The 56,463-nt window shown below is 69.3% G+C and carries 48 protein-coding genes and 2 pseudogenes (1 of these 50 only partly in view); 29 read left to right on the top strand and 21 right to left on the bottom strand.

The features are described from left to right. From BLT03_RS14615 to BLT03_RS14590, 6 genes and pseudogenes are all read left to right on the top strand, one after another. A pseudogene (locus tag BLT03_RS14615) lies at nucleotides 1-178 on the top strand (FecR family protein) (its annotated part extends 707 nt beyond the left edge of the window); the annotation flags it as partial. An 85-nt stretch (nucleotides 179-263) separates the two neighbouring features. After that, on the top strand, nucleotides 264-2,798 hold the full coding sequence (locus BLT03_RS14610) for a TonB-dependent siderophore receptor (RefSeq protein WP_092744605.1): 2,535 nt from the start codon (nucleotides 264-266) through the stop codon (nucleotides 2,796-2,798). A gap of 309 nt (nucleotides 2,799-3,107) precedes the next feature. Next, nucleotides 3,108-4,970 (top strand): phosphoenolpyruvate carboxykinase (GTP), encoded by a 1,863-nt coding sequence (locus tag BLT03_RS14605; protein WP_092744498.1) that lies wholly within the window; start codon nucleotides 3,108-3,110, stop codon nucleotides 4,968-4,970. 312 nt (nucleotides 4,971-5,282) lie between these two features. After that, the gene (locus BLT03_RS14600) at nucleotides 5,283-6,563 is read left to right on the top strand and encodes an efflux RND transporter periplasmic adaptor subunit (RefSeq protein WP_245711402.1); all 1,281 of its coding nucleotides are present in this window, start codon (nucleotides 5,283-5,285) and stop codon (nucleotides 6,561-6,563) included. A 30-nt stretch (nucleotides 6,564-6,593) separates the two neighbouring features. Next, nucleotides 6,594-9,767, top strand: coding sequence for an efflux RND transporter permease subunit (locus BLT03_RS14595; protein ID WP_092744496.1), 3,174 nt, complete (start codon nucleotides 6,594-6,596; stop codon nucleotides 9,765-9,767). Further along, entirely contained in the window at nucleotides 9,764-12,883 is a 3,120-nt protein-coding gene (locus BLT03_RS14590) for an efflux RND transporter permease subunit (protein ID WP_139160400.1), read from the top strand. Before BLT03_RS14595 ends, BLT03_RS14590 begins: the two co-directional genes overlap by 4 nt. A gap of 64 nt (nucleotides 12,884-12,947) precedes the next feature. On the opposite strand, the gene BLT03_RS14585 is transcribed toward BLT03_RS14590, so the two are convergent. After that, nucleotides 12,948-13,388 (bottom strand): hypothetical protein, encoded by a 441-nt coding sequence (locus tag BLT03_RS14585; protein WP_092744495.1) that lies wholly within the window; start codon nucleotides 13,386-13,388, stop codon nucleotides 12,948-12,950. A 127-nt stretch (nucleotides 13,389-13,515) separates the two neighbouring features. Between BLT03_RS14585 and BLT03_RS14580 the strand changes: the two genes are divergently transcribed. From BLT03_RS14580 to BLT03_RS14570, 3 genes are all read left to right on the top strand, one after another. Next, the gene (locus BLT03_RS14580; protein ID WP_092744494.1) at nucleotides 13,516-14,484 is read left to right on the top strand and encodes a LysR family transcriptional regulator; all 969 of its coding nucleotides are present in this window, start codon (nucleotides 13,516-13,518) and stop codon (nucleotides 14,482-14,484) included. 31 nt (nucleotides 14,485-14,515) lie between these two features. Next, nucleotides 14,516-15,361, top strand: coding sequence for a metallophosphoesterase (locus tag BLT03_RS14575; RefSeq protein ID WP_092744493.1), 846 nt, complete (start codon nucleotides 14,516-14,518; stop codon nucleotides 15,359-15,361). A gap of 123 nt (nucleotides 15,362-15,484) precedes the next feature. Further along, nucleotides 15,485-15,907, top strand: a complete 423-nt coding sequence (locus BLT03_RS14570; protein WP_092744492.1) for a universal stress protein — start codon at nucleotides 15,485-15,487, stop codon at nucleotides 15,905-15,907. A 29-nt stretch (nucleotides 15,908-15,936) separates the two neighbouring features. On the opposite strand, the gene BLT03_RS14565 is transcribed toward BLT03_RS14570, so the two are convergent. Further along, a complete protein-coding gene (locus BLT03_RS14565; protein ID WP_175537764.1) occupies nucleotides 15,937-16,557 on the bottom strand; it encodes a TetR/AcrR family transcriptional regulator in 621 nt (206 codons plus the stop codon). A gap of 53 nt (nucleotides 16,558-16,610) precedes the next feature. Next, nucleotides 16,611-17,522 (bottom strand): LysR family transcriptional regulator ArgP, encoded by a 912-nt coding sequence (locus BLT03_RS14560; protein ID WP_092744491.1) that lies wholly within the window; start codon nucleotides 17,520-17,522, stop codon nucleotides 16,611-16,613. Between the two features lie 88 nt (nucleotides 17,523-17,610). On the opposite strand from BLT03_RS14560, the pseudogene BLT03_RS14555 reads away from it, so the two are divergent. Together BLT03_RS14555 and BLT03_RS14550 are read left to right on the top strand one after the other, a co-directional pair. Continuing rightward, nucleotides 17,611-18,953: pseudogene (locus tag BLT03_RS14555) on the top strand (D-amino acid dehydrogenase). Between the two features lie 34 nt (nucleotides 18,954-18,987). Further along, entirely contained in the window at nucleotides 18,988-19,560 is a 573-nt protein-coding gene (locus tag BLT03_RS14550; RefSeq protein WP_092744490.1) for a flavodoxin family protein, read from the top strand. 14 nt (nucleotides 19,561-19,574) lie between these two features. Here BLT03_RS14550 and BLT03_RS14545 read toward each other — a convergent pair whose 3' ends face one another. Both BLT03_RS14545 and BLT03_RS14540 read right to left on the bottom strand, forming a co-directional pair. Continuing rightward, entirely contained in the window at nucleotides 19,575-20,807 is a 1,233-nt protein-coding gene (locus BLT03_RS14545) for a M14 family zinc carboxypeptidase (protein WP_245711401.1), read from the bottom strand. Then, nucleotides 20,804-21,586, bottom strand: a complete 783-nt coding sequence (locus BLT03_RS14540; protein WP_092744602.1) for an alpha/beta fold hydrolase — start codon at nucleotides 21,584-21,586, stop codon at nucleotides 20,804-20,806. The genes BLT03_RS14545 and BLT03_RS14540 overlap by 4 nt, the downstream gene beginning before the upstream one ends. 99 nt (nucleotides 21,587-21,685) lie before the next feature. Between BLT03_RS14540 and BLT03_RS14535 the strand changes: the two genes are divergently transcribed. Continuing rightward, nucleotides 21,686-22,243: a flavin reductase family protein gene (locus tag BLT03_RS14535; protein ID WP_092744489.1), complete on the top strand. Its 558-nt coding sequence runs from the start codon at nucleotides 21,686-21,688 to the stop codon at nucleotides 22,241-22,243. Nucleotides 22,244-22,319: 76 nt separating this feature from the next. On the opposite strand, the gene minE is transcribed toward BLT03_RS14535, so the two are convergent. The 5 genes from minE to BLT03_RS14510 form a co-directional block, all read right to left on the bottom strand. Next, nucleotides 22,320-22,583: a cell division topological specificity factor MinE gene (minE, locus tag BLT03_RS14530; protein WP_092744488.1), complete on the bottom strand. Its 264-nt coding sequence runs from the start codon at nucleotides 22,581-22,583 to the stop codon at nucleotides 22,320-22,322. Nucleotides 22,584-22,586: 3 nt separating this feature from the next. Further along, on the bottom strand, nucleotides 22,587-23,402 hold the full coding sequence (gene minD, locus BLT03_RS14525; protein ID WP_092744487.1) for a septum site-determining protein MinD: 816 nt from the start codon (nucleotides 23,400-23,402) through the stop codon (nucleotides 22,587-22,589). 55 nt (nucleotides 23,403-23,457) lie between these two features. Then, on the bottom strand, nucleotides 23,458-24,249 hold the full coding sequence (gene minC / locus BLT03_RS14520; protein WP_092744486.1) for a septum site-determining protein MinC: 792 nt from the start codon (nucleotides 24,247-24,249) through the stop codon (nucleotides 23,458-23,460). 325 nt (nucleotides 24,250-24,574) lie between these two features. Then, on the bottom strand, nucleotides 24,575-25,198 hold the full coding sequence (pssA, locus tag BLT03_RS14515; protein WP_092744485.1) for a CDP-diacylglycerol--serine O-phosphatidyltransferase: 624 nt from the start codon (nucleotides 25,196-25,198) through the stop codon (nucleotides 24,575-24,577). Nucleotides 25,199-25,330: 132 nt separating this feature from the next. Next, the gene (locus tag BLT03_RS14510) at nucleotides 25,331-25,795 is read right to left on the bottom strand and encodes an Lrp/AsnC family transcriptional regulator (RefSeq protein WP_092744484.1); all 465 of its coding nucleotides are present in this window, start codon (nucleotides 25,793-25,795) and stop codon (nucleotides 25,331-25,333) included. A gap of 151 nt (nucleotides 25,796-25,946) precedes the next feature. On the opposite strand from BLT03_RS14510, the gene ocd reads away from it, so the two are divergent. Further along, nucleotides 25,947-27,113 (top strand): ornithine cyclodeaminase, encoded by a 1,167-nt coding sequence (ocd, locus tag BLT03_RS14505; RefSeq protein ID WP_092744483.1) that lies wholly within the window; start codon nucleotides 25,947-25,949, stop codon nucleotides 27,111-27,113. Between the two features lie 157 nt (nucleotides 27,114-27,270). Beyond that, nucleotides 27,271-28,236: an arginase gene (gene rocF / locus BLT03_RS14500; protein WP_092744482.1), complete on the top strand. Its 966-nt coding sequence runs from the start codon at nucleotides 27,271-27,273 to the stop codon at nucleotides 28,234-28,236. Between the two features lie 33 nt (nucleotides 28,237-28,269). Here the strand turns inward: rocF and BLT03_RS14495 are convergent, their stop codons facing one another. The 4 genes from BLT03_RS14495 to BLT03_RS14480 form a co-directional block, all read right to left on the bottom strand. Then, nucleotides 28,270-30,453, bottom strand: a complete 2,184-nt coding sequence (locus BLT03_RS14495; protein ID WP_092744481.1) for an acetoacetate--CoA ligase — start codon at nucleotides 30,451-30,453, stop codon at nucleotides 28,270-28,272. 112 nt (nucleotides 30,454-30,565) lie between these two features. After that, on the bottom strand, nucleotides 30,566-30,802 hold the full coding sequence (locus BLT03_RS14490; RefSeq protein ID WP_092744480.1) for a DUF6139 family protein: 237 nt from the start codon (nucleotides 30,800-30,802) through the stop codon (nucleotides 30,566-30,568). A gap of 191 nt (nucleotides 30,803-30,993) precedes the next feature. Next, nucleotides 30,994-31,824: a M48 family metallopeptidase gene (locus BLT03_RS14485; RefSeq protein WP_092744479.1), complete on the bottom strand. Its 831-nt coding sequence runs from the start codon at nucleotides 31,822-31,824 to the stop codon at nucleotides 30,994-30,996. Between the two features lie 306 nt (nucleotides 31,825-32,130). Beyond that, entirely contained in the window at nucleotides 32,131-33,735 is a 1,605-nt protein-coding gene (locus BLT03_RS14480; protein ID WP_092744478.1) for an IclR family transcriptional regulator domain-containing protein, read from the bottom strand. 185 nt (nucleotides 33,736-33,920) lie between these two features. Here BLT03_RS14480 and BLT03_RS14475 point away from each other — a divergent pair, with 185 nt between their 5' ends. Next, entirely contained in the window at nucleotides 33,921-35,405 is a 1,485-nt protein-coding gene (locus tag BLT03_RS14475) for an aldehyde dehydrogenase (NADP(+)) (protein WP_092744477.1), read from the top strand. A 160-nt stretch (nucleotides 35,406-35,565) separates the two neighbouring features. Here BLT03_RS14475 and BLT03_RS14470 read toward each other — a convergent pair whose 3' ends face one another. Then, nucleotides 35,566-36,021, bottom strand: a complete 456-nt coding sequence (locus BLT03_RS14470; protein ID WP_092744601.1) for a winged helix-turn-helix transcriptional regulator — start codon at nucleotides 36,019-36,021, stop codon at nucleotides 35,566-35,568. 116 nt (nucleotides 36,022-36,137) lie between these two features. Here BLT03_RS14470 and BLT03_RS14465 point away from each other — a divergent pair, with 116 nt between their 5' ends. The 5 genes from BLT03_RS14465 (at nucleotide 36,138) to BLT03_RS14445 (ending at nucleotide 40,731) form a co-directional block, all read left to right on the top strand. Continuing rightward, nucleotides 36,138-37,355 carry an MFS transporter gene (locus tag BLT03_RS14465; protein ID WP_092744476.1) on the top strand — a complete coding sequence of 406 codons (1,218 nt, stop codon included), beginning with the start codon at nucleotides 36,138-36,140 and terminating at the stop codon, nucleotides 37,353-37,355. A 60-nt stretch (nucleotides 37,356-37,415) separates the two neighbouring features. After that, nucleotides 37,416-38,042, top strand: coding sequence for a helix-turn-helix domain-containing protein (locus tag BLT03_RS14460; RefSeq protein ID WP_092744475.1), 627 nt, complete (start codon nucleotides 37,416-37,418; stop codon nucleotides 38,040-38,042). Further along, nucleotides 38,039-38,581: a GNAT family N-acetyltransferase gene (locus BLT03_RS14455; protein WP_092744474.1), complete on the top strand. Its 543-nt coding sequence runs from the start codon at nucleotides 38,039-38,041 to the stop codon at nucleotides 38,579-38,581. Before BLT03_RS14460 ends, BLT03_RS14455 begins: the two co-directional genes overlap by 4 nt. 201 nt (nucleotides 38,582-38,782) lie before the next feature. Beyond that, complete coding sequence (gene ubiM / locus BLT03_RS14450) at nucleotides 38,783-40,084, top strand: 5-demethoxyubiquinol-8 5-hydroxylase UbiM (protein WP_092744473.1); 1,302 nt, start codon at nucleotides 38,783-38,785, stop codon at nucleotides 40,082-40,084. Nucleotides 40,085-40,179: 95 nt separating this feature from the next. Continuing rightward, complete coding sequence (locus BLT03_RS14445; RefSeq protein WP_092744472.1) at nucleotides 40,180-40,731, top strand: gamma carbonic anhydrase family protein; 552 nt, start codon at nucleotides 40,180-40,182, stop codon at nucleotides 40,729-40,731. A gap of 37 nt (nucleotides 40,732-40,768) precedes the next feature. Here BLT03_RS14445 and BLT03_RS14440 read toward each other — a convergent pair whose 3' ends face one another. Beyond that, nucleotides 40,769-41,818: an MBL fold metallo-hydrolase gene (locus tag BLT03_RS14440; RefSeq protein ID WP_092744471.1), complete on the bottom strand. Its 1,050-nt coding sequence runs from the start codon at nucleotides 41,816-41,818 to the stop codon at nucleotides 40,769-40,771. Nucleotides 41,819-41,976: 158 nt separating this feature from the next. On the opposite strand from BLT03_RS14440, the gene BLT03_RS14435 reads away from it, so the two are divergent. Beyond that, the gene (locus tag BLT03_RS14435; protein ID WP_092744470.1) at nucleotides 41,977-42,708 is read left to right on the top strand and encodes a TetR/AcrR family transcriptional regulator; all 732 of its coding nucleotides are present in this window, start codon (nucleotides 41,977-41,979) and stop codon (nucleotides 42,706-42,708) included. Nucleotides 42,709-42,718: 10 nt separating this feature from the next. Here the strand turns inward: BLT03_RS14435 and BLT03_RS14430 are convergent, their stop codons facing one another. Continuing rightward, nucleotides 42,719-43,612 (bottom strand): LysR family transcriptional regulator ArgP, encoded by an 894-nt coding sequence (locus tag BLT03_RS14430; RefSeq protein WP_092744469.1) that lies wholly within the window; start codon nucleotides 43,610-43,612, stop codon nucleotides 42,719-42,721. A 95-nt stretch (nucleotides 43,613-43,707) separates the two neighbouring features. Here BLT03_RS14430 and BLT03_RS14425 point away from each other — a divergent pair, with 95 nt between their 5' ends. The 7 genes from BLT03_RS14425 to BLT03_RS14395 all read left to right on the top strand — a co-directional run bounded on the left by BLT03_RS14425 (nucleotide 43,708) and on the right by BLT03_RS14395 (nucleotide 49,413). After that, nucleotides 43,708-44,346 carry a LysE/ArgO family amino acid transporter gene (locus BLT03_RS14425; RefSeq protein WP_092744468.1) on the top strand — a complete coding sequence of 213 codons (639 nt, stop codon included), beginning with the start codon at nucleotides 43,708-43,710 and terminating at the stop codon, nucleotides 44,344-44,346. Further along, a complete protein-coding gene (locus BLT03_RS14420; protein WP_245711400.1) occupies nucleotides 44,343-44,792 on the top strand; it encodes an ACT domain-containing protein in 450 nt (149 codons plus the stop codon). The genes BLT03_RS14425 and BLT03_RS14420 overlap by 4 nt, the downstream gene beginning before the upstream one ends. Before the next feature lie 101 nt (nucleotides 44,793-44,893). Beyond that, on the top strand, nucleotides 44,894-45,172 hold the full coding sequence (locus BLT03_RS14415) for a DUF2164 domain-containing protein (protein ID WP_092744467.1): 279 nt from the start codon (nucleotides 44,894-44,896) through the stop codon (nucleotides 45,170-45,172). Then, the gene (locus BLT03_RS14410; protein ID WP_092744466.1) at nucleotides 45,169-45,735 is read left to right on the top strand and encodes a GNAT family N-acetyltransferase; all 567 of its coding nucleotides are present in this window, start codon (nucleotides 45,169-45,171) and stop codon (nucleotides 45,733-45,735) included. Before BLT03_RS14415 ends, BLT03_RS14410 begins: the two co-directional genes overlap by 4 nt. Before the next feature lie 88 nt (nucleotides 45,736-45,823). Continuing rightward, nucleotides 45,824-47,734 (top strand): B12-binding domain-containing radical SAM protein, encoded by a 1,911-nt coding sequence (locus tag BLT03_RS14405; RefSeq protein ID WP_175537763.1) that lies wholly within the window; start codon nucleotides 45,824-45,826, stop codon nucleotides 47,732-47,734. Nucleotides 47,735-47,830: 96 nt separating this feature from the next. After that, nucleotides 47,831-48,439, top strand: coding sequence for a hypothetical protein (locus tag BLT03_RS14400; RefSeq protein ID WP_092744465.1), 609 nt, complete (start codon nucleotides 47,831-47,833; stop codon nucleotides 48,437-48,439). A 128-nt stretch (nucleotides 48,440-48,567) separates the two neighbouring features. Continuing rightward, nucleotides 48,568-49,413 carry a hypothetical protein gene (locus BLT03_RS14395; RefSeq protein WP_092744464.1) on the top strand — a complete coding sequence of 282 codons (846 nt, stop codon included), beginning with the start codon at nucleotides 48,568-48,570 and terminating at the stop codon, nucleotides 49,411-49,413. Nucleotides 49,414-49,492: 79 nt separating this feature from the next. Here the strand turns inward: BLT03_RS14395 and BLT03_RS14390 are convergent, their stop codons facing one another. Further along, nucleotides 49,493-52,093 (bottom strand): ATP-binding protein, encoded by a 2,601-nt coding sequence (locus BLT03_RS14390; protein WP_092744463.1) that lies wholly within the window; start codon nucleotides 52,091-52,093, stop codon nucleotides 49,493-49,495. Nucleotides 52,094-52,276: 183 nt separating this feature from the next. Next, nucleotides 52,277-53,596 carry an AsmA family protein gene (locus BLT03_RS14385; protein ID WP_092744462.1) on the bottom strand — a complete coding sequence of 440 codons (1,320 nt, stop codon included), beginning with the start codon at nucleotides 53,594-53,596 and terminating at the stop codon, nucleotides 52,277-52,279. Between the two features lie 268 nt (nucleotides 53,597-53,864). Here BLT03_RS14385 and BLT03_RS14380 point away from each other — a divergent pair, with 268 nt between their 5' ends. Continuing rightward, the gene (locus BLT03_RS14380; protein ID WP_092744461.1) at nucleotides 53,865-55,154 is read left to right on the top strand and encodes a solute carrier family 23 protein; all 1,290 of its coding nucleotides are present in this window, start codon (nucleotides 53,865-53,867) and stop codon (nucleotides 55,152-55,154) included. A gap of 32 nt (nucleotides 55,155-55,186) precedes the next feature. On the opposite strand, the gene BLT03_RS14375 is transcribed toward BLT03_RS14380, so the two are convergent. Both BLT03_RS14375 and BLT03_RS14370 read right to left on the bottom strand, forming a co-directional pair. After that, a complete protein-coding gene (locus tag BLT03_RS14375) occupies nucleotides 55,187-55,909 on the bottom strand; it encodes a TFIIB-type zinc ribbon-containing protein (protein ID WP_092744598.1) in 723 nt (240 codons plus the stop codon). Nucleotides 55,910-56,032: 123 nt separating this feature from the next. Continuing rightward, a partial coding sequence (locus tag BLT03_RS14370; RefSeq protein ID WP_139160399.1) for an RHS domain-containing protein occupies nucleotides 56,033-56,463 on the bottom strand: 431 nt, incomplete at its 5' end.

Raw genomic sequence — 56,463 nt, 5'->3', positions numbered from 1 at the left:
CTACCGGCGCGGGCACCTCGCCTGCGCGCCCGAGGTGGCAGACCTTCGGATCGTCGGTGCCTACCCGTTGGCAGACACCAGCCGCGTCTTGGCGGCCTTGCAGGCGACCTTGCCGGTTCAGGTTCGCCAACCTTTGCCTTGGTGGACCGTGGTGGAGGCGCGCCCCGCCCTTCGCTGAAAATTTTTAGCGCGGGGGGTTCCCTTTTTGGGGGAGCGGATTGGCATACGGGATGCCGACCACTTCACCGAACCCGATCGCCACCATGCCTGCGCACCTTTTTTCGTCCACCCGCTCGCCGCTCCTGCCCTTTCGCCGCACGGCGTCTTCGACCGCGCTGCGCGCCGCCCTCATGGCACTGCCGGCTGCGGTGGCAGCCGCAGCAGCCCTGCCCGTGCAAGCCCAGAGCACGGTTCCGGCCACGCGGGAATACGCGATTGCCGCCGGGCCTTTGGGCACTGTGCTGAGCCAGTTCGCGGGCCAGGCCGGCATTCTTCTGTCGACCAATGCGGCCGTGACCTCCGGTGTCGCCAGCCCTGGCGTGCGCGGTCGCTGGAGCGTGGGCGACGGGTTGGCTGCTGTCCTGGCCGGCACCGGCCTGCAGGCCGTGCGCGGCCCGGATGGAATCTATACCTTGCAGCCAGCCGCTACGGCCCAACCGATGTCGGAGGTGCGCGTGACCGGCCAGCGCACAGCCATGCTCGCTCCGGTCACCGTCACGGCCAGTGCGGCCGAAGAATCCAGCAAGGGACCTGGGACGGGCTTCGTGGCCCAGAGCGCCACCGGGGGGACCAAGACGGGTACCTCGCTGCTGGAAACGCCGCAGTCCGTCTCGGTCGTCACGCGCGGCCAGATGGAGGCCCAGGGCGCCACCACCCTGGTGGAAGGCCTGCGCTATACGCCGGGCATCGTGGCCCAGTACGGCAACACCGACCTGCGCTACGACTGGTTCACCCTGCGCGGCTTCACGCCTCCTGCGCGCTATCTGGACAACCTGCGCCTGCCGTTCGGCGCGCGAGGCTATTCGCAGCCCCGCATCGAGCCCTGGGGCCTGGAGCGGACCGAAGTGGTGAAGGGCCCGTCGTCGGTGCTCTATGGACAGGCCGGGCCAGGCGGACTGATCAACATGGTCAGCAAGCGCCCAACCGGAGAACCAGTGCGTGAGATCGAGTTGCAGGCCGGCAGCCATAACCGCAAGCAGGCGGCAATCGACATCGGCGGGGCATTGGACCAGGAGGGCGTCTGGAGCTACCGCCTGGTCGGGCTGCGCCGCGAGGCCGACACCTCGTTCGACTATGTGTCCGAGAAAAAGACTTACCTGGCGCCATCGCTGTCATTCCGCCCCAGCGAAGCCACGCAGGTCATGCTGCTGGGCCAATGGCAGTCGCTCGATTCGCCCGGCGGTGGCGGTGCGCCCGCCCTGCCGGCAGCCGGCACGCTGGACACCAGCCGCTATGCCGCGTTGCCGACCCGTGCCTTCGTCGGAGAGCCCGGCTTCGACCGCTACCAGAACCGCCAGCGCTTCATCGGCTACGAGGCGGAGCACCGGCTGAACGACCAAACGACGCTGCGGCAAAACCTGCGCTACGGCAAAGTCACGGCCGAAACACGCCGCATCCAGGCGTTCTGCCAGGCGGCCTGCAATCCGGCGGCGCTGGGACGCTACGCGTGGGCATTCCCTGAACAGGCCGATCTGCTGACCGTCGACACGCAGGCGCAGTTCGATTTCCGCAGCGGCTCCGTGGCCCACACCGTGTTGGCGGGAATGGATTTCTCCGACGAAAAGGCCACTTACGACGAAAGCAACCTGCGCGTGCTTTCCACGCCTTTCAATGCCTACCAGCCGGTCTACGGCCGCGACAGCGGCGTGATCCCTTCGGTCGCCACCCACATAGCGCAAAAGCGCAGGCAGCTGGGCGCCTACGTACAAGACCAAATGCAATGGGGCCGCTGGATCGGTGTATTCGCCGGCCGCTATGACCGCGCCGACACGGCCACCCGGACGCTCACCACCGCCACGGGCCGTACCGTGGCCACCGACCAGGACGACGGCAAGTTCACAGGGCGCGCTGCGCTCATGTACACGCTGGATGGCGGCGTGGTTCCCTATTTGAGCTATTCCACGTCGTTCCAGCCCGCCGCCGGCACCGACCGGCTCGGCGCGGTGTTCGACCCCACCACCGGCAAGCAGATCGAGGCCGGCGTGAAGTACCAGCCAGCCGGATCGAAGGCCTTGTTCACCGCGGCCGTCTACCAGCTCACGCAGCAGAACGTGCTCACGCCCGATCCGCTGAGCCGTTCGTTCAACGAGCAGACCGGCGAGGTGCGCGTGCGCGGCCTGGAGCTGGAAGCCCGCGGCCCGGTGGCCCGTGGGTTGGAAGCCGTGGCGTCGTATGCCTACACCGACAGCCGTGTCACCCGAGCCAATCCGAACGCCGCGGGTGCGAGCATCCAGGGCAACCGTTTTGCCTTCGTGCCCAAGCAGCAGGCCGCGCTGTGGCTCGACTACGCGCTGCAAGGCGATGATTTCGCCGGCCTTTCGCTCGGCGCTGGCGTGCGCCACACGGGCGCCACTTTCGGCGATGCGGCCAATGTCTACCGAGTGCCCGGCGTGACGCTGATCGACGCAGCCGTGCGCTGGGATCTGGGCCGCCTGCAACCTGCGCTGAAGGGTGTGCGGCTGGCGCTGAACGTGGCCAACCTGGGGGACAAGCAATACGTGGCGTCATGCCTGGCCTCCGCCGGCTGCTATTACGGCGAGCGCCGCACCGTCTACCTGACCGCACGCTACAGCTGGTAGAGCGGAAGGAAGCGAGGCGTCAGCTCTTGCATCGTTGGCGCCACCGCGCCAACGACATAACCCCATGTTTTTTTTGCATGGATTTACCCGTTGTCTGACAGACACGGGCGGGCGGGATTCATAAAATCGTCATCCCAGCCGACCCGCGGACCCTGCGGTCTTCACGCCCCGCAATCCCGCCCGCCGACTGAGCATCAAGCCGTTTTTTCAAAGGCAGCGCTCAGAAGACCCATGCGCAGGCCCAGACGTCGTGCCGCTCGCCGGCCGCTTCCTTTGAAAAAACCGTTTTTCAACTTCAGGAAGCTCCCGATGAACGCACCCACCATGCAAGGCCTGGATCTCCAGGCTCCCGCATACGTCAAAAACGCCCGCCTGTTGGCTTGGGTCGCCGACATGGCGGTTCTCTGCAAGCCTGACGCCATCTACTGGTGCGATGGCTCTAAGGAAGAATACGACCGCCTCTGCCAGCAACTGGTCGATGCCGGCACCTTCCAGAAACTCAACCCTGCCAAACGCCCCGGCAGCTACCTGGCATGGTCCGACCCCACCGACGTGGCCCGCGTGGAAGACCGCACCTACATCTGCTCTGCCAAGAAGGAAGATGCGGGCCCGACCAACAACTGGATGGCCCCCGCTGAAATGCGCGCCACGCTGCAACCGCTGTTCGACGGCTGCATGAAGGGCCGCACCATGTACGTGGTGCCCTTCAGCATGGGCCCGCTGGGCTCGCCCATCGCCCACGTGGGCATCGAGCTGTCCGACAGCCCCTACGTGGCCGTCAACATGAAGATCATGACGCGCATGGGCCGTGCGGTGTACGACGTGCTGGGCGTGGAAGGCGACTTCGTGCCTTGCGTGCACACGGTGGGCGCACCGCTGCAGGCCGGCGAGAAGGACGTGTCCTGGCCTTGCAACAAGACCAAGTACATCGTGCACTACCCCGAAACGCGCGAGATCTGGTCGTACGGCTCCGGCTACGGCGGCAACGCGCTGCTGGGCAAGAAGTGCTTCGCACTGCGCATCGCCTCCACCATGGGCCGCGACCAGGGCTGGCTGGCAGAGCACATGCTGATCCTGGGCGTCTCCAATCCCCAGGGCAAGAAGTACCACGTGGCTGCGGCCTTCCCAAGCGCCTGCGGCAAGACCAACTTCTCGATGCTGGTGCCTCCGAAGGCCTTCGACGGCTGGAAGGTCACGACCATCGGCGACGACATCGCCTGGATCAAGCCCCAGGCCGACGGCAGCCTGCGCGCCATCAACCCCGAAGCCGGCTACTTCGGCGTGGCCCCCGGCACCAACTACCACACCAACCCCAACTGCATGGCCAGCCTGGACAAGGACGTGATCTTCACGAACGTCGCGCTGACCGATGACGGCGATGTGTGGTGGGAAGGCATGGAAAAGGACACGGGCAAGTTGCCCGATCACCTGATCGACTGGCAAGGCAAGGACTGGACGCCCCAGATCGCCAAGGAAACCGGCGCCAAGGCCGCGCACCCCAACGCCCGCTTCACCGTGGCCGCCACCAACAACCCGGCGCTCGACGACGCCTGGGACGACCCCAAGGGCGTGAAGATCGACGCGTTCATCTTCGGTGGCCGCCGCTCCACCACTGTGCCGCTCGTGACCGAGGCCCGCAACTGGACGGAAGGCGTCTACATGGCCGCCACGATGGGCAGCGAAACCACCGCTGCAGCCGCCGGCCAGCAGGGCGTGGTGCGCCGCGATCCCTTCGCGATGCTGCCCTTCATGGGCTACAACATGAGCGACTACTTCCAGCACTGGCTGAACATGGGCGAGAAGATTTCCGCTGCGGGCGCCCAGCTGCCGAAGATCTACACCACCAACTGGTTCCGCAAGGGCGATGACGGCAAGTTCGTCTGGCCCGGCTACGGCGACAACATGCGCGTGCTCAAGTGGATGATCGACCGCATCGAAGGCCAGGCCACCGGCCAGGACACGCCGATCGGCACCGCACCGCAGTACGGCGAAATCAACTGGACGGGCATCGATTTCACGCCTGCGCAGTTCGACACCGTCACCCGCATCGACCAGGCCGCGTGGGCTGAAGAACTGAAGCTGCACACGGCCCACTTCGACCAACTGGCCTACCACCTGCCTGCCGCATTGCTCGATACCAAGGCCGCCCTGGAAAAACGCCTCGCCGGCTGATCCATCGGCAGTGGTGAGGCAAGGCGCAAGCCAGCCCACCATGCTCGACCTTCAAGCGCCCAGCCCGCTACGCGGCCTGGGCGCTTTTTGCTGGGCGAAGATCACCTTCCAATTAAAAGTCATTATCATTTAGCCCGTTCTTTCGGCTAAATTCGCAAGCTGCCAACCCAACCCGGGTCTCGCGCGGCACACTTCCCCACCGCCCCGGTGCCTTCGGGGCCGAAACCGCCGCTGCACCTTCCGGCTTGCCGGGTTGCGCATCGGCTTCCTGCGCCTGCGGCGCTGGCACTTTCTCCCCTCGACGGGCCTGACATGGTTGAAATGGTTTCTGAGCGGATGCCGGCGGCATCCACGCGCCGCCTCTGGCTTCGGCTGCTGGGTTGCGTGCTTCTGGTGTTGATCGCCTGGCTTGCGTGGTACTTCGCATGGCGCCAGCCCGCACTGCAGGAGTCGGGACCCAGCCCTTGGACCGGCCCCATTCCCGTTCGCCTGGTCGGCGTGCAACGCCAGGCCATGGATGAACAGATCAAGGCCATCGGCACGGTGACCGCGCTGCAAAGCGTGACCGTGCGCAGCCGCGTGGACGGCCAACTGGCGCGCGTGCTGTTCGACGAAGGCCAGGAAGTGCGGCGCGGCCAGGTGCTGGCCGAGATCGACCCCGCCCCGTTCCGCGTGAAGCTGGCGCAAGCCGAAGGCCTGCAGGAGCAGATGCAGGCGCAACTGCGCAGTGCGGAGCGCGACGTGGTGCGCTACCGCACGCTGCTGCAGCAGGATTCGATTGCGCGGCAGCAACTGGAAACCCAGGAAGCCTTGGTGGCGCAATTGCGCGGCAGCCTGGCGACCGTGCGCGCTCAGGTCGAAGAAGCCCGGCTGCAACTGTCTTACACCCGCATCGAAGCCCCGGTGGCTGGCCGCCTGGGCATGCGCCGGATCGACGCCGGCAACCTGGTGGCCACGGCCGATGCGCAAGGCTTGGTCTCCATCACGCAGACGCGCCCGATCACGGTGGTGTTCGCCATTCCCGAAACCCAGTTGCCGGCCGTGCGGGCGCATGCGCGCGGCAGCCGGCCGTTGGTGGTGCAGGCGTGGGACCGGGCCGAGTCCGCCTTGTTGGCGACGGGCCGCTTGACGACGCTGGACAACCAGATCGACATCGCTACCGGCACGCTGCGGCTCAAGGCGCAGTTCGACAACGCCGACGACGCGCTCTTTCCCAACCAGTTCGTCAACGTGCGGCTGAAGGTGCGCACGCTCGAAGACGCATTGGTTGTGCCCGCCGACGCCGTTCAGCACGGTAGCCAGGGACCTTACGTGTACACGGTGCGGGACGGCAAGGCCGTGCTGCGCCGCGTGGCTCTGGGCGCCAGCGATGGCGAACGCCTTGCCGTGACCGAGGGGCTGGCCGAGGGCGAAGCCGTGGTGCTGGAAGGCCTGGACCGCCTGCGAGACGGCATCGACGTGGCCCAGGTGATGGATGGCGAGCCACCGCAGACGGCGCTGCAGCTCCAGCAGCGCGCACGCTCGCAGGCTGCCGCAGCCTCCGGCGCCGTGCCAGCCGCATCCGCAGCCAGCACGGCCAGCAGTCCACGCTGACCTTCCGCGCCCCCAGCTGTTTTCATCGGCATGAATCTCTCGCGCCCTTTCATCCTGCGCCCGGTGGCCACGCTGCTGCTGATGCTGGCATTGCTCATTGCGGGGGCCATCGCGTGGCGCTTGCTGCCCGTGGCGGCACTGCCGCAGGTGGATTACCCCGTCATCCAGGTGTTCACCTTTCAGCCCGGGGCCAGCCCCGACGTGACGGCCCGTGCGATCACCGCGCCGCTGGAACGCCGGCTGGGGCAGATTCCCGGCCTGCGGCAGATGTCGTCCACCAGCTCCAGCGGGGCCTCAGTCATCACGCTGCAATTCACGCTGGACGCTGATCTGGCCGTGGGCGAACAGAACGTGCAGTCCGCGCTCAATACCGCCGCGAGCCTGCTGCCCGCCGATCTGCCTGCGCCGCCCATCTATCGCAAGGTGAATCCAGCCGATGCGCCGATCCTGACCCTGGCCATCACCTCGCCCAGCCTGCCGCTGCATGAGGTGCATGACCTGGTCGAGACGCGTATGGCGCAGAAGCTGGCCCAGTTGTCGGGCGTAGGCATGGTGAGCTTGGCGGGCGGGCAGCGGCCGGCCTTGCGCGTTCGGGCCAACCCCACTGCGCTGGCCGCCCAGCAATTGAGCATGGAAGACGTGCGCCGAGCCATTGCCGGTGCCAATGCCAACCAGCCCAAAGGCAGTTTCGACGGCCCGTACCGCACCACGCTGCTCGACGCCAACGACCAGATCACTTCCCCCGAAGCCTATCGGCGCCTCATCGTGGCCTGGCGCACGCCGACCGGCACCGTCGCCGCGCTCCCTGCCGTGGCCGGTAGCAGCACCAGCGCCCCGCTACCAGGCGCTCCGATCCGCCTGGGCGATGTCGCTACCGTCGAGCCCGGCCCGGAAGACCGGTTCCTGGCGGCTTGGGCCAATCGCCAGCCGGCCGTGCTGCTGAACGTTCAGCGGCAGCCCGGCGCGAACGTGATCGAAGTGGCCGACCAAGTGCGCGCCCTGCTGCCCCAGCTCACTGCCACCCTTCCTGCCGCCGTGGAGGTGGCGTTGCTGACCGACCGCACGCAGAGCATCCGCGCATCGGTGCGCGATGTGCAGCTCGAACTCGTTTTCGCCGTGGGGCTCGTCGTTCTGGTGACCTTTCTTTTCCTGCGCAGCGCCACCGCCACCTTCATCCCGGGCGTGGTGGTGCCGCTGTCGCTGGTCGGCACCTTCGGGGTGATGTACCTGCTGGGTTTTTCGGTCAACAACCTGAGTCTGATGGCGCTCACCATCGCGACGGGCTTCGTGGTGGACGATGCCATCGTCATGCTGGAGAACATCGCCCGCCATCGAGAGCAGGGCCTGCCACCGCTGCAGGCCGCGCTCAAGGGGGCCTCGGAGATCGGCTTCACGCTGATCTCGCTCACCGTATCGCTGGTGGCCGTATTGATCCCGCTGCTGTTCATGCGGGACGTGGTGGGGCGGCTGTTCCATGAATTCGCGCTCACGCTGGCCGTGGCGATCGGCATCTCGCTCCTGGTGTCGCTCACGCTCACACCGATGATGAGCGCCCGCCTGCTCAAGGCCCCGCTGCATGCCCCGCCCGGCGAAGCAACGGGCGCCGCCAGGGGATTCATGGACCGTGCGCTCGAACGCTATGGCCGCGCCATCGACACCGTGCTGGCGCACCAGGGCCTCACGCTGCTGGTGATGCTCGCCACGCTGGTGCTGACCGTGCTGCTGTATCTGGCCGTGCCCAAAGGATTCTTCCCCGTGCAGGACAGCGGCGTGGTGCAGGTGGTGACCGAGGTGCCGGCTGAAAGCTCTTTCACAGTGGTGTCGCAGCGCCAGCAGTCGCTGGCCAATGCGCTGCTGCAGGAGCCTGACGTGGCGAGCCTGTCGTCGTTCGTCGGCGTGGACGGCAGCAACGCGTCGCTGTCCAGCGGTCGCATGCTGATCAATCTGCGTGCCCATGGCGAGCGGCAGGCCAGTGCGCGCGCCATTCTGGAAAGCCTGCGCGCCCGCGCCGGTCAGGTCGGCGGCATCACGGCGTGGTTCCAGCCGGTGCAGGAGCTATCCATCGAAGACCGTGTGAGCCGCACGCAGTACCAGTTCACCCTGACCACGCCCGACCCCGCCCTGCTGGACACCTGGGTGCCCCGGCTGGTGGAGCGGCTGCGCGCGCGCGGCGAACTCGCGGACGTGGCCAGCGACCTCCAACAGCAGGGCCGGCAGGCGCATGTGGAAGTGGACCGAGACGCCGCCGCGCGCCTGGGGCTGACGGTGGCCGACATTGCCACGGCCCTGCAGAACGCATATGCCCAGCGCCAGATCGCCACGCTGTTCACACAAGCCAGCCAATACCGCGTGGTGCTGGAGGTCGATCCGCGCCATGCCCGCGGCCTGGACGCGCTGCAGACCACGTTCGTCTCCACGCCCTCGGGCCGCAGCGTGCCGCTGTCGGCCGTGGCGCGCATCACCCAACAGCCGGCTCCGCTGCAAGTCATGCAGCAAGGGCAGTTTCCGGCGGCCACGGTGTCGTTCAATCTCGGCGCGGGGCAATCACTGGGTGCAGCGGTGTCGGCCATCGAACAGGAACTGGCCGCCACCGGCCTGCCTGCACAGATCGAGACGCGGTTCCAGGGCGCGGCCGAAGCCTTTCGGGCGTCGCTGTCCAACACGCTGTGGCTGGTGCTGGCGGCCGTGGTCACCATGTACATCGTGCTCGGGGTCCTCTATGAAAGCACCATTCACCCCATCACGATCCTTTCCACCTTGCCGTCGGCTACCGTGGGGGCGCTGCTGGCGTTGCTGATCAGCGGCCGGCCGCTGGACCTGATCGCGGTGATCGGCATCGTGCTACTCATCGGCCTGGTCAAGAAGAACGGCATCATGATGGTGGACTTCGCCCTGGATGCGCAGCGCCGCCTGGGGCTGCCCGCCCACGAGGCCATCCGGCGCGCTGCGCTGCTGCGACTGCGGCCCATCCTCATGACGACGCTCGCCGCGCTCGTCGGGGCGCTGCCGCTGATGCTGGCCCAAGGATCGGGGGCGGAGTTGCGCCAGCCCCTGGGCATCGTGATGGTGGGCGGCCTGGTGGTCAGCCAGGTGCTCACCCTGTTCACCACGCCGGTGGTGTACCTGTACTTCGACCGGCTGGGCCAACGGCTTTCGCGGCGCCGTGCGGCGTGGCAGGACGACACCGCGGGCACCGCCCCATGAACCTGGCCCGCCTGTGCATCCGCAGGCCGGTGGCCACATCGCTGCTGTCGCTGGCGCTGGTGCTGCTCGGGCTGCTGTCGTGGCGCCTGCTGCCCGTAGCGGCGCTGCCGCAGGTGGACTACCCGGTGATCCGCGTCAGCGCCAGCCTGCCCGGGGGCAGCCCGGAGAGCATGGCAGCCACCGTGGCCGCTCCGCTGGAGCGCGCGCTGGGCGCGATCGCGGGGGTGTCCGCCATCTCTTCCACCAGCAACCAGGGCGCCACGGAAGTGAAGCTCGAGTTCGTCCTGGGCCGCGACCTGGATGCCGCGGCACGCGATGTGCAGGCGGCGATCAACGCAGTGCGCAGCCAGTTGCCGGCGGGAATGAAAGGCAACCCGACCTTCCGCAAGATCCAGTCGTCGCAGCGGCCCATCGTGGTGCTGGCGCTGTCGTCGCCACACCTGGCGCCCTCGGCCCTGTACGACGCGGCATCGACCATCCTCGCGCAGAAGATCGCACAGGTTCCGGGCGTGGCCGACGTGTCGGTCGGCGGGGCGTCGCTGCCCGCCGTGCGCGTACAACTCGACCCCGGCGCGCTGGCACACCAGGGCCTGGCGCTGGACGAGGTGCGGTCGGCCATCGTGCGATCCGGCTCGGTGCAGCCCCTGGGCGCCGTCGAAGAAGGGGGCCGCCATTGGCCGCTGGCTATGGATGGTGCGCCTGCGCGCGCGGCCGACTACGAATCGCTGGTGCTTCGCTGGTCCGATAACGCGCCGGTGCGGCTGGCGGATGTGGCCCGCGTGAGCGACTCCACCGAAAACCGCTACAGCAGCGGCTTCCACAACGAGCGCGACGCCGTGATCCTGCAGGTGCGGCGCCAGCCGGGGGCCAACACCGTGGCCACCGTGGATGCGATCCGCGCGCAGTTGCCCTACCTGCGCACGCTGGTGCCGGCCAGTGTGCGGCTGGACATCGTCGTCGAGCGCTCGCAGGGCATCCGCGCCACGCTGCGCGAAGCGCATTTCACGCTGGCACTGTCGGTCGCGCTCGTGGTGGCCGTGGTGGCGGCCTTTCTGGGGCGCCTGCGCACCGCGCTCATTCCGACCGTGGCGATTCCGGTGTCGCTCATCGGCACGTTCACGGTGATGTACCTGGCGGGTTTCTCGCTCAACAACCTGTCGCTCATGGCCCTGATCGTGGCCGCTGGCCTGGTCGTGGACGACGCAATCGTGGTGCTGGAGAACGTGGAGCGCTACATCGAGCGCGGCATGACGCCGCTGCGCGCCGCGCTGCGCGGTGCGGGCGAAGTGGGCTTCACCCTGGTGGCGATGACGCTCGCCCTCGTGGTCGTCTTCGTTTCGATCTTGTTCATGGGCGGCGTGGTTCAACGTTTGTTCCGTGAGTTCTCGATCACGCTGGCCGCGGCGGTGGTGATCTCGCTGGTGGTCTCGCTGACGCTCACCCCTGTGCTGTGCGCCTATGCCTTGCGCGGGCAGCGCAGCGCGCGTCGCGTGCAGGCCCGCCATGCCTGGACGGCCCGGCTGGGGGCGGCCAGCGCCGCCATGCTGGCCGACCTGCGCCATGGCTATGACCGCAGCCTGGGCTGGGCGCTGCATCACAGCGGCGTGGTGCTGCTGGCCTTCGCGGCGGTGATCGGCGTGAATGCATGGCTTTACCAGGCGCTGCCCAAGATCATGATGCCGCGGCAGGACACCGGCATCGTGCACGCCTTCATCCGCGGCGACGATGGCTTTTCGTTCCAGGTCATGCAACCCAAGATCGAGGCCTACCGGCGGCTCCTGCTGGCCGACCCCGCAGTGGCCCACGTGGCCGGCACCAGCGGTGGCAGCGGCAGCATCGCCAACAGTTTCTTCGTCGTGAGCCTGAAGCCTCTGGCGGAGCGCGGCGGCGAACCGACGCAGGCCGTGGTCAACCGGCTGCGCGAGAAGGCGCCTGCCGTCCCGGGCGGGGTACTGAGCCCCAGCATCGAGCAGGACATCCAGATCGGCGGCGTTTCGTTCGGCGAGGCGGATTCCGCCGTCATCCTGCGGTCGGGAGAGGTCCGGGCACTGCGCACCTGGGCGCGCAAGGTCTCTCTGGCCATGGGCGAGGCAAAGGAGTTCACGGACGTGCAGGCCGTGAGCGACGGCGGCGCCCAGCAGGTGATCGTGGACATCGACCGCGAAGCCGCCCAGCGCCTCGGGGTAGACATGCAGGCCGTGGCGTCCGTGCTCAACAACTCCTACGCCCAGCGCCAGGTGACGACGCTGTACGACCGGCTTAACCAGTACCGCGTCGTGATGGAGGTGGACCCGCGTTTCACGGCGCAGCCGCAGTCGCTCGCACAGATGCAGGTGCTCACCCCCACCGGGGCGCGTGTGCCGCTCACGGCCTTTGCCACCTGGCGCTACGGCCTTACGGAAGACCAGGTCTGGCACGACGCGCTGTTCGCCTCGATGTACATCGGTTACAGCCTCGCCCCCGGTGTCACGCAGGAACAAGGCAAGCGCGCCCTGGATGCGGTGATGGCGCGCGTCGTGCTGCCCGCGTCAGTGCATCTGGCGCCATCCGGAGAAGATGCCGCGCGTGCCAGCGCCGTGCGCTCCCAGCCCTGGCTCATTCTGGGCGTGGTGCTGGCGGTGTACCTGGTGTTGGGCGTGCTCTACGAAAGCATGGTGCACCCGCTCACGATCCTCTCGACCGTTCCGCCTGCGGGGGTGGGCGCCTTGCTGGCGTTGTGGCTGACCAACACTCCTTTCAGTCTCATGGCCTTGCTGGGGCTGTTTCTGCTCATCGGCGTGGTGATGAAGAACGCGATCCTGATGATCGACTTCGCGCTGGACGCCCAGCGCCGCGATGGGCTGCCGCCGCAGCAGGCCATCCGCCGGGCGGCAGCGCTGCGGCTGCGGCCCATCTTGATGACCAATCTGGCCGGCTTCCTGGGAGCGTTGCCGCTGGTGCTCGGCACCGGTGAAGGCTCGGAACTGCGAAGGCCGCTGGGCCTGGCCATCATGGGCGGTCTGGCGGTGAGCCAGTTGCTGACGCTGTACACCACCCCCGTCATCTACTACGGCCTGGAGCGCTGGCGCCAGCGGTGGACGAGCGGCAACGGTTCCCTGGTGCCTGGCCGGCCATGAAAAAAGGGCGCCTGAAGGCGCCCTTGAAAGAGGAGACGTTGCTGGCCGATGACGGCCGCCGATCTCAGTAGTAGCGGCGGATGTTGTCCACTGCGATGCCGTTCATGGCACGGCTCAGGTCGGCCATGATGCGTGCGTCGTGCAGTGCGGCATTCCAGGTCTTTTCGTCTTCGGCTTCGCGGCGGCGGGCTTCGGACCAAGCCTTGTAGCCGGAACGCAACAGTGTGCTGGCGCGACGGGCTGGACCGGCCAGCAGAGCCAGCGCGGCGAAAGCGATGACCCACATGACCATCCAGGCAGCCAGCATGTGGCCTTCGGCGCGGCTGTCCACCACTTGGTTGGCGACGACCAGCACGGCAGCCACGACGGCAGCCAGCAGGAGGGAAGAAGCACCACGCGAGCCGTCAAGGCTGGCTGCAGCGCCCTTCAAGGAAGCAGCGAAGCGCTCTGCGCGCTGTACGCCGGGATGTTCAGTGCGGTATTCGATGTGTACAAAATTTGCCATGATGAGGACCCTTTTCAAACGCTTTTGGCGAAATTGCCGGGCGAATGCGTGAATCTTAGGGTTTACCCCATAGTTGTTCCACTTTATATTTTGAATCTCAGTCATTCATTGAAGTGATGGTTCAAACATGCTGCCGCTCAACTTCCGCTCGCTCGACCTGAACCTGCTGCGTGTGTTCGATGAGGTGATGACCGAACGCAACCTCACCCGCGCCGCGCACAAGCTGTCGCTCACCCAGCCGGCCGTGAGCAATGCCCTTCGGCGCCTGCGGGAGGTGCTGGGCGATGACCTCGTCGTGCGCAGCGGTCAGGGCGTGCAGCCCACGCCCCGCGCGCTCACCCTATGGCCCCCGGTGCGGCAGGCGCTGGCGCAGCTGCAGCAGTCGCTGGCGCCGGGCGATTTCGACCCTGCCACCGCCAACTCTACCTTCGTGCTGGCCATGGCCGACGCCACGGGCGCCACGCTGATCCCGCCCCTGGTGGAGATCGTGGAGCGCGAGGCGCCCGGGGTCTCGGTGCGCGTGGTCCCGCTCACCACCCGCGACCCGCGCAGCATGCTGGACGACGAATCCGCCGACATGGCGGTGGGCTACTTCCCGGCGGTGATGGCCGACCTGACCGCGCGCGCCCAGACCGACGCCGTGGTGGCTTTTGAAAGCGTGCGCCTGTACGACGGCGAATACGTGTGCGTGATGCGCCACGGCCATCCGCTCGCGCAAGTGCCGATGACGCTCGACCTGTATTGCGGCGCGCGCCACCTGCTGGTGAGCTTTTCCGGCAAGCCGTACGGGTTCATCGACGAAGCGCTAACCGCTCTCGGGCGCGAGCGGCGCATCGTGCTCACGGTGAACCAGTTCTTCACTGCCGGGCGCGTGGTCACCACGACCGACCTGCTCACCGTGCTGCCCAGGCACTTCGTGGGCGTGGCCAGCATTGCCGGCGAACTGGTGTGGCGCCCCCTGCCCATGCCGCTGCCCACGGTGCATGTGGATGCGCTGTGGCACCGCCGGCGCCTGCACGATGCGGCCCACCGCTGGCTGCGGGGCGCGATGGTGCGCGCCGCCATGCACACCGCACGCCGCCCCCCCGCCGCCTGAAGGCGGGCCCGCGAGCCTCCACAATCGGCGCATGAAGATTCAACTGCTGTCCGACCTGCACCTGGAAGCCCACCCCGCCTTCGCCCCCAGCCCCGCCCCGGGCGCCGACCTGCTGGTGCTGGCCGGCGACATCGGCTCGTACCAGTCCGGCTCGCAACTGGCCGACGACGACTTCGGCCTCGCGCGCTTTTCCCCGTTGCCGCAGTTCGCGGGCTGGCCCACGCCCGTGGTGTTCGTGCCGGGCAACCACGAGTACGACATGCAGGATTTCGACGCCGCCCAGCAGCGCCTGCGCCAGGTGTGTGACCGGCTGGGCCTGATCTGGCTGGAGCGCGAAAGCGTGGTGCTCGACGGCGTGCGCTTCATCGGGACAACCTTGTGGAGCGATTTCGATGCGCTGGCCGAAGACGAGGGCAGCACCGACCTCGCGCAGCGCCTGCGCCAGCGCGAGAAAGCCTTTCGCGCCGCCAACTTCTACCTGCGCAAGACCGGCGGCACCCGCGCTGGCGAGCCCTTCCTGGCCGAGCCCATGCGCGAGCAATCGCTGGCCTGCCAGACCTGGCTGCGCGAAGCGCTGGCCCGCCCGTTCGACGGACCCACCGTCGCGGTGACGCACTTCGCCCCCAGCCTCAAAAGCGCCGATCCGCGCTACGGATTGATTCCCGGCACCGCAGGGTTCTGTAACGCGCTGGACGACCTTCTGCCGCACGCGCAACTATGGATGCACGGCCACCTGCACGCCCCAAGCGACTACACGGTGCAGGGCACGCGCGCCGACGGCACGCCCTGGCGCTGCCGCGTTGTGGCCAACCCGCTGGGCTATGCCCGCAAGGGCGAGCAGGACACCTTCGCGCCCCACTTCACCGCCACCGTATGATCGTGCGCAGGTGCCGGCCCCGTGCCGGCCCTTTCGCAGCGCAGGGCATACAAAGATGACGCAGGTCAAGACAACAGACGCACGCGCCGATTAGTCTGGTCCCTCATCTTTCGGAGTGTCTTCATGAACATCCTCCTTGCCGTCGACGGCAGCCCGTACACCAAGAAAATGCTCGCCTACCTCGCCACCCACGAGGAACTCCTGGCCGGCACGCACGACTACACCGTGGTCACCGTGCAACCCGCCCTTCCGCCCCGCGCGCGGGCGGCCCTGGGCAAGGAAACCGTCGACAAATACCACGCTGAAGAGGCCGAGAAAATCATCGGACCGGTGGTCAAGTTCCTCGCGCGCCGGGGCGTCGCCGCTCAGCGCATCGTGAAGACCGGCCCGGTGGGCGAAACACTGGGCAAAGTGGCCGACGGCGGCAAGTTCGACCTGCTCGTGATGGGCTCGCACGGCCACGGTGCGCTCGGCAAACTGGTGATGGGCTCGGTCAGCACGCAGGTGCTGGCCAACAGCCACGTCCCGGTGTTGCTGGTGCGCTGACCTTCCCGGTCACCGGCGTGCCCGCCGCCTCAGGCCGGGCGCGCGGCCAGGCCGCCGAAACAGGTTTCCACCGCGCAGTCGAGGATGCGCGCGTCGCTGTACTGGCCGGTCGCGCGCAGCATGGCCGGCAGCGGATCGGCCGAGCGGGCCAGCAGCGCCCACAGCACGACATCGGGCGGCCACTGCGCGCTCAACTGGCCGGCCTGCTGGGCCTCGACGATCCAGGTGGTGATCTCCGCGCTGGCGGCCTGCAGCGCGGCCTGGTAGCGCTCGCAGTCGCGCAGCGGCCCGGCCAAACCGGAGTTGCGGCTCAAAAGCAAGGGCATCTCATCGGTCAGCTGCAGCGAGAGCATCCAGCGCAGCAGCGCCTGCAGCCGTTCGATGGCCGACTGGCCAGGCGGCACGCCCTGCAAAAACCGTTGCAGCCGGTCCACGGCGTGCACCATGGCGGCGGCGCACAGGTCGTCCTTGCCGGCGAAGTGCTTGTACAGGCTGGCCTTGGCCACGCCCACCTGGGCGGCCACTTCGTCCAGCGTCATGGCCTCGAAGCCCTTTTCGCCGAGCAGCCGGCCTGCGGCGGCCACGATGGCTTCTTCCCGTGCCTGGTGCATCTGCGCCTTGAAGGACGGGCGGGGCGGGGGCGTATTCATGCGGCGCATCTTAGCGAGAGCGTGCCGGCCCCGGTACCGGGACCGCCCGGGGGTCAGACCGCCAGCATGCGGGCCGCCGTGCTGGTCAGCGCTTCGGACAGCGCGTCCAGCACCTCGGATTCGAGGTTCCAGCAGTGCCAGTAGAGCTGAATCGGCAGCGAGTGCCCCGGCGCCAGATCGATCAGGCTGCCGTCGGCCAGCGCACCGCGCACCAGCAGTTCGGGCACCACGCCCGCGCCCCAGCCGGCGGTGGCAGCGCGCACCTGGCCTTCGGAGCTGGGCACGAACAGGTGGTGTAGCGCCACCCGCTTCAGGCCGAAGGCGCGCATCACGAACTCGGCCTGCATGTCGTCCTTGCGGTTGAACGACAGGAACGGCACGTCGCGGAAATTGTGCGGCGTGAGCCCCTGCGGCAAATACCGCGCCGCCAGCGCTGGCGACGCCACCGCCACGTAGTGCATGGCCCCGAGCGGCACGACCTTGCAGCCGCGCAAAGCCTGCTTGAGGGTGGTCACGCAGCCCAGCACCTGGCCTGAACGCAGCCATTCCTGCGTGAAATCCTGGTCGTCCACGATGATTTCGACCGGCAGGCGCTGGCGCACCAGGTCGTGCAGCGCTTCCAGCGCCCAGGTGGCGATGCTGTCGGCGTTGATGGCGATCGAGATGCGCTCGTCCTCGCGCGCACCGCCCGGGGCGCTCGGGGCCAGTTCCTGCAGGTCGCGCTCCAGGTCGGCGCGCAGCAGGCGCAACTGCTTGGTGTGCTTTAGGAGCAACTGGCCGGCCGTGGTGGGCTTGAGGGGCCGGCTGCGCACGATGAGCACCGAGCCCACCTGCGCTTCCAGCGCGCGCAACCGCTGCGAAACGGCCGACTGCGTGACGTTCAGGCGCTGGGCGGCGCGTTCGAAACCGCCCTCTTCCACGATGGCGGCCAGGCATTCCAGTGCGGCGGGATCGAAGCTGCTCATGGGCGTGCGTGCATTAGACGTTCTGATGAATTTGGAGGAAGTTTAATTTTGCTTTTAATTCGCCGCAACGCGATCCACACTCCGGCCCATGAAAACCATCGTCTTGGGCGCCGGCATCATCGGCATCAGTACCGCCTGGCACCTGCTCGAGCGCGGCCATGAAGTCACCGTGGTGGACCGCCAGCCCGGCCCGGCGCTGGAAACGAGTTTCGCCAACGCGGGGCAGATCTCGGTGAGCTATTGCGAGCCCTGGGCCAACCGCGACGCGCCGCTGAAGGCGCTCAAGTGGATGTTCGACAAAGAGGCGCCGCTGCTGTTTCGCCCGCAGCTCGACTGGGACCAGTGGCGCTGGGGCCTCAAATTTCTGGCGCAGTGCAATGACACGGCGTTCGAGCGCAACGTGCAGCAGATCGTGGCCCTGGGCGCCTACAGCCACGCCGCCCTGAAAGACTTGGTGCGCGCCACGGGCATCGAATACCACCGCCTGGAGCGCGGCATCGCGCACTTCTACACCGACCAGAAATCGTTCGACGCCGCCGGCCATGCGGTCGAGGTGATGCGCCGCCACGGCGTGCAGCGCCGTCTGGTCAGTCGCGACGAGCTGCTGCAGATCGAGCCCGCCTTTCGCGCCTACGGCGATCACATCACCGGCGCACCTACACCAGCACCGACGAAAGCGGCGACGCCCGCCTGTTCACGCAGGAGCTGGCCCGCCGCTGCGCCGAGCGCGGCGCGCAGTTCCTCTACGGCCACGACGTCGTGCGCCTCAACCAGGCGGGCGGCGCTATCGAAAGCGTAGCTGTCCGCGCACGCAGTACCAGCGCTGGAACCCAAAAAGACCAAAACCTCACCGCCGAGGCGATCGTCGTGGCCTGCGGCACGTACAGCGCGCCGTTGCTGCGCACGGTGGGCGTGGACCTGCCGATCTACCCCGGCAAGGGCTACAGCGCCACCTTCCCGCTGCGGAGGCCCGAGGGCGCACCGCTGGTCTCGACCATCGACGACGGCAAGAAGATCGCCATGAGCCGCCTGGGCAACGTGCTGCGCGTGGCCGGCACCATCGAGCTGGGCGGCTACGACCTGTCGCTGGACAGCCCCCTGGCGCGGGCGCGCTGCCACATGCTGTCGCGCCGCATCGAGGCGATCCTGCCCGGCGTGTGCGACACCCGCACGCCCGAAGAAGGCGGCAATCCGCAGTACTGGACCGGCCTGCGCCCGGCCACGCCCACCAACATTCCATTCATCGGCCGCACGCGCGTCGGCCGGCTGTGGGTCAATGCCGGCCACGGCACGCTGGGCTGGACGCACGGGGCCGGCTCCGGCAAGGCAGTGGCCGAGCTGATCAGCGGCGAACGCCCGGCCATGGCCTTCGGCTTCCTGGGTCAGGGCACGGGTGGCGGCACGGCGCCGACCTCGCCAGTCACTGCCTGAAACGGCAGCAATCAGGCACTGCGCCGGCGCTACCATGCCGGCCATGCCTTCCCACACCCTCTTTCTCACTACCTCGACCCGCGAGCCCGGCCACGTCGGCAACACCGAATGGCTGGCCCGGCAGGCCGCCGCCGCCCTGCCGGTAGACGCCATCCAGACCTGGCTGAACCCGGCGCAGATGGACCTGCCGCCCTTCGTGGACCGGCGCCACACCACCGGGCAGTACCCAGCCCCCACGGGCGACATGAAAACACTGCTGGAGGCCACGCTGGCCGCGACCGACATCGTGTTCGTCGCGCCGGTCTACTGGTACAGCATTCCGTCGCCGCTCAAGACCTACCTGGACCACTGGAGCGGCTGGATGCGCATTCCCGGCCAGCCGTTCAAGGAGCCGATGGCGGCCAAGACGCTGCGGCTCATCACCACCAGCGGCGACCGCGCCAAGGCGCAGCCGATGATCGATTCGGTGCAGCTGTGCGCGCAGTTTCTGTCGATGCCCTGGGGCGGCGCCCTGTGGGGCAAGGGCGGCCCGCCCGGCGCGGTGCAGGCCGACGCGGCGGCCATCGCAGCGGCTGCTACATTTTTAATAGCACACTCCCCTAGCTGAATCTGCGCTGGAGGCTATTTTTGTGGTGATGGCTGCCCGTCCACGACGGCCAGATGGTCGTCCATCCAGCGCAGCAGGTCGCGCCACATGAGGCGGACCTCGTCGTCCTTGGGCATGCGCAGCTCGTGCTGCAGTTCGATGGTCACCACGGGCAGTCCCAGGTGGACGCTGCCGTAGTTCCCGAGCGACCCCGGGAAGATGCCCAGTTGGTCCAGCCGCAGACGGCCCAGCCGGCTGGGCGGGGGCTGCGGGCCGTCGAAGTCGAGCACGCCGTAGGGCGCGTGGATGCTCACCACCAGATCGGGCTCGAACTGCGCCATCTGCGTGTGCAGGAACTGCGACTCCGGCTCGGACAGCGATGACGGCCCCGGCCAGCGGCGGGGGTCGCGGCGCGTGCGCTTTTCCCAGTAGACGGGCGCGTCGCGCTCCCAGTTGGGCGTGGGGAAGTTGCGGTTCAGGTCCACGCCGCGGGCGTTGACCCGGGTGGCGGGCTTGGCGAGCATGCCGTCGGGGTTGAGCGCCGGAATGAAGCGCCAGTGCACCGGCCGCCGGGTGGGCTGCACGCGCGACTCGGCGAACCCGATCCAGCGCAGCGCCAGCGATGCGGCCGTGGGCTCGTCGCCGTGCATGGCGCCCACCACCAGCACCCGCAGCGGCGTCACGTTCGGGGCCACGCCCACGGGTGGCACGTCGCGCCAGAACAGGGGCACACCGTTGCGCGACACCGCACCGCTGGGCGCCAGCCGTGCGGCCTGGCACTGCGCACGGGAGATGCCGGGCAAACGCGGCAGCAGCAATGGGCAGGCGGTGTCGGGCGCATCGGCCGCCAGCGCGGTGCCGCCGGGCGGGGCAGGCACTGCACCCGGTGCCTGGGCGGCTTTCGGTGGCGTTACGGCGCCCGATCCAGCGGGGCGCGGCACGGCAGATGGCGACGGTGACTGGGACCGCTCCGGCAAACGGGCAGATCGGGCCGACTGGGCCGATTGCGCCACCGAAGCCGGCTCGCCCGAAGGCTGAGGCCGCACGATCACGGCGGACTGGACGCCCGCCATGCGCGGGGCGACCGTTCCCTGCGCGGCGCCGGGCCCGTCGCTCAAGGGCGCGCGCGCTCCGCCCACCAAATCAGGGTTCCAGATGCGCGTGCCCATGAACGACAGCGCCAGGGCCGCGGCCAGGGGCAGGAGCCAGGGCATGGCGGCGGCGAGCGTGCCGCGCGGCGCGCGGCGGTCCGGGGCGGCGCCGCTCAATGCAGCACCCGGTCGGAGGCCGCCAGGAACGCCAGCAGCGCGCCGTCGAAGCCCTCCGGGTCTTCCAGCTGCGGCCAGTGGCCGACGTGGGGCAGGTCCAGGTGGCGCGCATCGGGCAGCACCTGGGCCAGCGCCTGCAGGGCTTCGGGCGGGGTGCAGCGGTCTTGCTCGCCCCCCAGCAGCAAAACGGGCATGTGCAGGCGCGACAGCTCGGCCGCGCTGCGCGAGAAGGTGGGCAGCGCCTCCAGCGCGCGCCGGTAGGCCGACCGGTGCACTTGCCCCATGGCGTGGCTGGCCAGCCGCACGCCCTCGGGCAAGGCCCCGGTGCCGATGTGCCGCGGCACCAGCCGCTGGGCGATCTGCTCCATCGACTGCCCGGCATCCAGCTCGGCCAGGCGCGGTGCCACCCATTCGCCGAGGCTTTGCGCATCCAGCGCCGGCCCGCCGCCGCACAGCACCAGGCGGCGCACCAGCGCGGGCTCGCGCAGCGCCACCTCGATGGCCAGCATGGCGCCCAGGCCGTGGCCGACCAGCACGGCCGGGCCGCACTGCAGCGCATCCAGCAGCATGGCGCAGCTCTGTGCCAAGCCCTTGAAGCTGTAGGGTTCGATGGGGGCGCTGCGGCCGTAGCCCGGCATGTCCCAGGCCACGGCGCGGTAGCCGGCCGTCGCCAGGGTTTCGACCTGGGGCGCGAAGGTGAGGTGGTCGCCGTCCGCGTCGTGCAGCATGAGCACGGTGGGGCCGGAGCCGAGGGTGGTGAAAGTGGGTAGAAGGGCCATGAAGAGAACGGTGCGAGCCGCGCCGCCCACAGCAACATTGCAGGCGCCGGACCATAATAGCCGACCCCCTCCCACCCGGCCGCCAGCGCCAGCGCCTTCGTGAACAGCCCCCTGCACCGCCCCATCGCCGCCCGTCCGCCCGGTTTTTCCACGCGCGAATTCCGCGACGCGCTGGGCATGTTCGCCACGGGCGTGACCATCGTCACCGCGCGCGGCGCGGCCGGCGAGCTGATCGGCCTCACGGCCAGTTCCTTCAATTCGGTGTCGCTGCAGCCCCCGCTGGTGCTGTGGAGCCTGGCGCACAAGGCGTCCACCCTGCCAGCCCTCTCGGCCGGCTCCCACTATGCGATCAACGTGCTGGCCGCCGACCAGCGTGCGCTGGCCGAACGGTTCGCCTCGCGCGGCGTGGACCGCTGGGCCGGCGTGGCGCACCAGCCCGGCGTGGCCGGCGCGCCGGTGCTGGAAGGCGCGGCCGCGGTGTTCGAGTGTTTCAACCGCAGCCAGTACGTGGAGGGCGACCACACGATCTTCGTGGGCGAGGTGGAGCGCTGCAGCCACCGCGAGGGCGCATCGCCGCTGCTTTATCACGGCGGCATGTTCTACACCGAGCACCCGCTGGGCGCCGCGCCCGCGGTGCAAGCCGAAACCCAGAAATGACGACGCCGCGGGCCTGGCGACAGGCCCCGCGGCGCGGTGTCAGAAGCAGCGCTGATTCAGGGCGGCTCTATGGCGGCTATTTCACGCCGTCGGGCAACTCGATCTTGACCTCGAGCACTTCCAGGTTGTCCTGGCGCTCCAGGTGCACCTTGATGTCGTCGGCATGGATCGACACGTATTTGGAGATCACCGCCACCAGTTCGCGCTGCAGCGCGGGCAGGTAGTCGGGCGTGGAGGCGTTGCGGCCATTGCGCTCGTGCGCCAGGATGATCTGCAGGCGTTCCTTGGCGACCGAAGCGGTCTTCTTTTTCTCGCCCAGCAAGAAAGACAACAGGGACATGCGTTACCTCCCGCCGAAGATGCGCTTGAAGAAGCCGGGCTTCTGCGCGTCGATGAACCGCAGGGGCTTGTCCTCGCCGAGGAAGCGGGCCACCACGTCCTTGTAGGCTTCGGACACGTCGGTGCCCTGCATGTGGATGGCCGGCGTGCCCTGGTTGGAGGCCTGCAGCACGTTCTCGGACTCGGGCACCACGCCGATCAGTTCGATGCGCAGGATGTCCTGGATGTCTTCCAGCGACAGCATCTGCCCGTCTTCCACGCGATTGGGGTTGTAGCGCGTGATGAGCAGGTGCTCCTTCACGGGCTCGCCGCCTTCGATGGCACGCTTGGTCTTGCTGCCCAGCATGCCCAGGATGCGGTCGGAATCGCGCACCGAAGAGACTTCGGGGTTGGTCACCAGCAACGCCTCGTCGGCGAAGTGCATGGCCATGAGCGCGCCGCTCTCGATGCCGGCCGGCGAGTCGCAGACGATGTATTCGAAGCCCATGCCGGACAGGTCTTTCAGGATCTTCTCGACGCCTTCCTGCGTGAGCGCATCCTTGTCGCGCGTCTGGCTGGCGGCCAGCACGAACAGGTTGTCGCACTGCTTGTCCTTGATGAGGGCCTGGTTCAGGTTGGCCTCGCCCTGGATCACGTTGATGAGGTCATACACCACGCGGCGTTCGCAGCCCATGATGAGGTCCAGGTTGCGCAGGCCGACGTCGAAGTCGATCACTGCGGTCTTGTGGCCGCGCAATGCGAGGCCGGATGCGAAGCTGGCACTGGTGGTGGTCTTGCCCACGCCACCCTTGCCGGAGGTCACGACGACGATTTTGGCCATGTTGTGAAAATTTCCTGCGTTGGTCCGAATGAAAGAAGAAGGCGCTGTCAGAGCGTCAGAGCGGCTCGATGAGCAGCTTTTCGCCGTCCAGGCGCACCTGGGCGGGCTTGCCGCGCACGGCGTCCGGCAGCTCGGTCTCGGTGGTGCGGTAGATGCCTGCGATCGACACGAGCTGCGGCTCCAGGCATGTGCTGAAGATGCGTGCGCTGGTATCGCCGCGCGCGCCGGCAATGGCCCGCCCGCGCATCGGCGCGTAGACGTGGATGTTGCCGTCAGCGATCACCTCGGCCCCGAAGCTCACCACCGCCATGACCACCAGGTCGGCGCCGCGCGCATACACCTGCTGGCCCGAGCGCAGCGGCTTGTCCACCACCACGGTGGTCGGGCCGCCAGCGGGCACTTCGCGCACCACTTCGACCTCGCGGATGACTTCGCGCACCACCTCGCGCACGCCGGGCAGCGGGCTGGCTTCATCGTGCGCGGTGTCGGCGGCCGGAGCGTGCGCACGGGCCGGGGGCGCCTCGGGCGCGGCGATCAGGCCGGCCGTGTGGGCGGCCTCCATCTGCGCGGGGCTGCCGCCGCGCACCGCCACGGGCAGCGTGTGGTGGCTGCGCAGCGCGGCGCACAGGGCGCTGAAATCGATGGTGTCCTCGGCGTCGCGCACGCCGGCCAGGTCGATCAGCACGGGGTCGTTGTCGAAGAAGTCCGGATCGCTCTCCAGCCGCGCGGCCAGATCGGCGGCGAGCACGCCGACGTCGGTGGTCTTGAGCACCACCGCCACCACCGGCAGCTGGGCGCTCTTGAGGTCAAAGCTGGTGCGGGCGTGGCCCGCCGTGTCAACGGCCATTGGAGAAAGGGGTGCGAAAGAAGGGGGAGCGGAGGGAGCGCGAAAGGCGCTGCCCAAAGGCGCGAAGTGTAACTTGGGGGCCACCGGAACCTGTCGCCGGACGTATCCGTGCGCGGCGCCCTGACCAAAGGAGAACGCCCTCGGCGTGGGATGATTGCTTCACCGCGCCGGCGCTGCGGCGGCTACAACCGGGAGGCATGGCAGGCAGCCAGCGCCGAGGCTTTGAATGAAAACGGGGCCCAGCGCAATGAATTCAACGGTATATAGCTATTATTTTCATAGCAAATACTTTGATATCTGCTGGATTCCAGCCCCCATCGAAGCTTCAGAACTTCGGAATCCGGATGCGGCTGATCATGAGCGAGCCCGACAGCGCGAACAGCAGCACCAGCGGGTGCAGCGTGAAGCCGCCCAGCATCACGCTGCCGAACCACAACTGCTCGCGGACCGCGCCCATCGAGGCGGCGAGTGCCATCAGCCCCACGAGCACGATGGAGGTCGGAATCGGCGTGCCCTCGAAGTACTTCACCTTGCCCGAGCCTTCCGACAGCGTTTCGGCGGTGACGTTGTAGCGCGCCAGCCGCGAAACCCCGCAGGCCACGAAATACGCCAGCACGATGCGGTCGTACATGCCCTGCATGCCGCAGGCGTAGGCGATGATGGCCGGGGCCACGCCGAACGAGATCACGTCGGCCAGCGAATCGAGCTCGCGCCCCATGGCCGAGGACTTCTGCCGCCAGCGCGCGATGCGGCCGTCCAGCACGTCGAAGATCAGCGCCGCGAGCACCAGCGCGCAGGCGAAGTACACATGGCGCACGTCGCCCTTTTCCAGGAACGTCATCGACGAGAACAGCGCGCCCACGCCGCACACGGCGTTGCCCAGCGTGAACCAGTCGGCGAGGTGGAACTCGCGGATCATCGAAAAGCGCTTAGGGGTGGGCTGGGACATGGACTCTCCTGGTGTGGGCGGCGACGGTTGCCGGCGGCCGGTTCTCAAAAGGGACCGGCACCGGCAGGTGGCGCAATGGCAATGCCTGTGGATTATGGGTGGCGCACGGGGCCGGGCACCGTCAGGCATGTCCTACGGTTCAGGCGACTGCGCGCGGCCGCCCGGGGCGATGGGCGCGCGCACGGTTTCCAGGTGGATGCTGGTTTCGGTGTTGCTGATGCCCTTGATGAGGCGGATGCGTTCCAGCGCGTGCGCCAGCTCCGCCAGGCTGCCCACCTGCAGTTCGGCCAGCAGATCCCACCGACCGTTGGTGCTGTGCAGCGCCAGCACGCTGGGCTCGCCCAGCAGTGAAGCCGTGACCCGGCGCGCATCGTTGCCCTCGATGGAGATGCTGGTCCAGGCCTGCAGCGCGCCGCCGGTTTCGCTCTCGGGGCGCAGCCGCACGGTGTAGCCGACGATCACGCCCGTGTCCTCCAGCCGGCGGATGCGGTTGGTCACCGTGCCGCGCGACACCCCCAGGCGGGTGGCGAGCGTGGCGACGCTGGCGCGGGCGTTGTGGCGCAGTTGCGCGATGAGCTGCTGGTCGATCTTGTCCATTTCGCCAAACTCCTTGTGCAAAAAGCTATTTTTTTGCGCTTATGCATGCATTTTTGCCGATTTGAATTGCCACGCCCTTGTGGGACGCTCTTCCCCATGCCGCTGCCCGACGCCCCGTCGTGCCGCGCGGCCCACCGACAGGAGCTTTCCGATGACCCCCGATCAACGCCCCGCCCCCGGCTCCATGTCCACCGAATTCCTGAGCGCCACGCGCGCCGCGCAACTCGTCGGCCGTACCGGCGTGGTGGAATGCCTGCGCGTCATGGCGCAGGCCATCGAAGAGGACTACGCCCGCTGGCACGACTTCGACAAATCCGCGCGCACCGCCAGCCATTCGCCCAACGGCGTGATTGAACTCATGCCCGTGGCCGACGCCCGCGACTACGCCTTCAAGTACGTGAACGGCCACCCGGTCAACACCCGCCGCGGCCTGCCCACGGTGATGGCCTTCGGCGCGCTGGCCGACGTGGCCACCGGCCACCCTTCCTTCCTGAGCGAACTCACCCTGACCACGGCGCTGCGCACCGCGGCTACCTCCGCCATGGTCGCGCGCCACCTGGCGCGGCCGGACAGCCGCAGCATGGCGCTGATCGGCAACGGCGCACAAAGCGAGTTCCAGGCGCTGGCGTTCGTGGGGCTGCTGGGCGTCAGCGAATTGCGGCTGTACGACATCGACCCCGCCGCCACGGACAAGCTGGCGGCCAACCTCGCGCCGCTGGTCGAGCGCGGCAACGTGCGCATCGTGCGCTGCGCCAGCACCGCCGAAGCCGTGCGCGGAGCGGACATCGTCACCACCGTCACCGCCGACAAGGCCTACGCCACCATCCTGCACGGCGACATGGTCGAGCCCGGCATGCACATCAATGCGGTGGGCGGCGACTGCCCCGGCAAGACCGAGCTGGCCGCCGACGTGCTGCGCGCCGGCAGCGTGTTCGTGGAGTACGAGCCCCAGACCCGCATCGAAGGCGACCTGCAGCAGATGCCGGCCGACTTTCCCGTGACCGAGTTCTGGCGTGTGGTGCGCGGCCAAGCGCCGGCCCGCATGTCGCCCACCCAGGTGACGGTGTTCGACTCCGTCGGCTTCGCGCTGGAGGACTATTCCGCACTGCGCACCATGCGCGCGCTGGGCCGCGGCGCCGGGCTGCTGCAGCGGCTGGAACTGATCCCCGACCAGGCCGACCCGAAAGACCTGTACGCGCAGCTTCGCCCCTGGATCGCGCACGAATCCCCCGCCGCCGCTCTATCGCCGGCCGGCGCACCGGTATCGGCGGCATCGGCGGCAGCTCCGGCGCGCAGCCCGCTGGCGCAAGCCGCGTGAGCGAATCTTCGGCACCGACCGTTCCCACCCGCATCACCGGCCTGCCGCGTGCAGGCCGCACGCCCTTGCCAGCCCCTCGCCTACATGGCGGCCGGCGATCGCAGGCAAAATTTTGGCGCACCCCGCCCGCACGGCCTTTGCGCCAGGAGATGACCGCATGACCCCCAACGACACCACCCCGCACACCCGCGCCACCCTGATCGGGGCTCCCACCGACGCCGGGGCGGCGCGCCTCGGTGCCGCTATGGGCCCCGACGCCCTGCGCGTCGCCCAGCTGGGCCCGGCGCTGGCGCGTTTCGGGGTGGAGGTGGAAGACCTGGGCAACCTCTTCGGGCCGCCCAACCCGCAAAGCCCGCGCGGCAACGACGGGCTGCGTAACCTGGCGGAATGCGTGGCCTGGAACCGGTCGGTGCACGACGCCGTCTCGGCGCAGTTCGCCGCGGGCCGCCTGCCCATCCTGCTGGGGGGCGACCACAACCTGGCGGTGGGATCGATCAGCGCCGTGGCGCGCCACTGCCGCGCGCAGGGCAAGCGCCTGCGGGTGCTCTGGCTGGACGCCCATGCGGACTGCAACACGCCCGCCATCTCGCCGAGCGGCAACGTGCATGGCATTCCCGTTGCAAGCCTTTACGGCTACGGCCCCGAGTCGCTGTCCGGCCTGGGCGGCGCGGTGCCGGCCCTGCGGGCCGGGGAGTTGTGCCAGATCGGCCTGCGCAGCGTGGACGACGAGGAAAAGCGCCTCATCCGCGAACTGGGCATCGAGGTGTACGACATGCGCTCCATCGACGAGCTGGGCATGCGCGAGGTCATGCGCCGGGCGCTCGACGGGCTGGAGGGCGACGCGGGCGACGACGTGCACCTGCACCTGAGCTTCGACGTGGATTTTCTCGACCCCGAGATCGCCCCCGGCACCGGCACCACGGTGCGCGGCGGCCCCAACTACCGCGAAGCGCAGCTGTGCATGGAAATGATCGCCGACACCGGCCGGCTGGCCTCGCTGGACATCGTGGAGCTGAACCCGGCGCTCGATATCCGCAACCAGACGGCCGAGCTGGTGGTGGACCTGGTGGAAAGCCTGTTCGGCAAGAGCACGCTGGTGCGGGTCCGCCCACCGGCTCCCTGACCGGCCGAGCGGGCCCTGCGCCCGATCACATCGCTACGCCGAGGGCGCGAGCCGCTCCGGCGCAGCGGCGCCGGCCGCGCGCTGCTGGGCGAACGCCACGTACCAGGGCAGGCAGCCCGGGTTGGCCATGGCGTCCTGGTTGACGACCTTCCCCAGCGGCTGGCCCAGCAGCAGCTTCTTGATCGGCAGCTCCTGCTTCTTGCCGGTCAGCGTGCGCGGCACTTCGGCCACCTGAACGATCTCGTCGGGCACGAAGCGCGGCGACAGCGCGGTGCGGATGGCGGCGGCGATGCGCCCGCGCAAGGCATCGTCCAGCACCGCGCCCTCGCGCAACGCGACGAAGAGCGGCATGTAGCTCTCGCGGCCCAGGCTTTCCAGATCAACGACCAGGCTGTCGAGCACTTCGGGCAGCGATTCGACCGCGCGGTAGATCTCGCTCGTGCCCATGCGCAGGCCGTGGCGGTTGATGGTGGCGTCGCTGCGGCCATAGATCACGCAGCCGCCGTGGCGGCCGATCTTGAGCCAGTCGCCATGGCGCCAGACCGGGCCCATGTCGGCCGGACCGTCGCCGCCGCCGGGTCGGCGGCCGTGGCCGGGCGGGTACATGTCGAAGTAGCTCGAAAGGTAGCGCCTGCCGTGCGGGTCGCCGCCCGCGCCGCTGGCGCCGTTCAAGTCGCCCGCGTCATTGGCGGCGACGGGATTGGCCGGGTCCCGGTCGCCCCACAGGTACAGCGGCATCGAGGGAATGGGCTGGGCGCACACCAGCTCGCCCACCTCGTCGATCACGGGCTGGCCTTCGGCGTTCCAGGCCTCGACCGCCGCGCCCAGCATGCGGCACTGCATCTCGCCGGGCACCTGGGGCAGCTCGCGGTGCCCGCCGATGAAGGCGCCGCAAAAATCGGTGCCGCCCGAGATGTTGTTCCACCAGATGTCGCCATCGGCATGCCCCGGGCGCACGCCCAGCGCGCGGAACTGCGCCGTGCCCCAGGCCTGCACCTCGGGCGCGAGCGGCGAGCCCGTGGTGCCCAGCGCCCGCACGCGCGACAGGTCGCCGCAGTCCGCCAGCGACAGGCCCGACTTCATGCAGTTGGCATAGAACGCCGCGCCGGCGCCGAAGAACGTCACGCCCGTCTCGGCGGCGAAGCGCCAGAGCATGCCCCAATCGGGCCGCTCGCGGCTGCCGCCGGGGTTGCCGTCGTAGATCACGCAGGTCGTGCCCGCGAGCAGGCCGCTCACCTGCGCGTTCCACATCACCCAGCCGGTCGAGCTGTACCAGTGGTAGCGCTCGCCGAACGAATTGGGCTCGTAGCTGCAGCCGATGTCGTTGTGCAGGCTCTTGAGCTGCAGCGCCACCAGCACCATGCCGCCATGGCCGTGCACGATGGGCTTGGGCAGGCCGGTGGTGCCGCTGGAATAGACGATCCACAGCGGGTGGTCGAAGGGCAGCCACTCGGGCTCGAACGCCGCCACTTCGGCATCGTTTTGGCCGCTCGCCGCCGAATAATCTGCCGTGTCCGCTATGGTTTCAGGAGCGTGCAGATGGTGGATCACCACCACGTGCTGGACCGACGGCAGCGCCGCACGCAGCTCGGCCAGCACGCCCGTGCGGTCGTGGTCGCGCCCGCCGTAAGTGACGCCATCCACCGTGATCAGCACCTTGGGCGCGATCTGCTGAAAGCGGTCCAGCACGGCGGCGGTGCCCATGTCGGGCGCGCACACGCTCCACACCGCGCCCAGGCTGGCGGTGGCCAGCAGCGCCACCATGGCTTCGGGAATGTTGGGCAGGTAGGCGGCCACCCGGTCGCCGCGCCGCACGCCCTGGCGGCGCAGGTGCAGCGCCAGCGAGGCCACCTGGCGGCGCAGCTCGGGCCACGACAGTTCGCGGTGCAGGCCGCGCTCGTTGCGGCTCACCACAGCGGGCAGGCCCGCGGCATGGGCCGGGTCCACATGGCGCAGCACCTGGCGCGCGTAGTTGACCTGCGCGCCCGGAAACCACACCGCGCCGGGCATCGCGTTGCGCGCCAGCACGGCCGTGTGCGGGGTGGGCGACTGCAGATCGAAGTAGTCCCAGATGCTCTGCCAGAAGGCGTCAAGATCGGTGACGGACCACCGCCAGAGCGCGTCGTAGTCGGCAAAGGCGAGACCGTGGCGGGCCTGCAGCCAATCCTGGTACAGGCGGATCTGGGGAACGAAAGGGGGGGTGTTTTTTGTCTCCATGGCGCCGCAGCGTAGCGTGCGCCACCGCCGCTGTCACCGGGTGGGCGTCCCCGAATGGACAAAGCCGCCGGCAGGGGCCTGCGGCGGCTTTTTCAAAGAGAGCGTGAACGGGTCAGTCGGTCAGTTCGCGCACGCTGGTGATGGCATAGCCCTTTTCTTCGATCTGCGCGGCCGGTTGCGGGATGCCGTAGTCGTCCCAGTGGTCAGCGTTCTCGTCCATCTCCTGGCCGCGGGCTTCGGTGTCCCAGTCCACATTGATCGCCTCTTGGGGAATGGCCCGACCTTCGGGCACGGCGAGGTGGGAGAACTTGCCATCGGGTTCGGCTCGGCGATAGATGTCCACACGCATGTTGGAGTCCTTCTCGGAAAGTGAAACAAGGCTCTCCACTCTAGCGAGGGGGGTGGCGCGGGGGCGTAGGAAAACACCTCCGGCGGCAGGGACGGTTTAGCCCGCAGCAGGCGGCCCCATGGAAAAAGGGCGGCAGGGCTTTCGCCCGCCGCCCTTGATCAGGACCTTGTCAGCGCTTCAGGCGCTGGCGATCACTTGGCCGATGCCAGGTCGCGCATGCGGTCCGCACGGCCGCCCGCGTCGGGGTGGGTGGACAGCATGGCGTCCATGCCGCCGCTCTTGCCGCTCAGCGAGGCGATCTTGCGGAAGGCCGATTCCATGGCCTGCACCTTGTACTTGTGCTTCTTCATGAAAGCGAGGCCGTAGTCGTCGGCAGCGGTTTCCTGGCTTTGCGAGAACTGGCTGTTCACCAGCTTTTCGCCCAGGGCGCCCAGGTCCGTGTCGGCCAGGCGGCCCACACCGCCCGCGGCGGAAGCGGCCTTGCGGCCGGCGGAGGCCATATAGGCCGTGCGCATGGCGGACAGCGAGTGCTGCAGCTTCACGTGGCCAATTTCGTGGCCGATCACGCCCAGCAGTTCCTGGTCGTTCATCATGTCCATCAGGCCGGCATACACGCGGATGGAGCCGTCGGCCGTGGCGTTGGCATTCACGTCCTTGCTGAGGTAGACCTTGAAGTTCAGCTTCATGCCGTCTTCGTTCACGTGCTTCTTGGTCAGGCGCGCCAGGCGCTGGGCGTATTTGTTGTTGGCCGCGGCGGCGCTTTCGGTGCGGTCTTCGTAGTTGCGGTACTGCAGCGAAACCGTCTTGAGCTCTTCGTCGGACACGGTCACGGCCTTGAAGATGTCCAGCGCGGCGCCGGCCTTGTTCTCGTTGCTGCTCGAGCCGGAACCGCCGGCGGTGGCGGCACCCAGGACGCTGGAGACGGCCGACGTGCCCGACGAGCTCTTGCTGCCGTCACCCGTGGTGGCGCAACCTGCCAGCAGCAAAGCGAGCGCGACGGCGCTGAGTGAGAACTTCTTCATGGAAATGCTTTCGTTGAGGGTCTGAGGAAATCGCACTGGCCTTGGCGCCAGATGCCGCGCCCGGGAGGTGGCTTTCACCCCCTGTGCAGTCGCTGAGGACCGGGCAGACGGAAATTGTTTCACGCAAGCTTTGCGGGTCGATGGCATGCACCGATCAGGTGCATCCAGTTGTATCAGCCTGCAATGCCCTGCACCGATGAGCTTTACAAAGTAACGGCACGCCCTGGCGCCCTCTGGCGGCGTTTCATTTACAACCTTTTGTTTCAATAAAAGACCGTCAATGAGGGAACAAAACGACGGAAACCCTTACACGGCGACTTTGAACAGGCGGCCGGACAGCGGCGCCTTGGCCAGCACATCGAGCGGAACCGGCTGTCGCGCGCTGGTGATGAAGAGCCGCCGGCCGTCCGCACCACCCAGTTCCACATCGGTGGGCGTCGGCACCGGCAGGGCGACGACGCGGTCCAGGCTGCCATCGGGCAGAAAGCGCACCACGCTCCAGCCGTCGCGCAGCGCGGTCCACACGCCCCCATCGGCATCCAGCGCCAGCCCACTGACCCGGCCCGAGCCCTTGGGCACCGTGACCAGGCGGCGCATGGCCCCGGTTTCGGGCTGCAGCGACAGGATGGCGCCGGTGTCCGGCACCGTGGCCCAGAGCGTGCCGTCGGCCGCCCGCCAGCGCAGGCATTGCACGGGCTCCGCCAGGCGCCAGCGCACGTCCAGCGCGGCGCCCGGCCGCAGGCAGCCCACGTCGCTGCCGCCTTCGGGCGTTTCGCGGGCGAGCCACAGTTCGCCGTCGTTGCCCTCGCACACGGCCTGGGCGGGCAGCGCCGGCCATTCGGCCAAGCGCTCGGCCGGGCCGCCGGGCGGCAGCGCGAACGCCCCGCGGGCGCACCAGGCGATGGGCGATGGGGCCGTGCCGCCTGAAACCGCTCCCTGCCCCAGCAGCAGTCCGTGCACGGGTCCATCGGTTTCGGCCCAGAGCGCATCGCCCTCATCGCCAGGGCCCATGGAGCGCAGCGCGGGCGCCAGGGTGTCGGCCCAGAAGAGCCGGCCGCTGGCTGCACACCAGCGCGGGTGCGCGCCGTGGAACGCCCAGGGCCCGGCCACGGGGCGGGCCTCGGCATCGCCCAGGGCCGCGCGCAGGCCGGGCAACTGCGCGCCCACGCGCCGGGCGGCTTCGGCCACTTCGGGGCCCAGCAGTTCCAGCCGCTCGGGCGTGAGGCGCCATGCCGGTCCCGCCACGCTGAGCGCGCCGCGCACCTGCCCCAGGCCATCGACGATGGGCGCCCCCACGCAGCGCACGCCCGGCACAATTTCTTCGTCGTCGATGGCATAGCCGCGCGCCGCCGTCACGCGCAACTCGGCCAGCAGCCGGCGGCGGTCGGTCAGCGTGCGGGGCGTTAGCGGGCGCAGCACCAGCCCGCGAACGAGCGTGTCGCGCGCCGTGGCGTCCATGGCCGAGAGGATCGCCTTGCCCTGGCTCGTGCAGTGCACCGGTTTGCGCTGGCCCAGCGCGCTGGCCGAGCGCTGGCTGTGCGCGCCGTCGCAGCGGTCCAGCGACACCACGTCGCGCCCGTCCAGCGCGGCCAGGTAGGTGGTTTCGCCCGTCAGGTCGCGCAGTGTGCGCAGCTCCAGCACGGCGGCGGCGGCCAGGTCGGGCATGGCATGGGCCTGGCGCGACAGCTCGAAGCAGCGCACGCCCAGGCAGTACACCTTGCGCAGCGGGTCGCGCCGCAGCATGCCGCGCGCCACCAGCGTGGCCAGCAGCCGGTAGGCCGTGGTGCGCGGCAGCGCCAGGCGCGCGGCCAGTTCGGCGTGGCTCAGGCCCTCGGGCGACGAGCCCACGGCCTCCAGCAAGTCCAGGGCTTTTTCCAGCGCGGCAGTGCCGTCTCCAGGCGATGCGCCCATGTTTGTCTCAAATGTTGGAACTGATGGCCGCCGGCACTCGCGGCGGAACGTTGCGGGGCATTCTAGGCGGCGCCCTCTTCATTACGATGGCAGGCCCTCGCTGGCGCGCTGGCGTCTTTCGGGGATCGATTCCATTCAGTGAGACAAGCAGGCCGCCCCGGCCTTCGCCCTTTTCAGGAAACCCCATGCCCGACCACACCCTGCAATCCATCGACGCCCGCACGGGCCAACCCCACGGCGCCGCCTGGCCCGAATCCAATCCGGCCGAGATCGACGCCGCCGTGGCCGCTGCCGCCAGTGCGGCCGCCGCCTTCGCCGCCACCTCGGCCGCCGACCGCGCCGCCCTGCTGCGCGCGCTGGCCGAGGCCCTGGAAGCCCAGCGCGAAACCCTGGTGCCCGTGGCCGACCGCGAAAGCGGCCTGGGCCCCGTGCGCCTGAACGGCGAGCTCGACCGCACGGCCTTCCAGCTGCGCGGCTTTGCCGACGTGGTGGAGCGCGGCACCGCGCACACCGTGCTGGACGACGCGGCCGTGGCCGGCGCACCGCCTGCCGGTCGCCCCCGCCTGACCCGCGTGCGCGTGCCCGTGGGCCCGGTCGCCATGTTCTCGGCCAGCAACTTCCCGTTCGCGTTCTCGGTGCTGGGCGGCGACACGGCCTCGGCCCTGGCGGCCGGCTGCCCGGTCGTCGTCAAGGCGCACCCCGCGCACCCCGAACTCTCCCGCCAGACGGCCGCGCTGGCGCAGGCCGTGGTGGCCGCACGCGGTCTGCCGGCCGGCGTGTTCCAACTGGTGCAGGGCGGCTCGATCGATGCCGGCGTGCGCCTGGTGCAGGCCCCCGCGATCACGGCCGTGGCCTTCACCGGGTCGTTCAAGGGCGGCACCGCTCTGGCCAAGGTGGCGAGCGAGCGGCCCCGCCCCATCCCGTTCTACGGCGAGCTGGGTTCGGTGAACCCGCTGGTGGCGCTGCCCGCCGCGCTGGAAGCCAACGGCGCCGCCCTGGCAGAAACGCTGGCCGGCTCCATCTGCCTCGGCTCGGGCCAGTTCTGCACCAGCCCCGGCGTGATCGTCGTGCGCAAGGACGCCTCCGGCGATGCCTTCGTGCAGGCGCTGGCGGACAAGCTGCGCCCCTTGGCGCCCCACGCCATGCTGACGTCCGGCATCCGCGGTGCGTTCGACCGGGGCGTGGCCGCCTGGCGCAGCCACGGCAAGCTGAAGGCCCTGGTGAGCGAAACGGCCGAGGCCGGCGCCACGCCGCGTCCGTTCCTGGGCGAAGTGCAGGCGGCCGACTTCATCGCCGACCACGCGCTGCACGAAGAAGTGTTCGGCTCCGCCGCCCTGGTAGTGCGCGTGGCGTCCATCGATGAAACCGTGGCGGTGCTGAACGCCATCGGCGGCTCGCTCACCGTCACCGTGTGGGGCGCCGAGGCCGACACGGCCGAGCACCGCACGCTGGTGCGCGCCGCCGCGCAAGTGGCCGGCCGCGTACTGTTCACGGGCGTGCCCACCGGCGTGGCCGTGACGGGCGCGCAGATGCACGGCGGCCCCTACCCCGCCAGCACCGCACCGTTCACCACATCCGTCGGCTACGCGGCGATGGACCGCTTCCTGCGCCCCGTGGCGCTGCAAGATGCACCGGCCTGGCTGATCGAACGCAACGGCGTGCCCTGCTGACACTGGCACACACCCCAGCCGGCAACGCGGACTGCGCTGCCGGCTGAAGCCCTCTCCACAGCGGCCGGGGGCTTCAGCGTGAGGAACCTGGCGGGCGGCCGCCTCGCCAAAAAATAGCAACGCGCCACACGCATCCGCTGCGTGAGCCGCATCGAACGCATCAGCCGGGTGCGCGCACCTTCTTGACGAGCGTGTCCGCCGGCCGAAGCACCCGACCATCTTCGCGCCGCGGCAGCGCCTTGGCGACCGGTTTGCCCGTGGCGCGGTCGATCAGCACCGAATGCTTTTCGCCGCGGGCGTACAGGTGTGCTTCGCCCCACTGCCGCATGGCCACCACCACGGGGAACAGCGCTTCGCCCTTGGCGGTGAGCACGTATTCCTGATAGGCGCTGCCGTCCGATGCCGGCCCGATGGCCAGCACCCCTTCTTCCACCAGCGTCCGCAGGCGATCGCTCAGGATGTTGCGCGCCACACCCAGGCTGGCCTGGAACTCGCCGAAGCGGCGCAGGCCATCGAACGCGTCCCTCACGATCAGCATCGACCAGCGGTCGCCCACGATGTCGAGCGACCGGGCAACGGGGCAGGGGGAATCGGCAAGGCTTTTTCGCTGGGCCACGCGGGGACCTTTCTGGATGGCGCGGCACGGCAGTCCGCAAAGTGGTTTCATTTTAAAACAAGGTTGATCTACACTCCAACCGGTTTTGATTTGCAACCTGATTCAAGCACCGCCCCATGACTACCGAAATTCCCGATGCCCCGCCCACCACCGCAGGCCGCCTGTCCGCGCCCCTCGTGCTGCTGCTGGCCGTGTGCTGCGGCGTGAGCGTCGCCAACGTGTATTACGCCCAGCCTCTGCTGGATGCACTGGCGCTGGATTTCGGCATTCCGCCCATGGCGGTGGGCGGCGTGGTCACCGCCACCCAGGTCGGCTGCGCGCTGGCGCTGCTGTTCGTGGTGGCGCTGGGCGATCTGGTCCACCGCAAGCGCCTGCTTTGTACGCAACTGGCGCTGCTGGCCCTGGCGTTGGTCGGCGTGGCCTGGGCGCCCACGGCGGGCCTGCTGCTGGTGGGAATGGCGGCCATCGGGCTGCTGGGCACCGCCATGGCGCAGGGGCTGATCGCCTACGCGGCCACGCTGGCGCACCCGTCCGAACGGGGCCGGGTGGTGGGCACGGTGCAGGGCGGGGTCGTCATCGGCCTGCTGATGGCACGGGTGCTGGCCGGCGCGGTCACCGATCTCGCGGGATGGCGCATGGTGTACGTCACCTCGTGCGTGCTGTCGCTGTGCATGTGGGCCCTGCTGTGGAAGGCGCTGCCGCCCGCGCGCGTGCCGCCTGCCGCATCCAGTTACGGCGCGTTGCTGCGGTCCATGGCCACGCTGCTGGCGATCGAGCGCGTGCTGCAGATCCGCGGCGTGATCGGCCTGCTGATGTTCGCGGCGTTCAGCGCCTTCTGGAGCGCGCTCGTGCTGCCGCTGAGCGCTCCTCCGTATGCGATGTCGCACACCGCCATCGGCGCCTTCGGGCTGGTCGGCGTGGTGGGCGCGCTGGCCGCCGCACGGGCTGGCCACTACGCGGACCGGGGCCTCGGGCAGCGGACCACCGGCATCGCCCTGGCCTGCCTGCTCGTGTCGTGGGTGCCCATCGCGTTCACGATGCACTCGCTGTGGGCGCTGGCCGCCGGCATCGTCTTGCTCGACCTGGGTGGGCAGGCCGTGCACGTGGTCAACCAGAGCATGATCTTCAGCAGCCAGCCGCAGGCGCACAGCCGCCTCGTGGGCTGCTACATGCTGTTCTATGCCGCCGGCAGCGGCCTGGGGGCCATCGCATCGACCTCGGTGTATGCGCACGCCGGTTGGCTCGGCGTGTGCGCCCTGGGCTTCGGCATCAGCCTGGCCGCCCTGCTCTTTTGGGCCGCGACGCTGCGGGCCATGCCGGCGCACCGGGGCTGAATCCGCTAGGGCCGTCGTCGTTTCCATCTTTCTGGAAGATTCTCCAGTAAACTGGAAAGCATGGACATCACCACCCGCCTGGCCCGCCGCGTGCGCGAACTGCGCGATGCGCGCGGCCTCTCGCTCGACGCGCTGGCCGAACGCAGCGGCGTCAGCCGCTCCAACATTTCGCTCATCGAGCGCGCTGAAAGCAGCCCCACCGCCACCGTGCTGGACAAGCTCGCCAGCGGCCTGGGCGTGGCGCTGGCGTCGCTGTTCGATGCGCCCCAGGCGGACGGCGAGGCCCGCGCCGCGCCCTCGCCCGTGGCCCGCGTAGCGGAGCAGCCCGTGTGGACCGACCCCGCCTCGGGCTACCTGCGCCGCAACGTGTCGCCCACCGTTCCCTCGCCGCTGCAACTGGTGGACGTGGTGTTTCCGCCGGGCCAGCGCGTGGCCTACGGGCGCGCAGACCACGGCAGCGAGATCCACCAGCAGATCTGGATGATCGACGGCCGCATGGACATCACCGTGGACGGCACGACCTGGCAGCTGGAGGCCGGCGACTGCCTGGCCCACCGGCTCGAAGGCGCCATCGAATACCACAACCCCACGCGCCGACCCACGCGCTACCTGGTGGCGCTCGCCACGCTGCCCACCGCATCTTCCCACTCCACCAACCCTTCCCACCCCACCCGGAGCCTGCCATGACCGACGCCCCCTCTCCCGCCGTGACCGTGCGGCGCCTGGGCACCAACGAAGCCGCCGCCTGCGTGCCGGCGCTGGCCGAGGTGCTGATCGACTGCGTGGCCGGCGGCGCCTCGGTGAGCTTCATGCACCCGCTGGCCGCCGACCGGGCGGTGGACTTCTGGCGCGGCGTGGCCGACGGCGTGGCCCGGGGCGAGCGGGCGCTGCTCATCGCCGAAGCCGCCGGCAGCGGCGAACTGCTGGGCACCGTGCAACTCGTGCTGTCGCAGCCCGAAAACCAGCCCCACCGCGCCGACGTGGCCAAGATGCTGGTGCACCGCCGCGCCCGCCGCCAGGGAATCGCCCAGCGCCTGCTGGCCGCAGTGGACGATGTCGCGCGGCAGGAAGGCAAGACCGTGCTGGTGCTGGACACGGTGACGGGCGGCGACGCCGAGCGGCTGTATGCCCGCGCCGGCTGGCAGCGCGTGGGCGAGGTGCCGGGCTACGCGCTGATGCCCGACGGCGAACCGTGCGGCACCACGTTCTTCTACCGGGCGCTGTAGCGCGGGGGTGGTGCCTGGCGAGGCTTGGAGCCTTTTTGGCCTCCAGCGCAATCATCACTAGGGTGTATAGCTATATATTTGATAGCATAAAGGCGATACAAAGCCACCGCTGCCTCTTTTGACCCAGTGCAAACCTCGCGCGCAGGGGTCGCCGCACAATGGCCGCCCGTGCCCGCCCCGGGCGCCCTGCCACCCTGCCCCATGCCTCACCCGCCAACGCCACCGCAGCTGCAGCCGCCGCACTGCGATGTCCTCATCGTCGGCGCTGGCCCGGCCGGCCTGTCGCTGGCCATCGCCCTGTCCCAGGCCGGTTTCACCAGCACGGTGCTCGACCGGCAACCCGCCGCCGCGCTGGCCGCACCGGAACCCGATGGCCGCGAGATCGCGCTCACCCATCCCAGCGCCAATGCGCTGCGGCGCCTGGGCACGTGGCAACAACTCGCACCCCACGAAATCGGCCGCATCGCCGAAGCGCGCGTGCACGACGGCCCCATCGGCCGGCACCCGCCGCTGTCGCTGCACCCAGGCCATGGCGGCCAGGGCAGCGGCCCTGGACACCTGGGCTGGATCGTGCCCAACCACGCGCTGCGCCGCACCGCGCATGCCGTCGCCTCGCGCCTGCCGGGCGTGCGGATCGAAGCCGGCGCGCAGGTGGCACAGGTGCATGTGGCGGCAGACCATGCCGCCGTCGAAATCACGCGGACCCACGCTGACGGCAGCCCCGGACCGCACCGCGAGCGCCTGCAGGCCCGGTTGGTCGTGGCCGCCGACAGCCGGTTCTCGGCCGTGCGGCAGCAACTGGGCATCGGGGCACGCAGCGTGGACTTCGGCCGCACCGTCATCGTCTGCCGCATGCGCCACGCCCTGCCCCACCACGGCATCGCGCACGAAGTCTTCGGCCACGACCGCACCCTGGCCGTGCTGCCGCTGCCGGACGACCCGTCAGACGGCACTCCGCAGTGCTCGGTGGTCGTCACCACCGGCACACCGGAAGCCGCTGCATGGATGGCCCAAAGCGCAGACACCTTCGCCGAGCAGGTCGAAGCGCAATTGCGGCACCGGCTGGGCGCCATGCATCTGGTGGGCGAGCGCCACGCCTACCCGCTGGTCGCCACCTATGCGGACCGCTTCGCGGGCCATCGGTGCGCGTTGATCGGTGACGCGGCCGTGGGCATGCACCCGGTGACCGCGCACGGCTACAACCTGGGCCTGGCCGGCGTGGAAAGCCTCGTACACGCGCTCACCAAAGCCCGTCGATGCGGCCGCGACATCGGCGAGGCCGCGGCGCTGCAGCGCTATGCCCGCGACCACCACCGCCGCGTCTGGCCCCTCTACGAAGGCACCAACGCCATCGTGCGGCTGTACACCGATGCGCGGCCGCTGCCCCGGGTCATGCGGCAACTGGTGCTGCAGGGCGCCCGGCGGTTGCCGCCCTTGAAGGCCGGGATCGTGGGATTGCTGACCGGGCGGCGCGCTGCCGGGCGTGATACAGGGGTGGCGTGACGCACACCGTGCTGCAGCCGGCGTTGCCGGTGCTGCCGGGCCGCCCGCTGCAGTAACCTTGCGGGCATCCTTTTTCTCTCTCCCGCGACCGCCCCATGCCCCTCGCTAACTACCTCGACACCGCCCCCACGCTGGACACTGGCGTCTATCTCCACCCCTCGGCCCAGGTCATCGGCGACGTGCACCTGGGGCGCGACTGTTCGGTGTGGTGCAACGCCGTGCTGCGCGGCGACGTGAACCGCATCACCGTGGGCGAATGCTCCAACGTGCAGGACCTGGCGATGGGCCATGTGTCGCACCGCCATCCCCGCAAGCCCGACGGTTCGCCGCTGGTGATCGGCAGCTACGTCACGCTGGGCCATTCGGTGATCCTGCACGGCTGCACCATCGGTGACGAGTGCCTCATCGGCATGGGCAGCATCGTGATGGACGACGCGGTGGTTGGCGACCGCGTCATGCTGGGCGCGGGCAGCCTGGTCACGCCCGGCAAGGTGCTGGAGGGCGGCTACCTGTACACGGGCCGCCCCGCGGTGCGGCAGCGTGCGCTGACGCCGCAGGAGGTGGCCTACCTGCGGTACTCGGCCGAGCACTACGTGCGCGTGAAGAACAACTACCTGGCGACGGCGCAGGGCACGGCCGGCGCCTGAAGCGGCGCACGGTCGGCACACCGTCGGGACAGGGCCTTCAGCGTGCAGCCGGCGCCACGGCCTCGCGCCACCACTGCCGGGACAGGGCCGGCTCGCGGATGTCCAGCCGCTCGCCCATGACCGGCGCCACCAGCGGCACGCCGGCCGCCGCGGCCAGCGCGGTGATGCGCTCGAACGGCTCGTCCCAGGGGTGCAGCGACAGGTCGAACGTGCCGTTGTGGATCGGCATCATGTGGCGGCCTTTCACGTCCTGGTGGGCCTTGAGGCTCTGCTCGGGCTGCATGTGCACGTCGGGCCAGTCGGCGTTGTAGGCGCCGGTTTCCACCATCGTGAGATCGAAGGGGCCGTAGCGCTCGCCGATGGCCTTGAAGCCGTCGAAGTAACCCGTGTCGCCGCTGAAGAAGATGCGCAGGTCGGCCGCCATGATCACCCACGAGGCCCACAGCGTGCGGTTGCCGTCCGATAGGCTGCGGCCCGAGAAATGCTGGGCCGGCGTGGCGACCAGGCGCACCCCGCCGATGGTGGTGCCCTGCCACCAGTCGAACTGCTGCACCTTGGCGGCAGGCACGCCCCAGGCGACGAGCCGGTCGCCCACGCCCAGCGGCGCGACGAAGTGCTCCACCTTGGGCGCGAGCTTCAGCACCGCCGCATGGTCCAGGTGGTCGTAATGGTCGTGCGAGAGGATCACGCCCTTGATGGGCGGCAGGTCTTCGATGCGCAGCGGCGGCGCGTGGAACCGTTTGGGGCCCGCGAACTGCACGGGCGAAGCGCGCTCCGAGAACACCGGGTCGGTGAGCCAGAAATGGCCGTCCAGCTTCATCAGCATGGTCGAATGGCCCAGCCGCCAAAGGCTCAGGTCCGGCGCCTGCAGCAGCGCGGCAGTGGTCAGCGGCTGCACGGCGATGGGCTGGCCGGGCACCGTGTTCGCGGGCTTGCCCACGGCGAAGCGCCACATGACGGAGAGCATCTTGAGCGTGCCCAGGCGGTGCCGGGGCGCCACGTTGCGAAACCGTCCACCGGCGTACTGGGGCGACTCGGCATACGAGGCGACGGGCGATTCGGAGCAGGAGAACATGCTGTGGGCCATGGCGATGAAGAAAAAGAGGGGAAAAGTCCGGAAAAGCGAAGGCAGGCGGGGCAGGCAGCGACGCCTGGACGATATCTTTCAGGCCCTTCGCAAAAACTGCACTGCACAGTGTAGTGTTCCGAGCCTAAAAGTAAACTGCCCGGTGTAAAATTTTGCCTATGACCGTACCCGCCACAGTCCCCGTCCGCCTCACCGACCGCAAGCGCCAGGCCATCGTTCAGGCGGCGATCGGCGAGTTCCGCGAGCACGGCTTCGACGGCACCAGCATGGACCGGGTGGCCGCCGCGGCCGATGTGTCCAAGCGCACCGTCTACAACCATTTTCCGAGCAAGGACGACCTTTTCGCCGCCATCCTCGGGCACCTGTGGGAGCGCAGCCAGTCGCTGGCCCCGCTGGTGCACGACCCCGAGCGACCCCTGCGGGCGCAGTTGCTGGAGCTGCTGCAGCGCAAGATGGAGCTGCTCAACGACGCGGGCTTCATCGACCTGTCCCGCGTGGCGATGGCCGAGATGCTGCACACGCCCGCGCGGGCCCAGGCGATGGTGGCGCGCCTGGGCGAAAAGGAAGAGGGCGTGCCCGCGTGGATTCTGGCCGCGCAGCAGGCTGGCCGCCTGCGCCGCGGAGTCGATCCGCACTATGCGGCGCACCAGTTGCAGGGCATGGTCAAGGCCTTCGCCTTCTGGCCGCAGCTGGCCTTGGCCCAGCCCGCGCTGACCGCGGCGCAACAGCGGCGGGTGCTGCACGACACGGTGGACATGTTCCTGGGTTTCTATGCCGAGCCCGAGGCCACGCCGCCATCCGTCCCCAAGACCAAGGCGACGGCCAAGGCCGCAACCAAGCCGCCTGCCCAAAAGGCCCCCTCCGGCCCTCGCAAACCTGCAAGGGCTTGAGAGCAGGCCGCTACAGCACGCCTTTGGCCGCTTCCATGGCGCGCCGTGCGAGCCGCTCCAGCCGGGGCGGCTGCTGCGACCAGCCGTGCCAGTACAGCGGCACGTCGGTGGCCGCATCGGGCAGCACGTCGAGCAACTCGCCGCGTTCGATGGCATCGCCGATCTGCAGCTCCGGCACCATGCCGTAACCCAGGCCGAGCCGGATCGCCGCGACGAACGCCTCCGAGGCCGGCACGTAATGGCAGGGGTAGGCACTGGCCTGCAGCCCGAAGGCGTTCAGCAGCGCGTTGGCCTGCAGCGGGTCCTTGTGGTTGAACACCACCGTGGGCGCCTTGCGCGCCGATGCGCGGGTGATGCCGCGCGGCCCGAACCACTGCGCGGCGAACGCGGGTGACGCCACCAGGCGGTAGCGCATGCTACCCAGGCGCTCGGCCGTGCAGCCGCGCATGGCGTGCGGCTGGGCGGACACGCAGGCATGGGCCAGGCCGGCCTCCAGCAGCGCGTGGGTGTGCTCCTGATCGTCCACCACCAGTTCGAGGGCGATGCGCTCGCGCTGCAGCACGCCGGACAGCGCCGGCAGCAGCCAGGTAGCGAGCGAATCCGCATTGACCGCCAGCGTGACGGCAAAGAACGCATCGCCCGCGTCGCCGCCGGAAAGCCCGGCCAGCAGGTCCTGCTCCATCACGCGGGCGCGCTGCAGGTGCTGCAGCAGTTGCCGGCCGGCACGGGTGGCGCGGCTGGGCCGCCCGCGCACGATGAGGGGCTGGCCCAGCCGCGTCTCCAGCGCGCGCACGCGCAGTGACACCGCCGAAGGGGTGATGTGCAGCGCCACTGCGGCCTGCTCGAAGCTGCCCGCTTCGGCGACGGCCAGAAAGGCCTCGCATTGCTTGGAATCCAGTGTCATGGCGCCTCGTACGGTGAAAGTTGAGAAATTCTCGGCCAAGCCGATATTTTCCCAATTCCGGATGCGTTTCGGCAGAGCGGCCAGACAATTCGCCGATGTTTTCTCTCACTCCTTTCCTGCATGGGTTCGGCACCGGCGCCGGGCTGATCATTGCCATCGGTGCGCAGAACGCGCACGTGCTGCGCGTCGGGTTGCTGGGCCGGCACGTGGCCTTGACGGTGGCGACCTGCATCGCGGTGGACGTGATCGCCATCACCGCGGGCGTGGCCGGCATGGGCGCGCTGATCCAGGGCCAGCCCTGGCTGCTGGCCATCGCCCGCTGGGGCGGCGCGGCGTTCCTCGCCTGGTACGGCTTCGGGGCGCTACGGCGCGCATTGCGGCCCGACGGGGCACTGGCGGCCGGGCCTGGCGGGCTCGGCGCCGGTCCCACGGTGCGGCAGGCCTTCGCGGCGGTGCTGGCGGTGTCGCTGCTCAACCCGCACATGTACCTGGACACCGTGGTGCTGCTGGGCGCCATTGGCGGCCAGCAGCCTGCGGGGCAGCAGGTCAGCTTCACGGTGGGCGCCACCACGGCATCGACCCTGTGGTTCCTCACGCTCGGCCTGGGCGCGCGGCGGCTGGCGCCGTGGTTCGCCAAACCCGTGGCCTGGCGCTGCCTGGACGCGGGCATCGCGGTGGTGATGTTCTCGATCGCGCTCTTCCTGGCCTTCACGCCCCTGCAGATGACCCCATGACCTTCACCATGACCGCCACGCCTTCATCCTCGCCTTCATCCCCGCCGTCGCCCGCCCGCCGCATCGCGCTCGCCACCCTGCCCTCCCGGTACGCGGTCGCGCGGCTGGCACCGCAGGCGGCCATTCCGCCCTGGGCCGACGGCGCGGGGTTCGTGTCGATCTCGCGCAGCAGCGAAGAGCTGTCGATCACCTGCCTGCAGGAGCGCGTGCCCGAAGGCGTACAGGCCGACCGGGGCTGGGTGGCGTTCCGCTTCGTGGGGCCGTTCGCGTTCGGCGAGACAGGCATCGTGCTGTCGGTGATCCGCCCGCTGTCCGAGAACGACATCGGGATCTTCGTGGTCTCCACCTTCGATGGCGACCACCTGCTGCTGGCCGAGGCGGACTGCGAGCGCGCCTGCACGCTGCTGGCGGCCGCAGGCCACTCGATCGTGCCGGTGGCCGGCTGAGGGGCCGAGGCCGGTCGGCAGCGGCCGGGCGGGCAGGCAGAATCGGCGGCGGGCCCATCCGGCCCAGCCCCCGCCTTTCAGCCTTTTTGCACGGAGCGCGCATGACCCTCGCATTGCCCAAGGACGTCCACCAGCAGGCCGTGGCCTCCATCGAACGGTACTTCCGCGAGAACCGGGACGAGAAGATCGGCAACATCGCGGCCAGCGGCCTGCTGAGCTTCTTTCTGGAAGAGGTCGGGCCCAGCATCTACAACCGCGCCGTGGCCGACGTGCAGGAGCGCCTGCAGCAGCGCGTGGCCGAACTCGATTTCGAGGTGCACGAAGACGAGTTTGCGTACTGGCAGAAATTCGACCGCGCCGCCCGCAAGGGCCGGCCATGACCGCACTGCTGCGCCCCGCCCTGCCGGCGGACGCCCCGGCCATCGCCGCATTGCACGCCGCCAGCTGGCGGTTCGCCTACCGGGGCGCGCTGTCCGACCGGTACCTGGCCAGCGACGTGGAGGCCGACCGGCTCGCGCTCTGGACAGAGCGGCTGCAGTCGCCGCAGCCGCCCGCAGGACAGCACGTGACCGTGGCCGCCGAAGGCGATCGCCTGCTCGGATTCGTGTGCGCCTACACGGGCGAAGACCCGGTGTGGGGCAGCCTGCTGGACAACATCCACGTGAGCGCGCAGGCGCATGGCACGGGCGTCGGTGCACGGTTGCTCGCCGCCGTGGCGGACCACTGCGCCGCCGCCTGCCCCGATGCGGGCGTGTTCCTCTGGGTGCTGCGGAGCAACCTGCAGGCACAGCGCTTTTATGCCGCCCACGGGGCCGCGAACGTGCAGGCCGACCATTGGGACGCATCCGGCGGCACGCGGGTGCCCACGTTCCGCTTCGTCTGGCAGGCCGGCGAACTGCCCGTCTCCGGACGGTCGAAGCCCCCACGCGGCGCGCCGGCCTGAGCCCGGCGGGATAATCGGCCCTCGCCCGCCTTCCGCCGCGCTCTGTTGACCCCCCGCTTTTTGCGCGGCCGCCCTGCCCCCCACACCCATGTCCGCCTCGACCCCCCGCGTGCTGGCCGTCATCCCGCCGATGACGCAGCTGAACACGCCCTACCCTTCCAGTGCCTACCTCACGGGCTTCCTGCGTTCGCGCGGCGTCACCGCGTTCCAGGAAGACCTGGCGCTGGCGCTGGTGCTGCGCCTGCTCTCGCCCGAAGGGCTGCGAGCGGTGGCGGACAAGGTGCAGGCCATCTCCGAGGCGCAGCGCAGCCCGGCGGTGCAGTCCTTCGCCGCGCAGCAGGAGCGCTACCTCGCCACGGTGGCGCCGGCCATCGCCTTCCTGCAGGGGCGCGACTCCACGCTGGCGCACCGCATTGCCGGGCGCCACTACCTGCCCGAGGGGCCGCGCTTCGCCACGCTGGACGTGTATGTGGACGACGAAGGCGGCGACCCGCTGGGCTGGGCCTTCGGCGCTCTGGGCCTGCACGACAAGGCCAAGCACCTCGCCACGCTGTACCTGAACGATCTGGCCGACGTGCTGCGCGACGCGGTGGACGAGCGCTTCGAATTCGTGCGCTATGCCGAGTCCCTGGCGGGCAGCCAGCCCACGTTCGATCCGCTGGCCGATGCGCTGGCTGCGCCGCACACGCTGGTGGACGAGATGCTGCAGGCGCTCACGCACGAGGCCATCGAGCGCCACGCACCCGACGTGGTGCTGCTGTCCGTGCCGTTTCCCGGCTCGGTGTATGCGGCCTTTCGCATCGCCCAGGCCATCAAGGCGCGGCACCCGCACATCGCCACCGTGCTGGGCGGCGGCTTCGTCAACACCGAACTGCGCGAACTGGCCGAGCCCCGCGTGTTCGACCATTTCGACTACGTGACGCTCGATGCCGGCGAGCGCCCGCTGATCGCCCTGCTGGAGCACCTGCAGGGCCAGCGCGGCCGCCAGCGGCTGGTGCGCACCTTCGTGCGCGACGCCGAAACGCGCGCCGTGCAGTACATCAACATGATGGAGGCAGACATCGCCTTCGCCGAAGTGGGCACGCCCACCTGGGACGGCCTGCCGCTGGACCGCTACCTGTCGCTGCTGGACATGCTCAACCCCATGCACCGGCTGTGGAGCGACGGGCGCTGGAACAAGCTCACCGTGGCACACGGCTGCTACTGGAAGAAATGCAGCTTCTGCGACGTGAGCCTCGACTACATCAGCCGCTACGAAGGCGCCAGCGCCACCGTGCTGGCCGACCGCATCGAGCAGATCGTGCGCGAGACCGGGCAGACGGGTTTTCACTTCGTGGACGAAGCCGCTCCGCCCAAGGCCCTCAAGGCGCTGGCCACGGAACTGATCGCGCGCAATGCCGGCATCTCGTGGTGGGGCAACGTGCGCTTCGAGAAAACCTTCACGCCCGACCTGGCCGAGCTGATGGCCGACAGCGGGTGCATCGCGATCTCGGGCGGGCTGGAGGTCGCGTCGGACCGGCTGCTGCAGCTCATGAAAAAAGGTGTGTCGGTGGACCAGGTGGCGCGCGTGACGCGGGCCTTCACCGACGCCGGCATCCTCGTGCACGCGTACCTGATGTACGGCTTTCCCACCCAGACAGTGCAGGACACCGTGGACGCGCTGGAATACGTGCGCCAGCTGTTCGCCAACGGCTGCATCCAGAGCGGCTTCTTCCACCGCTTCGCCTGCACCGTGCACTCCCCCGTAGGCAAGCACCCCGAGGAATACGGCGTGACCCTGGCACCCCTGCCCCCGGGCGATTTCGCCAAGAACGACGTGGCGTTCTTCGACCCCACCGGCGTGGACCACGATGCGCTGGGCGGCGCCCTGAAGAAGGCCATCTACAACTACATGCACGGCATCGGGCTGGAAGAAGACGTGCGCGCCTGGTTCCCTTTCAAGGTGCCCAAGACCACGGTGGCGCGAAACCGGATCGAGCGGGCTTTGCGCACGGCGTAAGGGGGCGCACAGCGGCCGCCATCACCCGATGCGCGCCCGCAAAGAGTTGCCAGGCGCCTGCGTAAACTACGCGGGTTCCAGCTTCCCCCCTGCTCCATGACCTTCCATTCGCGCCTGCGCCTTCGTGGACCGCGCCACCTGGCACTTCATCCCCGCCCCTGGATTTTTGCAGCGGCGCTGGTGGCCCTGGCGTCTGGCGCCCTCGCAGATCAAGGCGCCAAGGGCGCTGCACTGCGGCAGTCTGAGCGCGTCGCACCCGACCCTGCCTTCTCGAAGCCTGCGGCCGAAAACCTGGCGAGTCCCGAAATGCTTCGGGCCTTCCTGACGGAGCTTCGCCAGACACGGCGTCCGCAATCGTTTTGCTTCGTGCAGCAGGCATTCCCCCCCTCCAACGCCGATCCGCAGGGATTTGCCCTGGTGTGGATGGAGTGGACGACCGGATCGCATCTCTACAGGCTGAGAGTGCCTGCGCCACAGCCAGCAGGCGCGCCCAGCGCTCCTCAGGACGATGACGCGGCAAGCCGCGGCGCGGCCCTGGCGAACGGAAAGTCGGTCAACCTCAAGACCGATGTGGTGGCGGATGAGGCGGCGGTCGGCTCCAGCACCTACCTCGTCACCCGGGCCTGGGTGGACCGCATCCGGAATCAATGCCGGCTCATCGGCACCGTCGTGCGCGTTCTCGCATTTCGCCCCTCGAATCCCTGAGACGGCCTACAGCGGCCACGGCGAGCGATCGGCGCTCGCCTGCTGGCCTTCGGCCCTCCTTCAAGCACGTTGCGAGCAAAAACAAACGCTGCGTGCACGCGCCTGCTTCTCTCCCATTGACCTTTCCTATGCCCAACGCTCTCTTGAAGTTTGCCTACGACGCCCCTGTCCCCAGCGTATTGACCCTGGTGGTAGGCAACAAGCTGCGCGTCAAGCTCGAAGCCATCGACAAGCGCCAGAAACTCGTCGCCGTCAGCGACATCCCCAACCTGCTGGACGTAAGCGGCACCCACAACAGCCGCGCCGACTCATGGGCCTTCGTGGTCACGGCCATGCGCGAGGGCAATGCCAAGCTGGCCATCCAGGTGCAGCAAGGCGCAGGGGCTCCGCTGCTAACGATCACCCCGCCGCTCGTCAGCATCACGATCCGAAAACCGGTGTCGCTGCCCGATGCCGCCTCCGATGCCGGCATGCTGATGCGTCTGTTTCTGGCAGAAGCGCCCGCTCCGCAGACGTGGCGCGATGCGGGGGTGAAAGACATCGAAGACGCCAAGCAGGGCATGCGAATGATGCGGCGCGTTCTTCACAACAGGCTCAACTCGAATAGGCCGCAGGACTTCGGCGCTCCCAACGCCCGCAGCCTGACGGACATCGTCCGCGCCAGCGCCCATGGCGTGCAGTTCAAGGGATTCGATCAGTATCCGCAGCTGGGCGGTGGCCAGGAGAAAACGATCAACGGGGTGCTGGCGCTCGTGAACGACGCCACCAACATTCGCTGGAATGCGCAGTACACGGCTTTCTACAACGCCGCGCTCGAAGTAGCCACCGAGAACCTCGCACCCGATCCCAGCCCCACCGGTCTCTTCGGCTGGCGCACTGCCGGCTCGGGTGCGCCGTCACGCGACTTCCCGGAGTTCAAAACCTCGGGGGGCAACACGTTCTTCACGCATGCGACCCAGCGGATCAGCCCATGAGCCGAGGCATCGCAGAACGCCGGCGGCCGTGACCTGACAGCGGCAGCAGGCGCCTGCCGCTGTACGCACCGCCGCGCATTCACCGCTCGATCATCTCCTGCACCTTGCCCGCCAGCGCGCCCACGTCGAAGGGCTTGGTGATCACCTCCATGCCGTATTCCAGCAGGCCGTTGCCCACCGCCGCGTTTTCGGCATAGCCGGTGATGAACAGCACCTTGAGGTCCGGCCGCGTCACGCGGGCGGCGTCGGCCACCTGGCGGCCGTTAAGGCCGCCGGGCAGGCCGACGTCGGTGAGCAGCAGGTCCACACGGCGCTCGGACTGCAGGATGTGCAGGCCGGCCGGGCCGTCGCCCACCGAGATGACCTGGTAGCCCAGGTTTTCCAGTTCTTCGGCGATCAGCGAGCGGATGATGGATTCGTCTTCGATGACGAGCACCACCTCGCCGTCGGCCTGGTGGCCGGAGATGACGGGCAGTTCCGGCACCTCGGGGTCGGCCTCGCCCACGTAGCGGGGCAGGTACAGGCACATGGTGGTGCCTTCGCCGGGCACCGAGTAGATGCGCACCTGCCCGCCCGACTGGCGCACGAAGCCGTAGACCATCGACAGCCCGAGCCCCGTGCCCTGCCCCATGGGCTTGGTGGTGAAGAAGGGGTCGAACGCGCGCGCGGCCACGTCGGGCTCCATGCCCGCGCCGGTGTCGGTCACGCACACGGAAATGTACTGGCCCGGCGCCAGTTCGCGCTCGCTGGCGGCGCGGTCGTCCAGCCATTTGTTGGCGGTTTCGATGGTGAGCCGCCCGCCTCGGGGCGACATGGCGTCGCGCGCGTTGATGCACAGGTTGAGCACCGCGTTCTCCAGCTGCGACGGGTCCACCCGGGTCAGCCACAGGCCGCCCGCGCCCACCACCTCCAGCTGCACGGCGGGGCCCACGGTGCGGCGCACCATCTCTTCGATGCTGCCGACGAGCCGGTTCACGTCCACGGGCTTGGGGTCCAGGGTCTGGCGGCGCGAGAAGGCGAGCAGGCGCTGGGTGAGGGCCGCGGCACGCCGCACCGAACCCTGCGCCATGCCGATGTAGCGCTCGGCGTTCTCGAACTTCTGCAGGCCGATGCGCTTTTCCAGCACCTGCAGGCTGGCGCTGATGGCGCCCAGCAGGTTGTTGAAGTCGTGGGCGATGCCGCCGGTCAGCTGGCCGATGGCCTCCATCTTCTGCGACTGGCGGTACTTGGCCTCGACCTCCATGAGTTCGCGCGTGCGCTGCGCCACGGCCTGCTCCAGCGATTCGTTGACCTCGCGCAGCTGCGCCTCGGTGCGGGCGCGCTCGGCGGCGGTGCGCGTGCGGGATGCGACCTCGCGCATGAAGGCGATCTCCTCGGCCGTCCAGTCGCGCACGTCTTCATGGTGGGCGAACAGCATGGCCACGAGTTGGCCGTGCTCCACCACCGGCATGTTCATGAAGGCCCGGGCGCAAAGGTCTTCGAGTGCCTGGGCGCGGGCGCGGGTGCGCTCGTCGCTGCGCACGTCGGCCACGCACACGGATTCGTCGCGCGCCAGGTCGTCCAGGAAGGCGCCGAAATCGGGCAGGTGCATCACGTCGGCCAGCGGGTCGCAGCCGGGCGCCATCCAGTCGTGGTGCACCTGCACGGTCTGCGCCTCGGCATCGACGGCGCCGTAGCCTGCGCGGCTCACCTTGAGCGTGCGGCCCAGCGTTTCGGCCGCGGCCAAGCAGACGGCGTCCACGCTGTCCAGCGAGCGCAGCTGGTCGGAAAAGCGCGCCAGCGCTTCGCGCCGCGCCTCCGCCGCCATGCGGTCGGTGATGTCCACGCCTTCCACGAAGATGCCGGTGACCGCGCCGCCGCCGTCGCGGATCGGCTGGAAGACGAAGTCCACGTAGTGCTCGCGCACCGGCCCGCCCGGCTCCATCTGGTTCACATAGCGCGCGGCGTGGGCCGTCAGCGCCTCTCCGCTGGCATAGACCCGGTCCAGCAGTTCCACGTAGCCCTGCGCGGCCGCATCGGGCAGCGCCTGCGCCACGCTCAGGCCCACCACCGGGCGGTTGCCCACCAGCCGCAGGTAGCCGGGGTTGGCCAGCGCGATGCGGTGGTCGGGCCCCTCCAGCATGGCCATGAAGCTGGGCGACTGCTCGAACAGCTGGGCGAAGCGCTCCCGCTCGCCCTTGAGCCGCCGCTCGGCCTGGACCTTGGAAGTGGTGTCCACCACCAGTGCCAGCACGCCCACGGGCTGGCCGGCGTCGTCGAGCAGCGGGGAATAGTCGAGGTTGATCCACACCGGCTCGGCGTGGCCGTTGCGGTTCAGCAGGAACTCCTGGTCCTGGTAGTTCAGCGTGCCGCCGGCCAGCACGGTCTTCACGACGTGGTCGTTGAACTGCCAGGCTTCGGGCCACGCCTCGCGGATGGCGCAGCCCAGCAGTTCAGGGTGGCGCGTGCCCGAGAACGCCGCGTAGGCGTCGTTGTAGATGAGCACGCCGGACTCGCCCCACAGCGTGGCCATGGGCACCGATGCCCGCAGGATGGTGGAGACGGCCCACTGCACGTGGGCCGGCCAGGCGACGAGCGGGCCCAGGGGCGTCGCCGCCCAGTCGTGGCGGGCGATGCGCTGCGCCATTTCGCCGCCGGAGGTGAGGAACAAGGGGGAAAGAGGGGGGATGCCGCTGGTCATGGCATGGTTTCCTATCGATCGAAAGCGCCCCGCCATGGCAGGGGCGGGAGTGGATTGCGACCCTTCATACGACAGCGTGCCGCGCACAGATCACTCCTGATTTGATAGCAATGTGCCTTAGTGTTTATTGCGGTGGAGGCCATTTTTTTTATGGATCGTTAGGAGACGATGGGAACGGATCTGTCAGGTCTTACCGGCACGGCCGCTCAGCGGCGAGGTGCCGGGCGGCGGGCCGGGGGGCGGCGCAGCCGGTTCGTCGTCGCCGAACATGCGGCGCAGCGTTTCGCCGATGCGGGCGCCGATCGCGGTGCCGATGCCCGGCGCCACGGCGGTGCCCACGGCCGCGCCGGCCAGTGCGGCGGGCGGCAGGGAAAGGGTCGGGTCGTCCATGGTGCCGCCGAACTCCAGCGGAAGCCCCACCAGGCCGTCCACCACGTCCACGGCGACATGCCCGCTCACCCGGCGGTTCTGCAGCACGGCGTCGCCCGTGGCGGTGAGCGCGCCAGAGGTCGCCTTGAGGTCGCTGTAGCGCACGATGGTGCCGCCCCGGTCCGCCTCGGTGCGCACCACGCCCTCCAGGCTGTCGAGCTGGGTGGTGCCGCCCCGGTGGGTGCCGACCGTCTTCACGGCTTTTTCCAGATCGAAGGTGAGCAGCCGGGCACGGGCCACGGTGAAGCGCGTGCGGGTGTGCAGCGCGCGCACGGCCTCGGCGGGGTCGGCGCCCTCGGCGATCAGGTCGGTGTGGCCGGTGGCCTTGCCGGCCACCACGGTGCGGCGCTCGAACGCCCCCATGAGGCCCTGCAGGTCCACGCCGGCGAAGTCGATGGCGCCCGTCACGCGGTACAGGCCGCTGATCTCCTGCAGGCGCAGGGTGCCCTGCTCGGTGCGCCCACCGGCGGTCACGTCGGCGCGCCAGCGGTCTTCGGTGCCTTCGCGCGCGATGTCGATGCGGGTGGGCACCGGGGCGCCGGTGCGCTCCAGCCAGGCCTGCCGGGGCCGCCATGCGGTGTCGAACTGCGCGCTGCCGGCATAGGTGAGCGAGCGGCCGTTGCGGCTGACCCAGCGCACGTCCTGCCAGTCGGCCCGCTCCAGCGGAATGGGCGCGAGGGTGAAGGGCAGCGACGCCTCTTGTTTCGCCGCGTCGCGCACCTTGAAGTCGGACAGCGACACCTGGGCGATGGTCGCGTTCTCCAGTTGCAGGTCGGTGACCGCCAGGCGCCGGTGCAGCAGGTCGCCCCAGCGGATGCCCGCGGAGATGCGCCCGGCGGTAAGCGGCGCCTTCTGGTCGGTGTGCACGTCGCGCAATTCCACGCGGGGCGAGGGAAACAGCGACCAGTGCAGTTGCCCGATGGTGACGGGCACCCCCAGCCGTTCGGTGGCGGCATCGCCCACCCGTTGCGCCAGTTCGGCCTCGGACGGCCACCACACCGCGAGCGCACCTGCGCCGGCCAGCACCACGGCAGTGGCGCCCAGGGCAATCCAGCGTAGACGGTGGCGCGGCATGTGTGCGTCAAGAAAGAGGGCGTTGAAGAAAAAAGCCCCGATGGCGGGGCGACGAAACGAAACAGGAAAGGGCGCGGTGCAGCGTCTGACGGGCACGTTAACGCAGCCCCTCGCGCCCCCGGGGTCGTCTCTTTCCTACGCGGCTGTGGGCGCAGGGGCCGAAACGGGGTACGGCGCTCTTAAACTCGCCCACGCCCGAAGCGGCAGTTCCCCCCGACAACAGGCCGCCGCCAGCGCGCGGGGCCATCACATTCCAGGAGACCTTCACGTGCCTTCCCCCTACTTTCCCCGCTGGCGGGTGACCACCGCCGCCCAGGGCGCCGTCGTGGCGCCCGACGAACGCCTGCCCTGGGGGCAGACCGCCGTGATGGGCGTGCAGCACGTGATCGCGATGTTCGGCGCCACGGTGCTGGCGCCCATCCTCATGGGGTTCGACCCGAACGTGGCCATCCTCATGAGCGGGCTGGGCACGCTGATTTTCTTCGTGATCACCGGCGGGCGGGTGCCGAGCTACCTGGGGTCCAGCTTCGCCTTCATCGGCGTGGTGGTGGCCGCATCCGGCTACGCGGGCCAGGGGCCCAACGCGAACATGGCGGTGGCGCTGGGCGGCATCGTCGCCTGCGGCTTGGCTTACACGCTGATCGGCGTGCTGGTGCAGGCCATCGGCACCGGCTGGATCGAGCGCTTCATGCCGCCGGTGGTGACCGGCGCGGTGGTGGCGGTGATCGGGCTGAACCTGGCCGGCATTCCCATCAAGAACATGGCCGCGAACAATTTCGAGAGCTGGATGCAGGCCGTCACCTTCGTGTGCGTGGGGCTGGTGGCCGTGCTCACGCGGGGCATGGCGCAGCGCCTGCTGATCCTGCTGGGGCTCATCGCGGCCAGCGTGATCTATGCCGTGTTCACCAACCTGCTGGGCTGGGGCAAGCCGCTGGACCTGTCGGCCCTGGCCGCCGCGCCCTGGCTGGGCATGCCGCACTTCACGGCGCCGGTGTTCAGCGGCCCCGCCATGCTGCTGATCGCGCCCGTGGCGGTCATCTTGGTGGCCGAGAACCTGGGCCACATCAAGGCAGTGACCGCCATGACCGGCCAGAACCTGGACCGCTACATGGGCCGCGCCTTCATCGGCGACGGCATCGCCACGATGGTGAGCGGGGGCGTGGGCGGCACCGGCGTCACCACCTATGCCGAGAACATCGGCGTGATGGCGGCCACCAAGATCTATTCCACCGCCGTGTTCCTGGTGGCGGGGCTGATCGCGCTGCTGCTGGGCTTCAGCCCGAAGTTCGGCGCGCTGATCCAGGCGATCCCGCTGCCGGTTATGGGCGGCGTGTCCATCGTCGTCTTCGGCCTCATCGCCGTGGCGGGCGCCAAGATCTGGGTGGACAACCGCGTGGACTTTTCCGACAACAAGAACCTCATCGTCGCGGCCATCACGCTCATCATCGGCACGGGCGACTTCACGCTCAAGTTCGGCGACTTCGCGCTCGGCGGCATCGGTACCGCCACCTTCGGCGCGATCGGGCTCTATGCCCTGCTGAACCGCCGCCAGCGCTGACGGCAGCGATGCACCCCGCGGCGCTTGTGGCCTCAGGGCCTCAGCGCCAGCCCGGCCGCCAGCAGATCCAGGCGGTCGCCGGTGCCGAGCAACCGGTCTTTCTCCTGCTGGCGCTGCTCCTGCGAACGGACGCGCTCCAGGGCCACCAGCGCATCGGCCACGTCCGAAGGCCCGGGCGGGCCGGACGCGGCGGCAGCGGGCAGGGCCCGGGCGGCGCTGGCATGGCGGTTCAACGCCCGGTCGACGGCCTGCGGGTCCAGCAGCGACAGGGCCGAGCGGCAATAGGGGCATGCGTGGTCGTTGCGGATGTCCACCGTGCCGCCGCAACTGGTGCACTGGATGGTGCCAACGCGCTCGGCCAGCGCCTCGATCTCCGCCACCGACAGGTGCCGCACGAAGCCCTTTTCCACCATCAGCGAGCCGAAGGTACTGAACCGGCCGTGCCGCTCGGGGCAGCGGAAGGTCTTGTAGCGCCCGCCCTTGGCCACGTCGAAGCCGGGCTCCAGCCCGCGCGGGCACCGCGGGCACTGCAGCCGCTGCGCCACCGGGTGGCGGGTGTCGCTGCGGTGCTGGTGCAGCAGCTCGAACAGCGCCAACACCCCGGCCGGGGCCAGCCGCGTGTTCTCCTGCGGATCGAACCACAGGCCCTGGCAGGCGAAGCACAGGTCCAGCTCGATCGTGCTGCCGCCGTGCGCCATGAAACGATGGGTCTCGGCGGGTTGCCGGCAGGAGGGACAGTGGGGCGTCATGGGCATGGTGGCGTGGATCGTACCGCCCGCCGGGTGGCGACCTTGCTGCCCCTGGAAGCGAATGCTCTGCTCGATCCGTTGCGGGTTGTATTCCTCCTGCACCTCCCCCCACGCCCCATAGCTGGCCGCTCAGGTCACTTGCCCTGCTTTCTCCCCGTTGCCATCCACCAGCCCGATCGGTGTGCCCAGGTGGTCGCACAGGTAATGCCGGATGGTCAGCGGGTTGGTTTTCGCCTGGGCTTGTCTCTCGGCCTGCAACCGGCCCACGCTGCCCGCCATGAGCTGTGCAAGCTCTCGGGGCATGTGCGCCTGAGCCCGTTGCAGCGCCTTCGCCCCCGTGGCCGGCTCCAGCACGCTTTGCAGCGCCGCCTGCACCATCTCCCGCTGCGCCCTCGGCATGGCCGCGAAGGTGCTGGCCGCGGCGGCGGTGTTAGATGCTTGCGCGGCCTCCCCCGGCTCTGCGCCCAGGTCCATCAGCAGTTGCACCGCGTCCTTGGCCCCCTGGCGGCGCTGCAGCTGCAGCAGCGGCACGAAGTTGCCCGGCTCGTACACGGTGTGCC

It is taken from the genome of Paracidovorax valerianellae (assembly GCF_900102625.1).
Taxonomy (GTDB): Bacteria; Pseudomonadota; Gammaproteobacteria; order Burkholderiales; family Burkholderiaceae_C; genus Paracidovorax; species Paracidovorax valerianellae.
This window is presented reverse-complemented; position numbering and strand designations above follow the sequence as displayed.

Coding starts and splice junctions, on each gene's coding strand:
- BLT03_RS14610 (WP_092744605.1), top strand. CDS start 264: ATGCCTGCGCACCTTTTTTCGTCCACCCGCTCGCCGCTCCTGCCCTTT.
- BLT03_RS14605 (WP_092744498.1), top strand. CDS start 3,108: ATGAACGCACCCACCATGCAAGGCCTGGATCTCCAGGCTCCCGCATAC.
- BLT03_RS14600 (WP_245711402.1), top strand. CDS start 5,283: ATGGTTGAAATGGTTTCTGAGCGGATGCCGGCGGCATCCACGCGCCGC.
- BLT03_RS14595 (WP_092744496.1), top strand. CDS start 6,594: ATGAATCTCTCGCGCCCTTTCATCCTGCGCCCGGTGGCCACGCTGCTG.
- BLT03_RS14590 (WP_139160400.1), top strand. CDS start 9,764: ATGAACCTGGCCCGCCTGTGCATCCGCAGGCCGGTGGCCACATCGCTG.
- BLT03_RS14585 (WP_092744495.1), bottom strand. CDS start 13,388: ATGGCAAATTTTGTACACATCGAATACCGCACTGAACATCCCGGCGTA.
- BLT03_RS14580 (WP_092744494.1), top strand. CDS start 13,516: ATGCTGCCGCTCAACTTCCGCTCGCTCGACCTGAACCTGCTGCGTGTG.
- BLT03_RS14575 (WP_092744493.1), top strand. CDS start 14,516: ATGAAGATTCAACTGCTGTCCGACCTGCACCTGGAAGCCCACCCCGCC.
- BLT03_RS14570 (WP_092744492.1), top strand. CDS start 15,485: ATGAACATCCTCCTTGCCGTCGACGGCAGCCCGTACACCAAGAAAATG.
- BLT03_RS14565 (WP_175537764.1), bottom strand. CDS start 16,557: ATGAATACGCCCCCGCCCCGCCCGTCCTTCAAGGCGCAGATGCACCAG.
- BLT03_RS14560 (WP_092744491.1), bottom strand. CDS start 17,522: ATGAGCAGCTTCGATCCCGCCGCACTGGAATGCCTGGCCGCCATCGTG.
- BLT03_RS14550 (WP_092744490.1), top strand. CDS start 18,988: ATGCCGGCCATGCCTTCCCACACCCTCTTTCTCACTACCTCGACCCGC.
- BLT03_RS14540 (WP_092744602.1), bottom strand. CDS start 21,586: ATGGCCCTTCTACCCACTTTCACCACCCTCGGCTCCGGCCCCACCGTG.
- minE (WP_092744488.1), bottom strand. CDS start 22,583: ATGTCCCTGTTGTCTTTCTTGCTGGGCGAGAAAAAGAAGACCGCTTCG.
- minD (WP_092744487.1), bottom strand. CDS start 23,402: ATGGCCAAAATCGTCGTCGTGACCTCCGGCAAGGGTGGCGTGGGCAAG.
- minC (WP_092744486.1), bottom strand. CDS start 24,249: ATGGCCGTTGACACGGCGGGCCACGCCCGCACCAGCTTTGACCTCAAG.
- pssA (WP_092744485.1), bottom strand. CDS start 25,198: ATGTCCCAGCCCACCCCTAAGCGCTTTTCGATGATCCGCGAGTTCCAC.
- BLT03_RS14510 (WP_092744484.1), bottom strand. CDS start 25,795: ATGGACAAGATCGACCAGCAGCTCATCGCGCAACTGCGCCACAACGCC.
- ocd (WP_092744483.1), top strand. CDS start 25,947: ATGACCCCCGATCAACGCCCCGCCCCCGGCTCCATGTCCACCGAATTC.
- rocF (WP_092744482.1), top strand. CDS start 27,271: ATGACCCCCAACGACACCACCCCGCACACCCGCGCCACCCTGATCGGG.
- BLT03_RS14495 (WP_092744481.1), bottom strand. CDS start 30,453: ATGGAGACAAAAAACACCCCCCCTTTCGTTCCCCAGATCCGCCTGTAC.
- BLT03_RS14490 (WP_092744480.1), bottom strand. CDS start 30,802: ATGCGTGTGGACATCTATCGCCGAGCCGAACCCGATGGCAAGTTCTCC.
- BLT03_RS14485 (WP_092744479.1), bottom strand. CDS start 31,824: ATGAAGAAGTTCTCACTCAGCGCCGTCGCGCTCGCTTTGCTGCTGGCA.
- BLT03_RS14480 (WP_092744478.1), bottom strand. CDS start 33,735: ATGGGCGCATCGCCTGGAGACGGCACTGCCGCGCTGGAAAAAGCCCTG.
- BLT03_RS14475 (WP_092744477.1), top strand. CDS start 33,921: ATGCCCGACCACACCCTGCAATCCATCGACGCCCGCACGGGCCAACCC.
- BLT03_RS14465 (WP_092744476.1), top strand. CDS start 36,138: ATGACTACCGAAATTCCCGATGCCCCGCCCACCACCGCAGGCCGCCTG.
- BLT03_RS14460 (WP_092744475.1), top strand. CDS start 37,416: ATGGACATCACCACCCGCCTGGCCCGCCGCGTGCGCGAACTGCGCGAT.
- BLT03_RS14455 (WP_092744474.1), top strand. CDS start 38,039: ATGACCGACGCCCCCTCTCCCGCCGTGACCGTGCGGCGCCTGGGCACC.
- ubiM (WP_092744473.1), top strand. CDS start 38,783: ATGCCTCACCCGCCAACGCCACCGCAGCTGCAGCCGCCGCACTGCGAT.
- BLT03_RS14445 (WP_092744472.1), top strand. CDS start 40,180: ATGCCCCTCGCTAACTACCTCGACACCGCCCCCACGCTGGACACTGGC.
- BLT03_RS14440 (WP_092744471.1), bottom strand. CDS start 41,818: ATGGCCCACAGCATGTTCTCCTGCTCCGAATCGCCCGTCGCCTCGTAT.
- BLT03_RS14435 (WP_092744470.1), top strand. CDS start 41,977: ATGACCGTACCCGCCACAGTCCCCGTCCGCCTCACCGACCGCAAGCGC.
- BLT03_RS14430 (WP_092744469.1), bottom strand. CDS start 43,612: ATGACACTGGATTCCAAGCAATGCGAGGCCTTTCTGGCCGTCGCCGAA.
- BLT03_RS14425 (WP_092744468.1), top strand. CDS start 43,708: ATGTTTTCTCTCACTCCTTTCCTGCATGGGTTCGGCACCGGCGCCGGG.
- BLT03_RS14420 (WP_245711400.1), top strand. CDS start 44,343: ATGACCTTCACCATGACCGCCACGCCTTCATCCTCGCCTTCATCCCCG.
- BLT03_RS14415 (WP_092744467.1), top strand. CDS start 44,894: ATGACCCTCGCATTGCCCAAGGACGTCCACCAGCAGGCCGTGGCCTCC.
- BLT03_RS14410 (WP_092744466.1), top strand. CDS start 45,169: ATGACCGCACTGCTGCGCCCCGCCCTGCCGGCGGACGCCCCGGCCATC.
- BLT03_RS14405 (WP_175537763.1), top strand. CDS start 45,824: ATGTCCGCCTCGACCCCCCGCGTGCTGGCCGTCATCCCGCCGATGACG.
- BLT03_RS14400 (WP_092744465.1), top strand. CDS start 47,831: ATGACCTTCCATTCGCGCCTGCGCCTTCGTGGACCGCGCCACCTGGCA.
- BLT03_RS14395 (WP_092744464.1), top strand. CDS start 48,568: ATGCCCAACGCTCTCTTGAAGTTTGCCTACGACGCCCCTGTCCCCAGC.
- BLT03_RS14390 (WP_092744463.1), bottom strand. CDS start 52,093: ATGACCAGCGGCATCCCCCCTCTTTCCCCCTTGTTCCTCACCTCCGGC.
- BLT03_RS14385 (WP_092744462.1), bottom strand. CDS start 53,596: ATGCCGCGCCACCGTCTACGCTGGATTGCCCTGGGCGCCACTGCCGTG.
- BLT03_RS14375 (WP_092744598.1), bottom strand. CDS start 55,909: ATGCCCATGACGCCCCACTGTCCCTCCTGCCGGCAACCCGCCGAGACC.